At 71.7% G+C, this 55,342-nt stretch carries 56 protein-coding genes and 2 tRNA genes (2 of these 58 only partly in view); 44 read left to right on the top strand and 14 right to left on the bottom strand.

Annotated elements, in window-relative coordinates; all coding sequences use genetic code 11:
* The 3 genes in view from AOM00_RS01895 to AOM00_RS01885 are tightly spaced (at most 22 nt apart) and all read right to left on the bottom strand, a layout consistent with a single transcriptional unit that may run on beyond the window.
* Positions 1–64: the beginning of a thioredoxin family protein gene (locus tag AOM00_RS01895; RefSeq protein WP_062516181.1), read on the bottom strand. The gene continues 176 nt to the left of window position 1, outside the view; only the first 64 of its 240 coding nucleotides appear in the window; its start codon is at positions 62–64; its stop codon lies beyond the left edge, outside the window.
* Positions 65–86: 22 nt separating this feature from the next.
* Complete coding sequence (locus tag AOM00_RS01890; protein WP_062516180.1) at positions 87–1,142, bottom strand: permease; 1,056 nt, start codon at positions 1,140–1,142, stop codon at positions 87–89.
* Positions 1,142–1,474, bottom strand: a complete 333-nt coding sequence (locus AOM00_RS01885) for an ArsR/SmtB family transcription factor (protein ID WP_082096421.1) — start codon at positions 1,472–1,474, stop codon at positions 1,142–1,144. The genes AOM00_RS01890 and AOM00_RS01885 overlap by 1 nt, the downstream gene beginning before the upstream one ends.
* Before the next feature lie 230 nt (positions 1,475–1,704).
* Between AOM00_RS01885 and AOM00_RS01880 the strand changes: the two genes are divergently transcribed.
* The gene (locus tag AOM00_RS01880) at positions 1,705–2,451 is read left to right on the top strand and encodes a phosphoglyceromutase (RefSeq protein WP_062516179.1); all 747 of its coding nucleotides are present in this window, start codon (positions 1,705–1,707) and stop codon (positions 2,449–2,451) included.
* 101 nt (positions 2,452–2,552) lie between these two features.
* Positions 2,553–3,446 (top strand): DUF3592 domain-containing protein, encoded by an 894-nt coding sequence (locus tag AOM00_RS01875; RefSeq protein ID WP_156158977.1) that lies wholly within the window; start codon positions 2,553–2,555, stop codon positions 3,444–3,446.
* Between the two features lie 77 nt (positions 3,447–3,523).
* Here the strand turns inward: AOM00_RS01875 and phoU are convergent, their stop codons facing one another.
* The gene (gene phoU, locus AOM00_RS01870; RefSeq protein ID WP_062516177.1) at positions 3,524–4,183 is read right to left on the bottom strand and encodes a phosphate signaling complex protein PhoU; all 660 of its coding nucleotides are present in this window, start codon (positions 4,181–4,183) and stop codon (positions 3,524–3,526) included.
* Positions 4,184–4,322: 139 nt separating this feature from the next.
* Here phoU and AOM00_RS01865 point away from each other — a divergent pair, with 139 nt between their 5' ends.
* From AOM00_RS01865 to pstB, 6 genes are all read left to right on the top strand, one after another.
* Positions 4,323–5,432, top strand: a complete 1,110-nt coding sequence (locus AOM00_RS01865; RefSeq protein ID WP_062516176.1) for a sensor histidine kinase — start codon at positions 4,323–4,325, stop codon at positions 5,430–5,432.
* On the top strand, positions 5,432–6,127 hold the full coding sequence (locus AOM00_RS01860; RefSeq protein ID WP_062304639.1) for a response regulator transcription factor: 696 nt from the start codon (positions 5,432–5,434) through the stop codon (positions 6,125–6,127). Before AOM00_RS01865 ends, AOM00_RS01860 begins: the two co-directional genes overlap by 1 nt.
* Before the next feature lie 407 nt (positions 6,128–6,534).
* Positions 6,535–7,680 carry a phosphate ABC transporter substrate-binding protein PstS gene (gene pstS, locus AOM00_RS01855; protein ID WP_228373374.1) on the top strand — a complete coding sequence of 382 codons (1,146 nt, stop codon included), beginning with the start codon at positions 6,535–6,537 and terminating at the stop codon, positions 7,678–7,680.
* A 97-nt stretch (positions 7,681–7,777) separates the two neighbouring features.
* Complete coding sequence (gene pstC / locus AOM00_RS01850; protein WP_062516174.1) at positions 7,778–8,776, top strand: phosphate ABC transporter permease subunit PstC; 999 nt, start codon at positions 7,778–7,780, stop codon at positions 8,774–8,776.
* Entirely contained in the window at positions 8,776–9,732 is a 957-nt protein-coding gene (gene pstA / locus AOM00_RS01845; RefSeq protein ID WP_062304647.1) for a phosphate ABC transporter permease PstA, read from the top strand. The genes pstC and pstA overlap by 1 nt, the downstream gene beginning before the upstream one ends.
* 18 nt (positions 9,733–9,750) lie before the next feature.
* Positions 9,751–10,530, top strand: coding sequence for a phosphate ABC transporter ATP-binding protein PstB (gene pstB / locus AOM00_RS01840; protein WP_062304650.1), 780 nt, complete (start codon positions 9,751–9,753; stop codon positions 10,528–10,530).
* Positions 10,531–10,659: 129 nt separating this feature from the next.
* On the opposite strand, the gene AOM00_RS01835 is transcribed toward pstB, so the two are convergent.
* Positions 10,660–11,121, bottom strand: a complete 462-nt coding sequence (locus AOM00_RS01835; RefSeq protein ID WP_062516173.1) for a hypothetical protein — start codon at positions 11,119–11,121, stop codon at positions 10,660–10,662.
* Positions 11,122–11,329: 208 nt separating this feature from the next.
* Between AOM00_RS01835 and AOM00_RS01830 the strand changes: the two genes are divergently transcribed.
* The 5 genes from AOM00_RS01830 to rlmB are packed head-to-tail and all read left to right on the top strand — an operon-like array spanning position 11,330 to position 15,449.
* On the top strand, positions 11,330–11,812 hold the full coding sequence (locus AOM00_RS01830) for a CarD family transcriptional regulator (protein WP_042213676.1): 483 nt from the start codon (positions 11,330–11,332) through the stop codon (positions 11,810–11,812).
* A complete protein-coding gene (locus AOM00_RS01825) occupies positions 11,809–12,492 on the top strand; it encodes an IspD/TarI family cytidylyltransferase (RefSeq protein ID WP_062516172.1) in 684 nt (227 codons plus the stop codon). Before AOM00_RS01830 ends, AOM00_RS01825 begins: the two co-directional genes overlap by 4 nt.
* Complete coding sequence (ispF, locus tag AOM00_RS01820; RefSeq protein ID WP_062516171.1) at positions 12,489–12,965, top strand: 2-C-methyl-D-erythritol 2,4-cyclodiphosphate synthase; 477 nt, start codon at positions 12,489–12,491, stop codon at positions 12,963–12,965. Before AOM00_RS01825 ends, ispF begins: the two co-directional genes overlap by 4 nt.
* A gap of 46 nt (positions 12,966–13,011) precedes the next feature.
* Positions 13,012–14,436 (top strand): cysteine--tRNA ligase, encoded by a 1,425-nt coding sequence (gene cysS, locus AOM00_RS01815; protein ID WP_062516170.1) that lies wholly within the window; start codon positions 13,012–13,014, stop codon positions 14,434–14,436.
* A 47-nt stretch (positions 14,437–14,483) separates the two neighbouring features.
* Positions 14,484–15,449: a 23S rRNA (guanosine(2251)-2'-O)-methyltransferase RlmB gene (rlmB, locus tag AOM00_RS01810; RefSeq protein WP_062516169.1), complete on the top strand. Its 966-nt coding sequence runs from the start codon at positions 14,484–14,486 to the stop codon at positions 15,447–15,449.
* A 39-nt stretch (positions 15,450–15,488) separates the two neighbouring features.
* Here the strand turns inward: rlmB and AOM00_RS01805 are convergent, their stop codons facing one another.
* Positions 15,489–16,961, bottom strand: coding sequence for a DUF4032 domain-containing protein (locus AOM00_RS01805; protein ID WP_082096420.1), 1,473 nt, complete (start codon positions 16,959–16,961; stop codon positions 15,489–15,491).
* A 134-nt stretch (positions 16,962–17,095) separates the two neighbouring features.
* Complete coding sequence (locus tag AOM00_RS01800) at positions 17,096–18,259, bottom strand: ABC transporter ATP-binding protein (RefSeq protein WP_062516168.1); 1,164 nt, start codon at positions 18,257–18,259, stop codon at positions 17,096–17,098.
* Positions 18,260–18,449: 190 nt separating this feature from the next.
* Between AOM00_RS01800 and AOM00_RS01795 the strand changes: the two genes are divergently transcribed.
* The 4 genes from AOM00_RS01795 (at position 18,450) to AOM00_RS01780 (ending at position 21,709) form a co-directional block, all read left to right on the top strand.
* Positions 18,450–20,042, top strand: coding sequence for a serine/threonine-protein kinase (locus AOM00_RS01795; RefSeq protein WP_062516167.1), 1,593 nt, complete (start codon positions 18,450–18,452; stop codon positions 20,040–20,042).
* Positions 20,043–20,148: 106 nt separating this feature from the next.
* Positions 20,149–20,658, top strand: a complete 510-nt coding sequence (locus AOM00_RS01790; RefSeq protein ID WP_082096418.1) for a MauE/DoxX family redox-associated membrane protein — start codon at positions 20,149–20,151, stop codon at positions 20,656–20,658.
* Positions 20,659–20,712: 54 nt separating this feature from the next.
* Positions 20,713–21,540 carry a DsbA family protein gene (locus tag AOM00_RS01785; RefSeq protein ID WP_062516166.1) on the top strand — a complete coding sequence of 276 codons (828 nt, stop codon included), beginning with the start codon at positions 20,713–20,715 and terminating at the stop codon, positions 21,538–21,540.
* Between the two features lie 93 nt (positions 21,541–21,633).
* Positions 21,634–21,709: transfer RNA gene (locus tag AOM00_RS01780), tRNA-Thr, on the top strand.
* A 22-nt stretch (positions 21,710–21,731) separates the two neighbouring features.
* On the opposite strand, the gene AOM00_RS01775 is transcribed toward AOM00_RS01780, so the two are convergent.
* A complete protein-coding gene (locus AOM00_RS01775; protein WP_062516165.1) occupies positions 21,732–22,400 on the bottom strand; it encodes a uracil-DNA glycosylase in 669 nt (222 codons plus the stop codon).
* Between the two features lie 84 nt (positions 22,401–22,484).
* On the opposite strand from AOM00_RS01775, the gene AOM00_RS01770 reads away from it, so the two are divergent.
* The 3 genes from AOM00_RS01770 (at position 22,485) to groL (ending at position 25,301) form a co-directional block, all read left to right on the top strand.
* Positions 22,485–22,781 carry a DUF3263 domain-containing protein gene (locus AOM00_RS01770; RefSeq protein WP_062516164.1) on the top strand — a complete coding sequence of 99 codons (297 nt, stop codon included), beginning with the start codon at positions 22,485–22,487 and terminating at the stop codon, positions 22,779–22,781.
* A 22-nt stretch (positions 22,782–22,803) separates the two neighbouring features.
* Entirely contained in the window at positions 22,804–23,409 is a 606-nt protein-coding gene (locus AOM00_RS01765; RefSeq protein WP_062516163.1) for a LytR C-terminal domain-containing protein, read from the top strand.
* Positions 23,410–23,675: 266 nt separating this feature from the next.
* A complete protein-coding gene (gene groL, locus AOM00_RS01760; protein ID WP_062516162.1) occupies positions 23,676–25,301 on the top strand; it encodes a chaperonin GroEL in 1,626 nt (541 codons plus the stop codon).
* A gap of 198 nt (positions 25,302–25,499) precedes the next feature.
* On the opposite strand, the gene AOM00_RS01755 is transcribed toward groL, so the two are convergent.
* The 4 genes from AOM00_RS01755 to AOM00_RS01740 all read right to left on the bottom strand — a co-directional run bounded on the left by AOM00_RS01755 (position 25,500) and on the right by AOM00_RS01740 (position 28,324).
* Positions 25,500–25,769: a DUF4031 domain-containing protein gene (locus tag AOM00_RS01755; protein WP_062516161.1), complete on the bottom strand. Its 270-nt coding sequence runs from the start codon at positions 25,767–25,769 to the stop codon at positions 25,500–25,502.
* A gap of 40 nt (positions 25,770–25,809) precedes the next feature.
* The gene (locus AOM00_RS01750) at positions 25,810–27,171 is read right to left on the bottom strand and encodes a glycoside hydrolase family 6 protein (protein ID WP_062516160.1); all 1,362 of its coding nucleotides are present in this window, start codon (positions 27,169–27,171) and stop codon (positions 25,810–25,812) included.
* 71 nt (positions 27,172–27,242) lie between these two features.
* On the bottom strand, positions 27,243–27,530 hold the full coding sequence (locus AOM00_RS01745) for a WXG100 family type VII secretion target (protein ID WP_062516159.1): 288 nt from the start codon (positions 27,528–27,530) through the stop codon (positions 27,243–27,245).
* A 71-nt stretch (positions 27,531–27,601) separates the two neighbouring features.
* Positions 27,602–28,324 (bottom strand): HD domain-containing protein, encoded by a 723-nt coding sequence (locus AOM00_RS01740; RefSeq protein WP_062516306.1) that lies wholly within the window; start codon positions 28,322–28,324, stop codon positions 27,602–27,604.
* Positions 28,325–28,496: 172 nt separating this feature from the next.
* On the opposite strand from AOM00_RS01740, the gene AOM00_RS01735 reads away from it, so the two are divergent.
* The 3 genes from AOM00_RS01735 to AOM00_RS01725 are packed head-to-tail and all read left to right on the top strand — an operon-like array spanning position 28,497 to position 31,064.
* Entirely contained in the window at positions 28,497–28,877 is a 381-nt protein-coding gene (locus tag AOM00_RS01735) for a cold-shock protein (RefSeq protein ID WP_062516158.1), read from the top strand.
* Positions 28,877–29,869: a DUF3027 domain-containing protein gene (locus AOM00_RS01730; RefSeq protein WP_062516157.1), complete on the top strand. Its 993-nt coding sequence runs from the start codon at positions 28,877–28,879 to the stop codon at positions 29,867–29,869. The genes AOM00_RS01735 and AOM00_RS01730 overlap by 1 nt, the downstream gene beginning before the upstream one ends.
* A complete protein-coding gene (locus tag AOM00_RS01725; RefSeq protein ID WP_369345415.1) occupies positions 29,862–31,064 on the top strand; it encodes an MFS transporter in 1,203 nt (400 codons plus the stop codon). Before AOM00_RS01730 ends, AOM00_RS01725 begins: the two co-directional genes overlap by 8 nt.
* Here the strand turns inward: AOM00_RS01725 and AOM00_RS01720 are convergent, their stop codons facing one another.
* Both AOM00_RS01720 and serC read right to left on the bottom strand, forming a co-directional pair.
* A complete protein-coding gene (locus AOM00_RS01720; RefSeq protein ID WP_062516155.1) occupies positions 31,065–31,904 on the bottom strand; it encodes a CAP domain-containing protein in 840 nt (279 codons plus the stop codon).
* Positions 31,901–33,025 carry a phosphoserine transaminase gene (gene serC / locus AOM00_RS01715; protein WP_062516154.1) on the bottom strand — a complete coding sequence of 375 codons (1,125 nt, stop codon included), beginning with the start codon at positions 33,023–33,025 and terminating at the stop codon, positions 31,901–31,903. The genes AOM00_RS01720 and serC overlap by 4 nt, the downstream gene beginning before the upstream one ends.
* Positions 33,026–33,057: 32 nt before the next feature.
* On the opposite strand from serC, the gene manA reads away from it, so the two are divergent.
* The 21 genes from manA to AOM00_RS01610 all read left to right on the top strand — a co-directional run.
* Entirely contained in the window at positions 33,058–34,272 is a 1,215-nt protein-coding gene (manA, locus tag AOM00_RS01710) for a mannose-6-phosphate isomerase, class I (RefSeq protein WP_062516153.1), read from the top strand.
* A gap of 27 nt (positions 34,273–34,299) precedes the next feature.
* The gene (locus tag AOM00_RS01705; RefSeq protein WP_062516152.1) at positions 34,300–35,628 is read left to right on the top strand and encodes a UDP-glucose dehydrogenase family protein; all 1,329 of its coding nucleotides are present in this window, start codon (positions 34,300–34,302) and stop codon (positions 35,626–35,628) included.
* Entirely contained in the window at positions 35,625–36,305 is a 681-nt protein-coding gene (locus tag AOM00_RS15905; protein ID WP_062516151.1) for a metal-dependent transcriptional regulator, read from the top strand. Before AOM00_RS01705 ends, AOM00_RS15905 begins: the two co-directional genes overlap by 4 nt.
* 167 nt (positions 36,306–36,472) lie before the next feature.
* A complete protein-coding gene (locus AOM00_RS01695; RefSeq protein WP_062516150.1) occupies positions 36,473–37,198 on the top strand; it encodes a C40 family peptidase in 726 nt (241 codons plus the stop codon).
* Between the two features lie 108 nt (positions 37,199–37,306).
* Positions 37,307–38,293, top strand: coding sequence for an aldo/keto reductase (locus tag AOM00_RS01690; RefSeq protein ID WP_062516149.1), 987 nt, complete (start codon positions 37,307–37,309; stop codon positions 38,291–38,293).
* Positions 38,294–38,406: 113 nt separating this feature from the next.
* A tRNA-Arg gene (locus AOM00_RS01685) sits at positions 38,407–38,482 on the top strand.
* 55 nt (positions 38,483–38,537) lie between these two features.
* The gene (locus AOM00_RS01680; RefSeq protein ID WP_062516148.1) at positions 38,538–40,829 is read left to right on the top strand and encodes a heavy metal translocating P-type ATPase; all 2,292 of its coding nucleotides are present in this window, start codon (positions 38,538–38,540) and stop codon (positions 40,827–40,829) included.
* A gap of 6 nt (positions 40,830–40,835) precedes the next feature.
* Positions 40,836–41,981 carry a lycopene cyclase family protein gene (locus AOM00_RS01675; protein ID WP_082096417.1) on the top strand — a complete coding sequence of 382 codons (1,146 nt, stop codon included), beginning with the start codon at positions 40,836–40,838 and terminating at the stop codon, positions 41,979–41,981.
* 42 nt (positions 41,982–42,023) lie between these two features.
* The gene (locus tag AOM00_RS01670) at positions 42,024–43,340 is read left to right on the top strand and encodes an ROK family transcriptional regulator (protein WP_156158976.1); all 1,317 of its coding nucleotides are present in this window, start codon (positions 42,024–42,026) and stop codon (positions 43,338–43,340) included.
* A gap of 139 nt (positions 43,341–43,479) precedes the next feature.
* Positions 43,480–44,106 (top strand): GntR family transcriptional regulator, encoded by a 627-nt coding sequence (locus tag AOM00_RS01665; RefSeq protein WP_062516145.1) that lies wholly within the window; start codon positions 43,480–43,482, stop codon positions 44,104–44,106.
* A gap of 143 nt (positions 44,107–44,249) precedes the next feature.
* Positions 44,250–45,272 carry an ABC transporter substrate-binding protein gene (locus AOM00_RS01660; protein ID WP_062516144.1) on the top strand — a complete coding sequence of 341 codons (1,023 nt, stop codon included), beginning with the start codon at positions 44,250–44,252 and terminating at the stop codon, positions 45,270–45,272.
* 111 nt (positions 45,273–45,383) lie between these two features.
* Positions 45,384–46,223: an ABC transporter permease gene (locus AOM00_RS01655; protein ID WP_082096416.1), complete on the top strand. Its 840-nt coding sequence runs from the start codon at positions 45,384–45,386 to the stop codon at positions 46,221–46,223.
* The gene (locus AOM00_RS01650) at positions 46,220–46,999 is read left to right on the top strand and encodes an ABC transporter permease (protein WP_062516143.1); all 780 of its coding nucleotides are present in this window, start codon (positions 46,220–46,222) and stop codon (positions 46,997–46,999) included. The genes AOM00_RS01655 and AOM00_RS01650 overlap by 4 nt, the downstream gene beginning before the upstream one ends.
* A 2-nt stretch (positions 47,000–47,001) precedes the next feature.
* Positions 47,002–47,895, top strand: a complete 894-nt coding sequence (locus AOM00_RS01645) for an ABC transporter ATP-binding protein (protein WP_082096415.1) — start codon at positions 47,002–47,004, stop codon at positions 47,893–47,895.
* Position 47,896: 1 nt separating this feature from the next.
* Entirely contained in the window at positions 47,897–48,592 is a 696-nt protein-coding gene (locus tag AOM00_RS01640) for a 4-carboxy-4-hydroxy-2-oxoadipate aldolase/oxaloacetate decarboxylase (protein WP_062516142.1), read from the top strand.
* Positions 48,589–49,641: a PrpF domain-containing protein gene (locus AOM00_RS01635; RefSeq protein WP_062516141.1), complete on the top strand. Its 1,053-nt coding sequence runs from the start codon at positions 48,589–48,591 to the stop codon at positions 49,639–49,641. Before AOM00_RS01640 ends, AOM00_RS01635 begins: the two co-directional genes overlap by 4 nt.
* Positions 49,642–49,670: 29 nt before the next feature.
* Positions 49,671–50,690 (top strand): VOC family protein, encoded by a 1,020-nt coding sequence (locus tag AOM00_RS01630; protein ID WP_082096414.1) that lies wholly within the window; start codon positions 49,671–49,673, stop codon positions 50,688–50,690.
* The gene (locus AOM00_RS01625) at positions 50,687–51,586 is read left to right on the top strand and encodes a DUF1932 domain-containing protein (RefSeq protein WP_062516140.1); all 900 of its coding nucleotides are present in this window, start codon (positions 50,687–50,689) and stop codon (positions 51,584–51,586) included. The genes AOM00_RS01630 and AOM00_RS01625 overlap by 4 nt, the downstream gene beginning before the upstream one ends.
* Entirely contained in the window at positions 51,583–52,599 is a 1,017-nt protein-coding gene (locus AOM00_RS01620) for an amidohydrolase family protein (protein WP_062516139.1), read from the top strand. The genes AOM00_RS01625 and AOM00_RS01620 overlap by 4 nt, the downstream gene beginning before the upstream one ends.
* A 212-nt stretch (positions 52,600–52,811) precedes the next feature.
* Positions 52,812–54,734, top strand: a complete 1,923-nt coding sequence (locus AOM00_RS01615) for an oxidoreductase (RefSeq protein WP_062516138.1) — start codon at positions 52,812–52,814, stop codon at positions 54,732–54,734.
* A gap of 136 nt (positions 54,735–54,870) precedes the next feature.
* Positions 54,871–55,342 carry the beginning of an MFS transporter gene (locus tag AOM00_RS01610; RefSeq protein ID WP_062516137.1) on the top strand. The gene runs 824 nt beyond the window's last position, so only the first 472 of its 1,296 coding nucleotides appear in the window; its start codon is at positions 54,871–54,873; its stop codon lies beyond the right edge, outside the window.

Genomic DNA, 55,342 nt, shown 5'->3' with positions numbered 1-55,342 from the left:
CGCGCGTGACGCGCTCGAGGTTCGCGCAGTTGGTGCAGCCGGGGCCCAGGATCTTGATGTGCATGGCGTTGTCCTTTCGGGTGGTGTCAGGCGGGGAGGACGGCGTTGAAGAGGTAGCCGACGGCGACGATGCCGACGGTGACGACGGCGATGAAGAGCCCGATGAGCTGCGGCTTGAGCACGCGGCGCAGCAGGATCATCTCGGGCAGGCTGAGCGCGACCGTCGCCATCATGAAGGCGAGCAGGGTGCCCATGGGCAGACCCTTGTCGAACAGCGCCTCGACCATCGGGAGCACGCCGGCGGCGTTCGAGTACAGCGGCACGCCCAGCAGCACGGCGAGCGGGACGGCGAGCAGGTTCTCAGGGCCCGCGTGGTCCGCGAACCACTGCTCGGGCGCCCAGCCGTGGATCGCCGCACCGATGCCGATCCCCACCAGCAGGTACGGCCAGATCTTCTTGAGGATGTCCCGGACCTCCTCGAGGCCCATCTGGACGCGGTCGTTCCATGTCAGCGCGTAGCCGGGGTCGACCGCCTGGCCGCCCAGCGTGGTCTCGAAGACGAAGGGCTCGATCCAGCGCTCGGGTCGCATGCGGCCGAGGATGAAGCCGGCGACGATCGCGATGGTCAGCCCGGCCCCGATGTAGAGGAGAGTGGGACCCCAGCCGAACAGCCCGAGCAGCAGCGCGATCGCGACCTCGTTCACCAGCGGGCTCGCGATGAGGAAGCTCAGGGTGACGCCCACCGGGACGCCGGCCGCCACGAAGCCGATGAACGCCGGCACGGCCGAGCACGAGCAGAACGGGGTGACCACCCCGAGCGCCGCGGCGGCCACATTGCCCACGCCCTCGCGCCTGCCGCCCAGGATTGCGCGCGTGCGCTCGACCGACATGAAGGAGCGCAGCACCGTGACGAGGAAGATGATCCCCGCGAGCAGCAGCAGGATCTTGACGGTGTCGTAGAGGAAGAAGTGGATGCCGGAGCCCAGCCGGGTCTCGAGGTCGAGGCCCACCACGTCGCGCAGGAGCCAGTCCCAGAACGGGAGGTTGACGGAGTACAGCGCCCACCATCCCAGCGCCGCGGCGCCCAGCCCGGCCCACCGCTCGAGCGGGGTCGCGCGGTGCACGCGCTCCATCACCGCCATCACGCGCCCCCGAGGTCGCGGGCGGGCGCGGGCAGCGCCTCGGTGAGGCGGGACGATGCGTCGGGCGCCAGCGCATAGTCGATCCAGCGGCCGCGGCGGGTCGCGGTGACCAGCTCCGCGTCGCGGAGGATCCGCAGGTGGTAGCTCAGCAGCGTGCTCGACACGTCGACATGCTCCTGGAGGTCGCACACGCAGCGGGGCCCGTCGGCCAGGCGCGCGAGCACGGTCCAGCGGACGGGGTCCGCGGCGGCCTGGAGCAGCGCCACGGCCGCTGGGGGGTCGCGCGGGGGTGCGGCCCGCAGGGTGAGGGAGGCCGTGGACGATTGAGCCATATTTGAAGTGTGTACCCGTGGGGGTATCCAGGTCCGGGACCGTGGTCCCGGTGCCCTCGCACCCGCTTCCGACACTCCCAACGGAGTCGGTCCCGATCGCGCGGCGTGTCGGGCCCGGAATTGGGCGACACGCCGCATCGTCCAGGCGAACTCCGTTGCGACTGTCGGGATGGGCGGGCGCTGGGACCTTGGGCCAGCGCGGCCCGGGCGGTGCCTACTAGGCTGACCGCATGACCTACACACTGATCCTGCTCCGCCACGGCGAGAGCGAGTGGAACGAGAAGAACCTGTTCACGGGCTGGGTCGACGTCCCGCTCAACGACAAGGGCTGGGGCGAGGCCAAGCGCGGCGGCGAGCTCCTCAAGGAGGAGGGCATCCTCCCCGACGTGCTGCACACCTCGCTGCTGCGCCGCGCGATCATGACCGCGAACCTCGCGCTCGACGCCGCGGACCGCCACTGGATCCCCGTCAAGCGTCACTGGCGCCTCAACGAGCGTCACTACGGCGACCTCCAGGGCAAGAACAAGGCCGAGACCCTCGAGCAGTTCGGCGAGGAGAAGTTCATGATCTGGCGCCGCAGCTACGACGTGCCGCCGCCGGAGATCAGCGCCGAGAACCCGTACACGCAGGAGGGCGACCCGCGCTACGCCGGCGAGCCGATCCCCAAGACGGAGTGCCTCAAGGACGTCCTCGAGCGCGCGCTTCCGTACTGGGAGTCCGAGGTGGTCCCGGACCTCAAGTCCGGCAAGACCGTCATGGTCGCGGCGCACGGCAACTCGCTGCGCGCGATCGTCAAGCACCTCGACGACGTCGCGGACGACGCGATCGTGGGCGTCAACATCCCCACGGGCATCCCGCTGGTCTACCACCTCGACGAGGAGACCCTGAAGCCCACCAACCCGGGCGGCACCTACCTGGACCCGGAGGCCGCCGCGGCCGCCATCCAGGCCGTCGCCAACCAGGGCAAGAAGAAGTAACGCACCCGCGTCGCCGGAGGCCCCCGACCATCAGGTCGGGGGCCTCCGTGCTTCCTGGGACGATGCGCGGTGTGCGCGGTCCGGAACGCTAGCCTGCGTCCATGCCGGACGATGCTGGGCGCCCCTCGCGCATGCGCGTGCCTCGTCACCCGGCGTGGAGCGTCCTGCTGACCGTGCTCGCGCTCGCCGGAGCGACCATGACCGGCATCCTCGTCGACTTCGACCTGCACCTGCGCGATCACGCTCCGACCGCCGAGGCCACGATCCTGGAGACCGGGACGTTGCTGGGCGCGACCTGGGCGACGATCGAGTTCACGACGCAGGACGGCCGGGCTGTGACCACGTCCTCGATCGATGTCGCGGGCACGCCGGAGGCGGGGTCCACCGTGCTCGTCCGCTACTCGTCCGAGGACCCCGCCTCCTACGTGCGAGACGCCGCGCTCGGCACCCTCGGGACCGACACCGTCGCCTTCGCTGCCATCACGGTCGCCGTCCTCGCGCTCGCCTTCGTGGTCTGGCGCCACCGGCGCCGTGGTGGGAAGCGACGCGGGCTCCGCGCCTGGTGGACGTCGCAGCAGGGGGCGGCGGCCTGCGGGCTCGTCGTCGCCTTGCTATGCGGCACCATCGCGACCGCCGGCATCGACTCCATGGCTCACCTCGACGCCGACGATCCCACGGCCGAGGCCACGGTGACCGATCGCTGGTGGGCGGGACGAGGCGGTGATCACATCGAGTTCGTGTTCGAGACCGAGGCCGGCCAAGAGGTCATCGGACAGTGGTCCGCTGGAGACCGCGAGATCGGCGACACCTTCCCCGTGCGCTACGACCCCGCCGACCCCGCCTTCTACTACGGGCCCGCCGACGGGGATGGGTCCGACGCCGTGCTCGTATGGACCATGGGCATCGTCGCCGTGGTTTCGCTCGCCTACGCCGGGCTGGGTCTGGCGGGGCGCCTGCCTGGCTGGGCGCTCAACCGGGACGTCCTCCAGGGCTGAGCTGCGGCCCGCATCGTCCCCGGGAACGCGGAAGGCCCCGACCGTCCGGTCGGGGCCTTCCGCGCGTGCGGGCCGCGTCAGATCTTGGCGTCGGTGTCGGACAGGTCGCCGGTCACCAGGTAGACGATGCGACGCGAGACGCCCACGGCGTGGTCGCCGAAGCGCTCGAAGTAGCGGGCGAGGAGCGCGAGATCGAGCGTCTCGCGCGGGCTGCCCTGGTACTCGCCGTCCACGATCGCCTTGTACGCGCGGGCGTGCAGCTGGTCGAGGTTGTCGTCGTCGGACACGATCGCGGCGGCGACGTTGAGGTCGCGGGTCTCGAGCAGGCGGACCGTCTCCGCGGCGGCCTCCTTGGCGGCCTGCGCCATGCCCGTGACGATCTCGCGGTGAGAGTCGGGGATCGCCGACTCGGGGTAGGCGCGGCGCGCCGCCTCGGCGATGTGCTGGGCCAGGTCGCCCATGCGCTCGAGCGAGGCGGAGATCCGCAGCGACGAGATGATCGTGCGCAGGTCGAGCCCCACCGGCTGCTGCTGGGCGATGAGCAGCACGCAGCGCTCGTCGACCAGGGACTCGAGCTCGTCGAGCTTCGCGTCCTTCGCGATCACGCTCTGCGCGAGCTCCACGTCGCTGGACAGGATGGCGGTCGAGGCATCGGTGATGGCGCCCTCGACGTGACGCGCCATCGCGATCAGGTCGTCCGCGAGCTCCGACATCTCGGCATTGAACAGGGTCCGCATGGCTCTCCTTCTTGCTGTGCCCCCTCAGTCTGGCATCACTGCCAGGCACCTTGGGCAAACCCCCTGACGACCTCGGTGAACAATCGGTGCCAACCGTGAACATTGGGTGAACGCTGGGGCGCATGGATACTGTGTCGCCATGAGCCCGGAGGTGTGGATCGCCGCGATCGTCGGCGCCGCCGTCGGCGCCTCGATCGTGTCCGTCACGTTCCTGCTGCGCCAGCGCAACCAGGCGATCGCCGCGACCCTCGTGCCGCATCGCACCAGGCAGCTCATGAGCGCGCTGCAGTCCGGCACCGTGGTCATCCGCCGCGACAGGCGGAGCGCGTACAGCAACAGCACCGCTGCTGCGCTGGGCGTCGCGCGCCCGGACGGCGCGCTGAACTCCGACCTCGCGGACCTTGCGGAGGAGGCGTGGCGGCGCGAGATGCCGCTCGAGGACGAGGTCGCGGTCCATCGCGGCGTCCTCACCAACCCGCGCTTCGTCCACGTGCGCGTGACGCCTCTGGACGACGAGCTGTGCCTCGCGGTGGTCAACGACAACACCGAGTCCCGTGCCGCCGAGCAGTCGCGTCGCGAGTTCGCGGTCAACGTCTCCCACGAGCTCAAGACCCCGGTGGGCGCGCTGAGCCTGCTCGCGGAGACCATCGAGGAGGGCGCGGACGACCCTCAGCTGGTGCGCAAGTTCGCCAAGAAGATGCGCAAGGAGTCGCGCCGGCTCACCAAGCTGATCCAGGAGATCATCGAGATCTCCCGCCTCCAGGGCGGCGGCTCGGTGGTCGAGCACGAGGAGCTCCACCTCGAGGGCGTGGTGCACGAGGCCATCGAGGGTGCGCGCCTGGGCGCCGAGGCGAAGGACATGCGGCTCGTCATGGATGTCCGCGAACGCCCTACGGTCCTGGGCGACCGCGACCTCCTGGTGATGGCGCTGCGCAACCTCATCGACAACGCGGTCGCCTACTCCGACGAGGGCACCGAGGTGGTCGTCTCGGTGGCCGCGCGCGACGGGGTCGCCTCGGTCGCCGTCATCGACAAGGGCATCGGGATCGACGTCGGGGACCAGGAGCGCATCTTCGAGCGCTTCTACCGCGCCGACCCGGCCCGCTCGCGCGAGACGGGCGGCACGGGCCTGGGCCTGAGCATCGTCAAGCACATCGCACTTCAGCACTCCGGCTCGGTGGCCCTGTGGTCCGAGCCCGGGGTGGGCTCCACCTTCACCCTCAAGCTCGCAGTTCACCGGGAGGCATGATGACCGAGGCACGGATCCTCGTGGTCGAGGACGAGGAGTCGTATCGCGACTCCCTCCAGTTCCTGCTCGAGCGCGAGGGCTTCTCCGTCGCGCTCGCCGCGACCGGGACCGCCGGCCTCGACGCCTTCATCCGCGACGGTGCGGACCTCATCCTGCTCGACCTCATGCTTCCTGGCATGTCGGGCCCCGAGGTCTTCAAGGCGGTGCGCGAGCGCTCCGACGTGCCGGTGATCATGGTGACAGCCAAGGACGACCAGGTGGACCGCATCATCGGGCTCGAGCTGGGCGCCGACGACTACGTCACCAAGCCGTACTCGGGCCGCGAGCTGGTCGCGCGCATCCGCGCGGTGCTGCGCCGCTACGCCGCGGGCGCCGGGGACATCGCCGACGAGCCCGAGCGCCTCACCATCGCGGGGATCACCCTTGATCCCGAGCGCCTCCAGCTCACGCGCGACGGCCAGACCCAGTCGCTGCCGCCCAAGGAGTTCGCGCTCCTGCACCTGCTCGCGCAGAACGCGGGCCGCGTGCTCCCGCGCCAGGTCATCATCGACCGCGTCTGGGGCTCCGACTACTTCGGCGACACCAAGACGCTCGACGTGCACATCAAGCGCATCCGCAGCCGCGTCGAGGCGGACCCGTCGGAGCCGACGCTCATCCAGACCGTGCGTGGGGTCGGGTACAGCTTCGAGGCGTGAGCGGCCCACCGGAAGTGGTGGGTCCTTGTCGCATCTCGCGGATCGCGGGCTCGCAGTGGTGCCTGGTTGCCGCCCCGACCGCCGGGGCGACCACCAGGCACCACTGCGGCGCGGAGATCTCCCAGGACCGACCACCAGGTACCACTTCGGCGGTGGCTGGTGGCCGGTGGCCGGTGGCTGGTGGTTGGTGGCCGGTGGTCGGTGGCTGGTGGCGCGTGGGCGGGGCGGCAGGGGCACGATGCGGCGCTCGGCCGGGCATCATCGTCACGTTTCGATAACGCTGCCGGGGCGTTCATCGGATGTTCACCCCGAGTTCAGAATCCGCCCCGTGACCCGTTACCTCGCGTCCCTAACGTGAAGGTCATCCGGCATCGAGCCGGGGAACCATGAACGTGAGGAAACTCGAAGTGAAGCTTGTGATCCGTTCCGGTGCGGTGCTGACCGCTGCCGCCCTGTCGTTCACGCTCGCCGCGTGCTCGCCCACCAACGAGGCTCCCGCGGGCGGCTCGAGCGACGAGTCCACCGCCGGCACGACCGCCGAGTCGACCGACGGCGCGATGGCGATCTCCGGCAACCTCCAGGGTGCCGGCGCCTCCTCGCAGGAGTCCGCGATGGACGCCTGGCGCGCGAAGTTCCAGGAGGCCAACCCCGATGTGACCGTCGGCTACGACCCGGTCGGCTCGGGCGGCGGCATCGAGCAGTTCCTCGCCGCCGCGGTGCCCTTCGCGGGCTCGGACGGCCTGCTCGACTCGGAGGAGTACGCCGCGGCCGTCGAGCGCTGCGACGGCGACGGTGGCGCGTACCACCTGCCGATGTACATCTCGCCCGTCGCCGTGATCTTCAACCTCGACGGCATCACGTCGCTCAACATGGACGCCGCGACCATCGCGCAGATCTTCGACGGCAAGATCACCAAGTGGAACGACGAGGCGATCGCGTCGCAGAACGAGGGCGTCGAGCTCCCCGACACGACCATCACCGTCGCGCACCGCTCGGACTCGTCGGGCACCTCGGACAACTTCACCGACTACCTCGAGCAGGCGTCGGACGGCGCGTGGCCCTACGAGGCGACCAAGGAGTTCGACTCCGCCGCCACGCAGAAGGTCGGCTACGACGGCACCTCGGCCCTGGTCGAGGGCGTCACCGCGACGCCGGGCGCGATCGGCTACGCCGACGCCTCGCGTGCGGGCTCGCTCGGCACCGTCGCCCTCAAGGTGGGCGAGGAGTACGTGCCCTACTCGGCCGAGGCCGCCGCGAACATCATCGCCGCGTCGCCGCTCTCGGACGAGGCCAACGGTGAGAACGACCTCGCGTACGCGATCGACCGCACCACCACCGACTCCTCGGCCTACCCGCTGACGCTGGTGAGCTACCACATCGTCTGCTCGCAGTACGACGACGAGACCGAGCGTGCGCTGGTCACCGCCTTCGAGAAGTACGTCGCCTCGGAGGAGGGCCAGGCCGTCGCCGCCGAGGCCGCCGGCTCCGCGCCGCTCCCGGCCGACCTCTCCGCTCACGTCGAGTCGATCCTCGACGAGATCGCGGCCGGCTGAGACCGACGCCTGACCTGACGGTGGTGGGCCTGCCCTTGACGGGTGGGCCCACCACCTCGCCCATTACGATGGGCGCAGATCCGAGGGAGTACAGAGCGTGACCACCACCGAGACGCAGCCTGAGGCTGCTCCGCCGAGCGACTACGGGACCCATCCCGGCGCCTTCGCCAACAGCTTCTTCAAGCGGCTGTCGACCGCCGCCGGCTCGCTCATCCTCATCACGCTCGCCGCGGTCGCGACCTTCCTCCTGGTGGAGGCCTGGCCCGCCATGACGATGGGCGCGGAGGAGCTCGGCAAGGTCGTCTCCTTCATCAAGCCGGACCAGGGGCAGAGCCTCATCGAGATCGTCGGCTTCCTGGTCTACGGGACGCTGCTGATCTCGCTCATCGCGCTGCTGCTCGCGACGCCGGTGTCGATCGGCATCGCGCTCTTCATCTCGCACTTCGCCCCGCGCAGGCTCGCGCAGGGGCTCGGGTACCTCATCGACCTGCTCGCGGCCGTGCCGTCCGTGGTCTACGGCCTGTGGGGCGTCGCGGTGCTCGTGCCGTTCCTCCAGCCCTTCTACCAGTTCCTCGCGGACTACCTCGGCTGGATCCCGCTCTTCGCGCCGCCGGAGTCCGGCGAGATCTTCACGGGCCGCGTAGCCATGTCCGCGGGCATCGTGCTCGCGATCATGATCATCCCGATCATCTCCGCCGTCTCGCGCGAGGTGTTCCTCCAGACGCCCAAGCTCCACGAGGAGGCCGCGCTCGCGATGGGCGCGACGCGCTGGGAGATGATCCGCATGGCCGTCTTCCCGTTCGGCCGCTCGGGCATGGTCGGCGCCACGATGCTCGGCCTGGGCCGTGCGCTCGGCGAGACCATGGCGGTGCTCATGATCATCGGCCCCGGGCTCACCTACTCGCTGCTGGTGCTCCAGCCGAACCAGCACAACACCATCGCCGCGTACATCGCGCTGCAGTTCCCCGAGGCCAACGCCACGGGTGTGAGCTCGCTCATCGCGATGGGCCTCGCGCTGTTCCTCATCACCCTGCTCGTCAACATGCTCGCGCGCTGGATCGTGTCGCGCCGCAGCGAATTCTCGGGAGCCAACTGATGGCGACGTCGACCATGCCCCTGGGCGCGCTGTCGCGCTCGCGCCGGATGAAGAACGCCATGATGACCGTGGTCATCTACGCGGCCTTCGCCGTCGCGGTGATCCCGCTGATCTGGCTCGCGGTGACCGTGGTGGTCAACGGTCTCGACCGCTTCATGATCTCGGACGCGAACGGCCTCGACTCGGGCTTCAACCTCGAGTTCCTCAACCAGACGATGCGCGGCATCTACGGCGCCGAGGCCCCGTACGGCGGCATCATGCACGCCGTGGTCGGCACGGTCATGATGACGCTCGCCGCCACCGTGATCTCCGTGCCGGTGGGTCTGCTCACCGCCATCTACCTGGTCGAGTACGGCTCGGGTTGGCTCAAGCGGTCCATCACCTTCTTCGTCGACGTCATGACGGGCATCCCGTCCATCGTCGCCGGCCTATTCGCCTACTCGCTCTTCGCGATCATCATGGGGCCCGGGACCAAGCTGGGCATCGTCGGCGCCGTCGCGCTGTCCGTGCTCATGATCCCGGTCGTCGTGCGCTCCTCTGAGGAGATGCTGCGCCTGGTCCCCAACGAGCTGCGCGAGGCGTCCTACGCGCTGGGCGTGCCCAAGTGGCTCACCGTCATGAAGGTGGTGGTGCGCACCGCGATCGCGGGCATCACCACCGGCGTGACCCTCGCGATCGCGCGCGTCATCGGCGAGACCGCCCCGCTGCTGGTCGCGGTGGGCGTCGCGGACTCCCTCAACTGGAACCTCTTCGACGGCCGCATGATGTCGCTGCCGGTGTACATCATCTCGGAGTACGAGAAGGGTGTGCTGCCGTGCGCCACCGACACCTGCATCGGTGAGATCACGCAGTACCGGGCCTGGGGCGCGGCCCTGGTGCTCATCCTCATCGTGATGGCGCTGAACCTCATCGCGCGACTCATCGCCCGCTACTTCTCCCCCAAGACCGGCCGCTGAGCCAGAACCGGAGCATCCGTGTCCAAGCGCATCGACGTCAACAACCTGAACGTCTACTACTCGAGCTTCCTGGCCGTCGAGGACGTGTCCCTCGCCATCGAGCCGAAGTCCGTGACGGCGTTCATCGGCCCCTCGGGCTGCGGCAAGTCGACGTTCCTCCGCACCCTCAACCGCATGCACGAGGTCATCCCCGGGGCCCGCGTCGAGGGTGAGGTGCTCATCGACGGCGTCAACCTCTACGGCGACAACGTCGACCCGGTGACGGTGCGTCGCCACGTCGGCATGGTCTTCCAGCGCCCCAACCCGTTCCCCACCATGTCGATCGCGGAGAACGTGCTCGCGGGCGTCAAGCTCAACAGCAAGCGCATCTCGCGCTCCGACGCCGACGACCTGGTCGAGTCCTCGCTGCGCGGCGCGAACCTCTGGGAGGAGGTCAAGGACCGCCTCGACAAGCCGGGCTCCTCGCTCTCCGGCGGCCAGCAGCAGCGTCTGTGCATCGCGCGCGCGATCGCGATCAAGCCGGACGTGCTCCTCATGGACGAGCCGTGCTCCGCGCTCGACCCGATCTCGACGCTCGCGATCGAGGACCTCATGCAGGAGCTCAAGGACGAGTACACCATCGTGATCGTCACCCACAACATGCAGCAGGCGGCGCGCGTCTCCGACCGCACGGCGTTCTTCAACATCGCGGGCACCGGCAAGCCGGGCAAGCTCATCGAGATGAACGACACCCCGACCATGTTCTCCACGCCGTCGGAGAAGGCGACCGAGGACTACATCTCGGGGCGCTTCGGCTGATCCGCCGGCGAGCCCCAGCGGCTCCGCCACGCAAGAAGGGCCGATGCGTCGCGCATCGGCCCTTCTTGCTTCGCATCACGCCTGTTAAGGAACGATGCGGTGGTTCAGCTGCGTGGCGGAGCCGCCGGGTCAGAGGCTGTCGAGCTCCGGCGCGTACTCCGGGAGCGTGCCGTCGAGGACGGGGACGTCCTCGGAGATCTGTCCGGCCGTCTCGGTCTGGAACAGCACCTCCTGGAGGAGGCCGGGCGCCGCGGTGGACGTGCCGGCGACGTGCGTCTCGCCCTCGTCCCCGCCGAGGCGCACCGTCGCGCCCGCAGGGATCTCGATGCTGACGATGCTTCCGCCGTCGAGGCTCGCGGCGACCGTCGCGTCCTCGGCGCCCGAGTTCTTGAACGATCCGGTGAGGACCGCGGCGGAACCCTCCGCCTCGGTGATGACCAGCAGGTTGAGGCCCGTGACGTCGCCGAGCTCGACGCTGACGCCGTCCGACGCGTCGTACGCCATCTGGGTCGTGATGGGGTTGACGGTGCTGCAGCCGGCTGCGACGAGCGCGAGCGCGGCGAGCGGGAGGGCGCGTGCGGGGATCTTCACGGCGGGGAACCTTTCCGGGGTGATGTCACTGGAAGGATAGTGGCTCCGCGTGCCGTGCGGCCACCGTGCCCGGATGCGGGCGGAGCCTAGCGCGACGCGATTTCCGGCCGACAGGGACCAAGTGCCCACTGCCAGGCACGATGCGCCTGTTATTGCGGTTTTGCGAACTGGTAGAATGGAGTTCCGTCGAGAAGGGGATTACTCCACCATGAACTTCGTCGTTGGCGAGACCGTCGTCTACCCCCACCATGGGGCGGCCCAGATCCAGGACATCAAGAAGCGCATCATCCGCGGCGAGGAGAAGACCTACCTCAAGCTCAAGGTAGCGCAGGGTGACCTGACCATCGAGGTGCCGGCGGAGAACGTCGATCTGGTGGGTGTCCGCGACGTCGTCGACCAGGCGGGTCTCGAGAAGGTGTTCGGCGTGCTGCGCGAGCCCTACATCGAGGAGCCGACCAACTGGTCGCGCCGCTACAAGGCCAACGTCGAGAAGCTCGCCTCCGGCGACGTCATCCGCGTGGCCGAGGTGGTCCGCGACCTGTCCCGCCGCGACACCGACAAGGGCCTGTCCGCCGGCGAGAAGCGCATGCTCCACAAGGCGCGCCAGATCCTCGTGAGCGAGCTCGCGCTCGCCGAGAAGTGCGACGAGGGCGCCGCCGAGGCACGGCTCGACGAGGTCCTCGCCTCGTGACCGTCGCGGCCGTCGTCACGGCCGCCGGCTACGGGACCCGGCTGGGTTCCGACCTTCCCAAGGCGCTCGTCGTCGTGGCGGGCGAGCCGCTCGTCGCGCATGCCGTGCGCCGCATCTCGCGCGTCGCCACCCGGGTGGTGGTGACCGCGCCGCCCACCCATCTGGACGACTTCGCGCGCGCGCTCGACGGCCTCGACGTACGCATCGTCCCGGGTGCGGGCACGCGCCAGGAGTCCGTCAACCTGGGCCTCGCCGCGCTGGGCCTCGCGTCGCGGGACGTGGTGCTGGTCCACGATGCCGCGCGCGCCTTCCAGACCACGGAGGCCATGAGGGCCGTCATCGCCGCGATCGAGGCGGGCGCGGACGGTGCGATCCCCGTGGTCCCCGTGATCGACACGCTCGTGACGGCGCCCGCCCCTGACGGCGCGCTCGGCGAGCCGGTCGACCGGGACGCCTTCCGCATCGTCCAGACCCCGCAGGGGTTCCGAGCCTCCGTGCTCCTCGACGCGCACGCGCGCGGAGGCGACGGCGCGACCGACGACGCGACGCTCGCGCGAGCGCTGGGCTACCGCGTGGTCGCGACCCCGGGGCATGTGTGGGGCGTCAAGGTGACGCACGCGGGCGATCTCGCGCTCGCCGAGCACATCGCGGCGCTGTCCGCGCTCGAGGAGGCCCGATGACCACGCTGCCCCGTACCGGCATCGGTGTCGACGTGCATGCGTTCGGCGGCGACCGTCCGCTCATGGTCGCCGGCCTCGAGTGGCCCGGCGAGCCGGGCCTCGAGGGGCATTCGGATGCGGACGTCGCGGCCCATGCGGCCTGCGACGCGCTGCTGTCCGCCGCCGGGCTCGGAGACCTGGGTGCGAACTTCGGCACCTCGCGTCCCGAGTGGGCCGGGGCCGCCGGCACGGCGCTGCTCGCCGAGAGCGCGCGCCTGGTCCGCGCGGCCGGCTTCGAGGTCGGCAACATCGCGGTGCAGGTGATCGGCAACCGGCCCAAGCTCGCCCCGCGGCGCGCCGAGGCGGAGGCTGCGTTGACCGCCGCTGCCGGGGCGCCGGTCACGGTGGCCGGGACCACCACCGACGGGCTCGGGCTCACGGGGCGTGGCGAGGGCATCGCCGCGATCGCCACCGCGCTCATCGTCGCGGCCTGAGCCGGCTGAGAGGGGCGGGGGACGTCACGCCCGGTAGCCTGGGCGCGTGACCCTCCGCCTGTACGACACCGCCACCCGCGACGAGCGCGACTTCGCGCCCCTCACCCCGGGCAGGGTCGGCATCTACCTGTGCGGTCCCACGGTGCAGGGCTCGCCCCACGTCGGTCACCTGCGCGCGGCCGTCGCGTTCGACGTCCTGCAGCGATGGCTCGAGCGGTCCGGCTACCAGGTGACGCTGGTGCGCAACGTCACCGACATCGACGACAAGACCCTGGTGAAGGCCGCCGAGGCGGGGGACGACTGGTGGGCGTGGGCGCTGCGCCACGAGCGCGAGTTCCAGGCCGCCTACGCCGCGGTCGGGGTCAAGCCTCCGGCGGCGGAGCCGCGCGCCACCGGGCACATCCCGGAGATCGTCGCGCTCATCGCGCGGCTCGTCGAGAACGGTCACGCGTACGCGCACGAGGGCTCGGTGTACTTCGACGTCCGCTCGTTCGCCGAGTACGGAGCGCTGACGCGCCAGGCGCTCGACGCCCTCAGCCCCGCGACGGACTCGCCGTCGGAGGACAAGCGCGACCCGCACGACTTCGCGCTGTGGAAGGCCCGCAAGGACGATGAGCCCACGACGGCCTCATGGGACTCGCCGTGGGGCCCGGGCCGCCCGGGCTGGCACATCGAGTGCTCCGCCATGTCGCAGCGCTACCTGGGCGACGAGTTCGACATCCACGGCGGCGGGCTCGACCTGCGCTTCCCGCACCACGAGAACGAGCAGGCCCAGTCCCGGGCCGCGGGCTACGGCTTCGCGCGGCTGTGGATGCACTCCGCGTGGGTGACGCAGTCCGGCGCCAAGATGTCGAAGTCGCTGGGCAACGGCCTCCTGGTCTCCGAGGTGCTCGCGGCCCACGAGCCCGCGGCGCTGCGCCTCGCGCTGGCCGCGGTGCACTACCGCTCCATGCTCGAGTACACGCCGTCGACCCTCGACGAGGCTTCGGCCCAGTGGGCGCGCTTCCAGGGCTTCGTGGCGCGCGCCTCGGAGAAGGTGGGAGCTCCGTCGCTCGAGGATGTCGCGGCCGCCGCGCTCCCCGACGCGTTCGTGGAGGCCATGGACGACGACCTCGCGGTGTCGCGTGCGCTCGCGGTGATCCATGAGACGGTCCGCGCCGGCAACGCGGCCCTCACGGCGGGGGACGATGCCGCGGTGGCCGCCGCGCTCATGTCTGCGCGCGCGATGCTCGGGGTGCTGGGCCTCGACCCTGCCGCTCCCGAGTGGGCGGCGGAGAAGGCCGGCGCCTCGGACGCCGCGATGAGCGCGCTCGACTTCCTGGTCCAGGCGGACATCGCGGCCCGTGCGGCCGCGCGGGCCGCGAAGGACTGGGGCACCGCCGACGCGATCCGCGACCGCCTGGCCGGTGCGGGCATCGTCATCGCGGACGCGGCGGACGGCGCGCGCTGGTCCCTCGCCTCCGAGGGCTGACCGCTCGCGGACGGCCGGGGCACGCCGCGCCGATTACCCTTGTAGCCATGGCTGGTAACTCGAAGCGCCGCGGCGCGACCCGTAATGCAGGATCCAAGAAGGGCGCGCAGGTCGGCACCGGCGGCCACGGTCGCAAGGCGCTCGAGGGCAAGGGCCCCACGCCGCGGGCCGAGGACAGGCCCAACCACAAGGCGTACAAGGCGAAGCAGCGCGCCGAGAAGGAGGCTGCGAAGCGGCCTCAGAAGGCCGTGAAGGCGACGCCGCGCGACCGCACCTCGGGTTCGCTCGAGCTGGTGGTGGGCCGCAACAGCGTGCTCGAGGCGCTGCGTGAGGGCATGACCGCCCACATGCTCAGCATCTTCAACCGCATCGACGCCGACGACCGCGTCACCGAGATCGTGTCGCTCGCCGTCGAGCAGGGCGTGACGGTGCGCGAGGTCACCAAGGCCACCCTCGACACGCTTGCGGGCGGCTCGCCTCATCAGGGCGTCGCTCTCGAGGTCCCGCCGTACCAGTACGCGGAGCCGCAGGACCTCCTCGAGGCGCCCGCGCCCGTGCGCATCATCGCGCTCGACGGGATCCAGGACCCGCGCAACCTGGGCGCGATCGTCCGCTCGGCGGCCGCCTTCGGCGCGACCGGCGCCCTCATCCCCGAGCGTCGCGCGGCCGGCATGACCGTCGCCGCGTGGAAGGTCTCGGCCGGTGCCGCCTCGCGCCTGCCCGTCGCGCGTGCGGTCAACATGGTGCGCGCGATCGAGGAGTACAAGAAGGCCGGCCTGTTCGTGCTGGGCCTCGCCGGGGACGGCGACGTGCAGCTGCACGAGTCCAACCTGCTCGACGGCCCGCTCGTCATCGTAGTCGGCGCCGAGGGCGAGGGCCTGTCCCGCCTGGTGCGCGAGGCCTGCGACCAGGTGGCGTCCATCCCGATCGCGGCGAGCACCGAGAGCCTCAACGCCTCGGTGGCCGCCTCGATCGCGCTCTACGAGGCGTCCAAGGCGGTTGCGCGCGCCTGACGCACAGGGACGATGCCGGGCGCGAGCCCTGCATCGTCCCTAGAAGCCGGACTCCTCCGACGCGTCGTCCTCGTCGCCGGAAGCGTCGACGCGCCCCTGCGCCTGCGCGGCGATCTGACCCGTGAGCGGCGACCGCTCGGGCGCAGGGACGCGGGTCGACTGGCGACGCACCTGCGGCGGCTCGCTCGTCTCGGGCACGGGGACCTCGCCCCACGCATACGTGTTGTCGTTCTCGAAGGGGTCGCGCGCCTCGAACTCGGTGCCGACCTCGTCGGTGAGGGCGGGCAGCTCCGCCGTCATCTCCGCGAGCGACCTGCCCAGCACGGCGCGCTCGTCGGGACGCAGCGGCAGCACGTTCTTCACGTAGGAGGCGGTCGCGACGGGCATGGGCACGTCCTCGCCCGCGGACTCCGCGAGGTACCACCGGTGGTCGAGGACCTCGTGGAACACCTGCGCTGGCTCGAGCTTGCCGCGCAGCTCGCGCGGCACGGCACGGACGGTGGGCTCGAAGATGCTGGTGAGCCATGCGTGCGCGCCGAAGGCCTCGTCCTCCCCGATCTCGGGGTGGACCAGGCGGAACTCGTCGAGGTCATTGAGCAGGCGACGCGCCTGGTTCTCCTGGACGTCGAGACCCGTGAGGCGCATGAGGCGACGCGAGTGGAAGCCCGCATCCACCACCTTGGGACGGATGCGCAGGCCCTGGCCGTCGGGGGTCGACAGCATGTCGAGCTCGCCCACGTCGAAGCCCATCTCGTTGAGCGCGCGCACGCGCTCCGCGACGCGCAGCGGGATGTTCGCGTCGAACGTCTCGGTCGCGGTCAGCGCGGCCCACAGCTTGCTGTACTTGGACTCGAGCCGCTCCCCGATCTTGAAGGGGTCGATCCCCTCGTCGAGGTCCTCGTTGGCCTGCAGGTCCAGGATCTCGCCGATGATGTTGGTGGTGGCGATCTCGAGGTCGTAGGACCGCTGCCCGTCCGTCAGGGCGTCGTGAAGGTCGCCCGTCTCAGCGTCGACCAGGTACGCCGAGAACTCCGAGGCGTCACGGCGGAACAGCGCGTTCGACAGCGACACGTCGCCCCAGTAGAAGCCCGTGAGGTGCAGCCGCACCAGCAGCACGGACAGCGCGTCGATGAGGCGGTTGAGGGTGCCCTTGCGCAGCGCGGTCGAGAACAGCGCGCGGTACGGCAGCGAGAACGCGAGGTGCTCGGTGACTAGCGCGGCGGAGAGCTCGTCACCCATGGGCGTGCGCCGCTGCGTCACCACGGCGACGGCATGCACGCACGGGGCCTCGAGGCGCTCGAGCTCGCGCAGCATCTGGAACTCGCGGTACGCGATCTCGCGGTTGGTCTCCTTGACGGCGAGGACGTTGCCGCCGTGGCGCACGAAGCGCACCACATGGCGGGACAGTCCTCGGGGGAGAGCGGCGATGACGTCCTCGGGCCAGGCGGACAGCGGGATGTCCCAGGGCAGCTCCATGAGCCCAGGATCGGCGGCCCCGGTGATGTGCGGCATGGCTCCAGCGTAGCGAGCGCGGGCCGGGACCCCGCTCCGCTCGGGCGGCCGGCGCAGAGCGCATCGTGCCCGGAGCACGCAGAAGGGGCGGCCCCGGCATCGCCGGGACCGCCCCTTCGGTGAAGCGCTGAGCCTCAGCCCGCGAGCGTGCGCGACGCGTCGGTCTTGACGACGTGCGTCGAGATGCGCTGCTGCGTGGCGGACGAGAAGACGTGCTGCTCGCCCTCGCGGATGGTCACCCAGATGGTGTCGCCCTTGGCGGGGACGTCGCGCGGGTCGACGCGGACGATGCCGTCGCCGCCGCCGCCCACGACGTTCTTCGAGGCGGTGGCCAGCGGGGTCGGGAGGGTGCCGTACACGAAGGCGTCGGAGCCGAGCTCCTCGACCACGTTGACCTCGACGGGGAACGCGCCGGGCGTGTTCGGCGCGACGCGGTCGAGCGACTCCGGACGGAAGCCGAGGATGACGTCGCCGCCATCGGCCTCGGTCATGTTCGCGACGGTGTCGCGACGCAGCTGGATCTTCGAGTCGCCGATGAGCGCGTAGCCGTCCTCGACGCGGAACGTCGAGAGGTTCATGGCGGGCGAGCCGATGAAGCCGGCGACGAACACGTTCTGCGGGGTGTCGTACATCTCGCGCGGCGTGCCGACCTGCTGGAGGACGCCGTCCTTGAGGACCGCGATGCGGTCACCCATGGTGAGGGCCTCGACCTGGTCGTGCGTCACGTAGACGGTGGTGGTGCCCAGGCGACGCTGCAGGGCGGCGATCTGGGTACGGGTCTGGACACGGAGCTTGGCGTCGAGGTTCGACAGCGGCTCGTCCATGAGGAACACCTGCGGCTGGCGGACGATCGCACGGCCCATGGCGACGCGCTGACGCTGACCACCCGAGAGGGCCTTCGGCTTGCGGTCCAGGTACTCGGTGAGGTCCAGGATCTTCGCGGCGGCCTCGACGCGCTCGCGGATCGTGGCCTTGTCGACCTTGGCGATCTTGAGCGCGAAGCCCATGTTGTCCGCGACGGTCATGTGCGGGTAGAGCGCGTAGGACTGGAACACCATCGCGATGTCGCGGTCCTTGGGCTGCACGTGGGTGACGTCGCGGTCGCCCACGAAGATCGCACCCTTGTCGACGTCCTCGAGGCCGGCGAGCATGCGCAGCGAGGTCGACTTTCCGCAACCGGAGGGGCCGACGAGGACGAGGAACTCGCCATCGGAGATCTCGAGGTCGAGCGAGTCGACGGCGGGGCGCTCGGTGCCGGGGTAGATCCTCGACGCCTTGTCATAAGTAACGGTGGCCATGGCCATGTTTCCCTTCACCGGCAGGTACGTGCCGGACGATCCGTAGTGAAGAAATGCCGTTGTGGTGTCCACAGTGACACTGCCGGGCTCCTCCCGGCCCGCCCATCATGACACAGCCTGTGCAGGACCCGGCACACGCCCGTGGTCCCGACCCTGCTGAGGAGGCACGATGCGCCGGTAGGTTGGGTCCATGGCAGGGCTGCAGCGCGAGGTGGGCGACGTCGTCGGCGGGTACCGCGTGGTCGGGCGCCTGGGTACGGGCGGCTCGGGTTCCGTCTACCGCGTGGTCGACGAGGGCGGCGCGGAGGCGGCTCTCAAGCTGGTCGATGCCCGCGAGGACCACGTCGCCGCCGCGCGGCTCGCGCGCGAGGTGCGGGCGCTCCAGTCGCTCCGGCATCCCGCAGTCCCTCAGATCCTGGACGCCGAGCTCGACGACGACGAGACCTTCGTGGTGTTCGAGCTGGTGCCCGGCAAGACCCTGTTCGACGACATCCAGGAGCACGGCCCCCTGGCCGGGCATGCGCTCGCGGCCTTCGCCGAGCGGACGGCGTCCGCGCTCGAGGCGGTCCATGCGGCCGGGGTGGTGCACCGCGACGTGACGCCGTCGAACATCATGATGGGGCCGGACGGGCCGGTGCTCATCGACTTCGGGCTCGCGCATCGGACGGACGATGCACGCCTCACGCGCGAGGGCCTGGTGAGCGGCACGCCGGGCTACGTCGCGCCCGAGGTGATCGACGGCGCCGAGCCGGGTGCCCAGGCCGACCGATGGTCGTGGGCCGCGACCGTCGCGTACGCGATGACGGGCAGGGCGCCGTTCGGCGCGGGGACCGGTGCGATCAGCCGGACGCTCGAGGCCGAGGCGAACCTGCCGGACGTGGCAGGCGCGACGGCGCTCCGTGCCGCGCTCGGTCGTGACGTCGACGCGAGACCCGGCATGCGCGACGTGGTCGCGGCGCTCAGCGGCGCCACCGAGGTGATGCCGGCCATCCCCGCGACCGCGGTGGCGCCCGTCGGGTACCTCGGCGAGGGCGCGGACCCCGAGGCGACCACCGTCCTCCCGAGCGGGGAGGACCTCCCCGTCACCACCGCCCAGCCGCAGTGGGAGGACGATGCGGAGCCCCGGTCGTGGGACGACGTGGTGGACGAGCACGGTGAGCCGGTCGAGCCGCACGAGGAGCTTCCGCCGCCGCGTCGACGCACGTTGCTGGTGCTCGCGGGCCTGGTGGTCGTGGCGGCGGCGCCGCTTGCGCCTCTGCTCACGTACCTGGTGCTGGTCGGCGTCGCAGTCGTCGCGAGGACGGTGCAGCGCCGCGAGCTCGCGATCGAGGCCGCGCAGGCGCGGCGCGGCCACCGTCGGACCACGGACACCGTGGTCCAGACCATCGGGCTGCCGTGGCACGTGCTGCGCGCCGCGGTCGAGACCATCCCGGCCGCGCTCACGGCCGCCGCGGTCGCTGTGGCCGTCCAGCTGGGGTCCTGGTGGGCGCTTGGGCAGCTCGACGTGGTCGGGGCGTCGGCCGACGCGCAGAGCGACCCGCACCTGTACTCCGCGACGCTTGCCCTCGCGGGGCTGGCGGCCGTGCTGGTGATGGCCTTCGGGCCGCTCATGGCCACCACGCGCGCCGGCGCGCATCGGCTCGCGGCGGCCGTCTCGCCCACCGGGGGGCTCGCGGCGGCGTGGGTGCTCATCGCGGCGACCGCGATCCTGGTCGCGGCGATCGCGCTCGTCGCCGGTGCCGGCGACTGGTGGTGGCCGTTGCCGCAGGCGCCCGCGCTGTGAGACGGGCGATGGGAACGGTCCCGAGGGGTGGGACGTTGGGCGTGCGAGCACCCAGGCGCACGGCGGTACCGTGGCGCGCAGTGCGACGAGCGAGGGAGAACGTGCGATGAACGCCGATGCGGTGCAGACCGACGAGTCGACGGAGACGGGACGTTGGGCCGCCATCCAGCCCTGGCTGAGCACGCTGGTGCGCCTGTCGATGGCGATCATCCTCATCGCGGCCGCGATCCCCAAGATGACGGACATCCCGCAGTCGATCATCGCGGTGCGTGCCTACGAGATCCTTCCGGAGGCGCTCGTCCCGCTGGTCGGCACCATGCTTCCCTTCTTCGAGCTGCTGCTCGCGGTGTTCCTGCTCGCCGGCCTCTTCACGCGCGTCGCGTCGATCGTGTGGCTGCTCATGATGGCGGCCTTCGTCACGGGCGTCATCTGGGCGTGGGCCCACGGGCTGAGCATCGACTGCGGCTGCTTCGGCGGCGGCGGCGAGGTCGCGGAGGGCACCACCAACTACCCGGTGCACATGCTCGAGCGTGCGATCTTCGTCGCGCTGGGCACGTACCTGGTGATCTGGCCGCGCAGCCGCTTCTCGCTCGACGGCTGGATGAAGGCCGCCTGACGGCCTGCAGCTAAAGTTGTTGTGACAACCGACGACAGAACCCTGGAGAGATCGATGTCGAGCAAGAACAGCAAGGCCAACGACGCGCGCGCCGCGGCCAAGGCGCAGGCACAGGCGCAGGTGCGCGCGCAGGAGCGTCGGACGATGCTCATGATCGTGGCGGGCTCGATCGTCGGCCTCGCGATCTTCGGCGGCCTGATCTTCTTCATCATCAACCAGGGCAAGGTCGAGCCCCTCGGCACCGAGGGCGCCACGGCGCCGGCGGCCGCCGACGCGACGGGCGGCATCCCGGTGGGCACCACCGGCGTGGTGGGCGAGGACCTCGCCACCGACGTGCCCCGCGTCGACGTCTACCTCGACTTCATGTGCCCCATCTGCAACGTCTTCGAGCAGACCAACGCCGAGGAGCTGGACGCGATGCGTGAGGCCGGCGAGATCCAGGTCTACTACCACCCGATCTCGATCCTCGACCGCTACTCGTCCGGCACCGACTACTCGACCCGCTCGGCCGGCGCCGCCGGCGTGGTGGCGCACCTCGCACCCGAGGCCTACCTCGACTTCACCGCGGCGATGTTCGCGAACCAGCCCGAGGAGAACTCCGAGGGTCTGAGCGACGCGCAGATCGAGCAGATCGCGATCGACGCGGGCGTGCCCGAGGAGGTCGCGGCGAGCCTCGCCGACGACGGCATGAAGAAGTGGGCGACCGCCGCGACCGAGCAGGCCTCCGTCGACGGCATGCGCGGCACGCCGACCGTGCGGGTGTCCGCCACCGGCGACTTCGCCGACGGCGTCATCCTCAACGAGCAGGGCAACGACGACGCCCCGGTCGTGGACTACTTCACCGCGGGCGAGCTCCGGGCGTACATCGAGAGCCTGGGCTGACCTTCCCGCTCGAGCGCCGCATCGTCCCGCCGGTCCATGCCGGTGGTGCGGTGCGGCGCTCGCGCTTTCGGGGCCGGTATCCTGGGCGCCCCGGCTGGCATGGCGCAATCGGTAGCGCAGCGCTCTTGTAAAGCGAAGGTTGCGGGTTCGAGTCCCGCTGCCAGCTCCATCCCCACCCCGTCCCGGGGCGGTCAGAAGAGCGCCGGCGTGCCCGTGCCCCAGACGATCGGCGCGGCGCCCTGCTCCTCCAGCAGGCGGTTGACCCGCGAGAACGGCCGCGAGCCGAAGAATCCCCGCGACGCGCTCAGCGGGCTCGGATGTGCGCTCTCGACGCACGGCACATCGCCGAGCATCGGCGCGAGCGCCTGCGCCTGCCGCCCCCACAGGACGGCGACCAGCGGGCCTCCGCGCGCCGCGAGCGTGCGGATCGCGAGCTCCGTGACCTCCTCCCACCCGAGGCCCTGGTGGGACCCGGCGGCGCCGGGGCTCACGGTGAGCACCCTGTTGAGCAGCATCACCCCCTGCGCGTGCCACGCGGACAGGTCGCCGCTCGCGAGCTCCTCGCCCGTGTCGTCGCGCAGCTCACGCGCGATGTTGCGCAGCGAGCGGGGCAGGGGATGGCCGGGAGGGACGGAGAAGGAGAGGCCGACGGGGTCACCCGGAGTCGGGTAGGGGTCCTGGCCCAACAGGAGGACGCGCACGTCGGCGAGGGGCAGCCCGAAGGTGCGCATCACCGCCTCGGGCGCGGGCAGGTAGGCCTCGCCCGCGAGGGCGGAGTCGAGCCGCTCCAGCGTCTGCGCGGCCGGGGCGAGCGCACGGGCCCAGTCCGGGGCCACGGGACCCATCCACGCCTCACGCATGCCGCTCACCCTAGCGACGGCGGGCGATGCGCCGCGCGCGCCTGTACGGGAGCGCCCGCCGCCGCGCCTACCCTGGAGGCGATCATGGACCCGACGAACGACGCCGCCGCCCCGGCGCAGCACCCTGCGCCGCCGCCGGAGCTCGACGAGCGCGCCGTCCAGGTCCTCGACCTCGAGCGCCGCTGGTGGCGCTACGCGGGCGCCAAGGAGGACGCGGTGCGCGAGAGCCTGGGCCTCAGCGCGACGCAGTACTACCAGGTGCTCAACACGGTGATCGACTCGCCGGCGGCGCTCGCCCACGACCCTGTCCTGGTCCAGCGGCTGCGGCGCATGCGCGACTCGCGCGTGCGTGGACGCGCGGCGGGTCCCGCGCGCGCGTGAAGGTGAACGGTAGGGTGTCCGCGTGACGACCGCGCAAGAACCCGACGAGTTCGACCAGATCGCCCAGAGCGGCGGCCCTGTGGGCGTGCACCGTGCTCCCCGCCCGTGGTGGAGCGTGGCGATCGTGCCGCTCGTCGTCTTCGTCGTGGCGGGCCTGCTGGCCTTCGTGGTCGCGCAGCTGTTCTGGAACACCGGCGTCACGCCGTCCTCGACCGTGAGCGAGTCGCCCACCGCAGAGGTCACCACCGAGGCGACCACGGAGCCGTCTGCGGAGCCCACCGAGACCGCATCCGAGGAGCCCTCCGAGACCCCGTCCGAGGAGCCGTCGGAGACCGCCGAGCCGGAGCCGGTCATCGACTACGACGCCTCGATCGCCGTCCTCAACGGCTCGGGCATCACCGGGCTCGCGGGCTCGCAGGCCACGCTTCTCGAGGAGGCGGGCTTCGCGACGCCCTCCGCGGACAACCTCTCGGGCGAGATCCCGACGGCCAACCGCGTGGTCTACGCGGACGAGGCGATGGCGGACACCGCCGCGGAGGTCGCGTCGACGCTGGGCATCGACACCGTCGAGCAGGGCGAGCCGACCACCGAAGTCGACATCGAGGTCCAGCTGGTCTCCTCGCCGTAGCGCGAGGTCCGCCGCCTGGGCTTCTCCGCGCATCGTCCCTGCGGGGGCACGATGCGCCGCCACGCCCTCGGCGAACACGGTTCAGGCCGTTTGCACTCGGCGGGGGAGAGTGCCAGAATCGGCGTTAGCACTCGCCAGGCGCGAGTGCTAAGAGACCTAGGGTTCTCCGCCGAGGTGCGGGGCCTGGCGTGACGTGAACGCCCGGCCGTGCATCGTCCGTCGCGGGCGGTGGGGGACCGTCATCCATCGGAAGAGGTACTACCCCCATGGCAAAGATCATTGCCTTCGATGAGGAGGCCCGCCGCGGCATGGAGCGGGGCATGAACGCCCTCGCCGACGCCGTCAAGGTCACTCTTGGACCCAAGGGTCGCAACGTCGTTCTCGAGAAGAAGTGGGGCGCTCCCACCATCACGAACGACGGCGTCTCCATCGCCAAGGAGATCGAGCTCGAGGAGCCCTTCGAGAAGATCGGCGCGGAGCTCGTCAAGGAGGTCGCGAAGAAGACCGACGACGTCGCCGGTGACGGCACCACCACCGCGACCGTGCTCGCCCAGGCGCTCGTGCAGCAGGGCCTGCGCAACGTCGCGGCCGGCGCGAACCCGATCGCCCTCAAGAAGGGCATCGAGAAGGCCGTCGAGGCCGTGACCGCCGAGCTGCTCAAGGCGGCCAAGGAGGTCGAGACCAAGGACGAGATCGCCGCGACCGCGGGCATCTCCGCCGGCGACCCCGCGATCGGCGAGCTCATCGCCGAGGCGATGGACAAGGTCGGCAAGGAGGGTGTCATCACCGTCGAGGAGTCCTCGGCTCTGGGCCTCGAGCTCGAGCTGACCGAGGGCATGCGCTTCGACAAGGGCTTCCTCTCGGCCTACTTCGTCACCGACGCCGAGCGCCAGGAGGCCGTCCTCGAGGACGCGTACATCCTGCTCGTCGAGTCGAAGATCAACTCGGTCAAGGACCTCGTGCCCGTGCTCGAGAAGGTCATGCAGACCGGCAAGCCCCTCGCGATCATCGCGGAGGACGTCGAGTCCGAGGCCCTCGCGACCCTGGTCGTCAACAAGATCCGCGGCACCTTCAAGGCCGTCGCCGTCAAGGCGCCCGGCTTCGGCGACCGCCGCAAGGCGATGCTGCAGGACATGGCGATCCTCACCGGCGGCACCGTGATCTCGGAGTCGGTCGGCCTCTCGCTCGACAACGCGGGCCTCGAGCTCCTCGGTCAGGCGCGCAAGGTCGTCGTGACCAAGGACGAGACCACCATCGTCGAGGGTGCCGGCTCGGAGGAGCAGCTCGCGGGCCGCGTCCGCCAGATCCGCGCCGAGATCGACAACTCCGACTCGGACTACGACCGCGAGAAGCTCCAGGAGCGCCTCGCCAAGCTCGCCGGCGGCGTCGCCGTCATCAAGGCGGGCGCGGCGACCGAGGTCGAGCTCAAGGAGCGCAAGCACCGCATCGAGGACGCCGTCCGCAACGCGAAGGCCGCCGTCGAGGAGGGCATCGTCGCCGGTGGTGGCGTGGCCCTCATCCAGGCCGGTACCACCGCGTTCGAGGGCCTCGCCCTCGAGGGCGACGAGGCCACCGGTGCTCGCATCGTCGAGGCCGCGATCACCGCGCCGCTGCGCCAGATCGCCGTCAACGCCGGCCTCGAGGGTGGCGTCGTGGTGGAGAAGGTCAAGGGCCTCCCGGTCCACTTCGGCCTCAACGCCGCGACCGGCGAGTACGTCGACCTGCTTGCCGCGGGCGTCAACGACCCGGTGAAGGTGACCCGCTCGGCGCTGCAGAACGCTGCGTCGATCGCGGCGCTGTTCCTCACCACCGAGGCTGTCGTCGCCGACAAGCCCGAGCCCGAGCCGGCCATGCCGGCCGGTGCCCCCGACATGGGCGGCATGGGCTTCTAAGCCCTGCTCGAGCTTCGCAGAGGCCAGCGCGAAGGCCCCGCTCCCGGTTCGCCGGGGGCGGGGCCTTCGTCATGCCCGCCCCGCCCCACTCCGCCCCGCCCCGCCCCCGCGCGTGCAAGCGTGTACACCGCCGGAGAGTGCCCGTTCCGGGTTCGGAACGTGCACTTTCCGTCGGTATCGAGGCTGGGGTGGTGCGGGTCAGACCGCGCGTCGTTGCGCCGCGGTCACGCGGAGCCCCGACCGGCGCAGCCGCACGATGAGCTCTCGCGTGGAGACCTCCGCCGCCCCGAGCGCCACCAACGCGTTGCGGCGCTCGACGGGGTAGTCGTAGTGGTCGCGGTCGAACGCTCGCGGGGGGATGCCCGCCGCGGCCGCGAAGCGGTGCAGCTCGTCGAGCGACGAGTCCGACACGAGGTGGCCCCAGACCGTACCGTGGCGGGGCCAGAGCGGCGGGTCGATGAGGATCATGACCTCAGGGTAGGCGCGGACCTCACCCGGCCCGCGCGCGTCACCACGAGGCGTTGCGCGCGAGCGCCAGCGCGCCCTTCTGCCACCAGGCTCCCGCCGCGGGGCCGCCGTTGCAGTACCCGTCCGACTCGCCCGGCGCCTTGATCCACAGGTACGCGTCGACGTACGTGCGGTCGGCGGCGATCTTGGGCCGCATGCCCAGGCCTCGGCCGGGCGGGTTGCACCACTGGCCGTTGGATCCCCTGCCGTTGCGCGAGGTGTCGATCACGAACGTCCGGCCACCCAGCTTCCTCGCGATCGCGACGCCGTAGGCGCGTTCCGCCGCCGTGGAGTTGTAGTTCGAGGTGTTGAGGGAGAATCCGGCGGCGTACTTGAAGCCGACCTTGCGCAGCCGTGCCACCGTGTCGTCCACCGAGCGCCAGTTCGAATGCCCGGCGTCCAGGTAGACGCGCGCGCCGGCCTGCGTGAGCTTCTTCGCCGCGTAGCGCAGGTACCCGACGCGGTCGCCCTGGCCGGAGCAGTCGCCCAGCTGGGCGAGCGCATCGGGCTCGAGGATGACCCACGGTCGACCGACGATCCCGTCGGCCACCTGGTCGATCCACCTCGCGTACTCGCTGGTCGAGACCCCGCCGGCGGAGTAGGAGCCGCAGTCGCGTCCAGGGATCGCGTAGATCACCATCACCCCGGTGCGACCGGCCTGCTTGGCCCGCCGCGTGTAGTCCCGCACCTCGGCGCGGGCCTGCGGGCCTGAGAGCCACGACCCGATCCACCTCGAGGTCGCCGTCTTCGCGATCTTGCCCAGCTGCGTCCTGGTCGAACCGGAGGCCTTCGAGTACGCGGCATAGGCCTGCGAGCGCTTGTCGACGAAGAACCGCTGGCTCGCCTTGACCTGCGGGGCCTTGGTCCACGTGAGCGGGTTGCTCGCGCCCGTCGAGGCGGTGGACGACGACGTCGAGGAGGACGCGCCGGACGATGCGCCCGCCTGCGCGAGCGTGGTGGTCACCGAGCACTTGAGACCGTTCAGCATGACGCCCGTCGGCTTGCCGTTCCTGCCCGACCACGTGCCGAGGAACCCCAGATCGATCGAGTCGCCGCTGCGCACGGTCGCGTTGTAGCCCGCGTCCCGGAGGCGCACCTTGCCGGAGCCGCTCACGACGGTGGTGCTCCATGCCTGCGTGATGCGCTGCTTCTGGCCGTACCTCCAGCGCAGCGTCCAACCGTCCAGCGTGGGTCCCTGGTGCCGGACCCTCACCTGGGCGGTGTAGCCGCCGTCCCACTGCGCGTTCACGGTGTACTCCACCGCGCAGCTGCGCGCGGCGGCGCCGGCCGCGGCAGGGCTTGCGAGGGCAAGCGCCAGCGCGCCGATGACGGCGGCGGCGAACGTCGGGAACCACTTGCGCATCGCGCCATGCTAGGCGCGCACGCGGCCCCGTTCCTCCCGTGCCCGGCGAGTGTGGGGAGTCTCACGTCCGTTCACGTGCGGAACAGGCGCGATGCCGTCGCCTCCGCGTCCTCGTACGAGCGCGCCGCGTGCGCGAGGGCCTGGGTGATCGCGTCGAGCGCGGACTCGACGTGGGCCTGCGCTCCGCGCCACTGCTCACGCACGTCCCCGAAGGCGGCCGCCGCGCCTCCGCGCCACGAACCGTCGAGCCGCGTCAGCTCCGCCATGAGCGCCCCGACCTCCCCACGGATCGCATCGGCGGACCGCGCGGCCCGGGCGGAGACGGCCGAGACCTCGGCCGCGTCGACGTGGTACTCCATGGTGTCCTCCTCGGTGTCGGTGAGGCCGACGCTAGGAGGCGGTGCTCAGGTGCCCGGAGGAGGCCCCGCGCTCAGGGGAGGGGAGCGGAGGCGTCCGTGGCCGGGGACATCGCCGCGATGGCCTTGTCGAGCCGCGCGAGCTCCGCCGTGAGGTTCTGCCGCGCCTGGGCCTCCCACGTGGCGCCCAGGGGGCTCGTGTAGAGGCGCTCGCGGGACAGCAGGCGGGCCACGATCGCGCGCCTGCTCGCGAGGAACCGGTCCTCGGGGATCTCCGCATACTCCTCGCGGACGTCGGTGATGTACGCCTTGTACCGCTGCGGGTCCGACGCGAGGATCGCGAGGTCCGCATCCGAGAGGACCGCGGCATCCGGGGTGTCGGGCACCGCGACATGGCGTGCCAGGCCCTTGACCATCGTCGCCACCGCGTCGATCTTCTCGGCCGGGACGCCGAGGTCCCTCAGCTCCATCCGCGCGTACTCCGCGCTCGCATCCTCGTCCTCGCCGCCGCGGGCGGCATAGGCCGACTCGGAGTCCGAGGAGAACACCGCACCGTGGTACCAGGCGGCCAGGCGCACGCAGTGCGGCAGACGGGTCTCCTGCTGGAGCTCGTCGACGCGCGTGAGGAGCTCGACAAGATGGCGGACGTCGTGGAAGCGGCGGGCGGGGTTCTGCCAGCGTCGCAGCAGGCGTGCGCCTGCCTCGGACACCTCCTCCGACGATGCCGTCGCTCCCACCGCGGTCGCCTCCCGCACGAATGCGGGGAGCAGCCAGGCAGGCGTGGTGGGCGTGGGCATGTTCACCTCGAGTGGTTCCGGGCTTCCCTCTACGTCTCCAGTCTGCCCACATCCGGTGCCCGGAAGCAAAGCACCCCACCGCGGACCCTCGGCATGGGACGGTGTCCCGGGGTCCGGCTAGAATCGTGCGGGGTGCCGAGCTGCGGCACCATCCAGGACGAACGAGGTAGATGTGCCCACTGGCAAGGTGAAGTGGTTCGACACCGACAAGGGGTTCGGATTCATCGCGAGCGAAGACGGCTCCGAGGTCTTCCTGCACGCCTCGGCGCTTCCTGCAGGCACCACGGTCCGCCCGGGCGCCAAGGTCGACTTCTCCGTCGCCGACGGCCGCCGCGGCCCGTCCGCGCTCAACGTGACCGTCGTCGAGGCCGCGCCCTCGGTCGCCGCCAACCTCCGCAAGAAGCCCGAGGAGATGACGGTCATCGTCGAGGACCTCATCAAGATGCTCGACGGCGTCTCCAACGCGCTGCGCAAGGGCCGTTACCCGGATGCCGCGAAGAGCAAGCCGGTGGCCGCGGTACTGCGTGCCGTCGCGGACCAGCTGGACGTCTGATGGCCAAGGATGCGGTGCTGCTGGGCGCCCTCGATCTCGCCCGCGAGGCGGCGGTCGAGGCCGCAGGCGACGATGCCCTGGTGGGCGACCACCTGAGCGCCACCACGGTCGAGGACCGACTGGTGACGCACCTGTTCGCGTGCACGATGCCCGGGTACCGCGGGTGGGTCTGGTCCGTCACGCTCGCGCGCGCGCCGCGCCAGAAGGTCGCGACCGTCTGCGAGGCCCACCTGGTGCCCGCGGACGATGCCCTCCTCGCCCCCGCGTGGGTGCCGTGGGCGGACCGCGTGCGCCCCGGCGACCTCGAGCCGTCGATGGTCCTCCCGTACATCCCCGGCGACGGCCGCCTGGTCCAGGGCTACGAGTCCACGGGCGAGGAGGACGAGGACCGGCTCGCGAACTGGGAGCTCGGGCTGGGTCGCCCGCGCGTGCTGGGCCAGGACGGCCGCACCGAGGTCGCCGACCGCTGGTACCGCGGATCGCACGGCCCGAGCGCCGCGTCCGCGATGGCGTCCGCCTCGCCGTGCTCGACCTGCGCGTTCTTCATCCCCCTCACCGGTTCGATGCGCATGCGTTTCGGCGCATGCGCCAACGAGTGGTCGCCCTCGGACGGCCGCGTGGTGAGCGTCGACCACGGGTGCGGTGCGCACTCCGAGACCGATGTCGAGCGCGGCGCCACGCAGTGGCCGGACCCGGACCCCGTGTTCCAGAACGATGTGCCGGTGGCGCTCGACCTCACTGCCGAGCCCGAGCCGGAGCCCGAGCCCGCCGCTGAGCCCGAGGCGTCCGCAGAGCCGGAGGATCAGCCGGTGGCGGAGGCTTCCGAGCCCTCGGAGGACGAGGTGCCCGCGGAGCCGGAGCTTGCGCCCGAGCCCGAGCCCGAGACCCAGGCGGTCGCGGAGGCCGAGCCCGCCGAGGAGGCCACCCCGGAGGACGCCGCCGTCGCAGAGCCCGCCGAGGAGACCGAGGACGCGGAGCGCCAGGCTGACTGAGCCCGCCGCGGCCACGGCGCGCGTCGCACGCGCGCTCGCCGCGCGGGTCTACATCCCCACGCTCGTCGCGGAGATCGGCATCGGAGCGATGCTGCCGGTGCTTGCGCTCACCGTGGTCGAGATGGGCCACACGGCCGCGTTCGGCTCGCTCGCGGTCGCGGCGTACCAGCTGGGCCGCCTGCCCGGTTCGGCCGTCGGCGGTGCGCTCACGCATCGTCTCGGCTCGGCGCACGCCGCGCTCGTGTCGCTCGCCCTCATCGGCGCGGGCGCCGCGGCGGCAGCGCTCGAGCCGGACCTCGCGGTGTTCATGATCGGCGCCGTGCTCGTCGGGCTCGGTCACGCGGCGTACCACGTCGCCCGTCAGGACCAGATCCTCGGGGTCGTCAGCCATGCCGGCATCGCGCGATCGCTCACGTCGCTCGCGGGCGTGTGGCGCATCGGAAACTTCATCGGGCCGCTGGTCGGCGCCGCCGTCATCGCGACGTGGGGCCTGCCCGCGACCTACTGGCTCGGCCTCGTGTGCATCGTCGCCGCGATGGCGCTCCTGGCGATCGTCGGCATGCGCGGCGACCGGCGCATCGTCCGACCGCCGAGCCCCGCGAGCCTGCGAGAGGTGGTCGGCGAGCAGCGGCAGGTCCTGTCCACGCTGGGCCTCACCGTGGTGGCGACGGGTGCGCTGCGCCAGGCGCGCATCGCGGTGATCCCGCTGTGGGCAGCGCATGTGGGCCTCAGCCCCGAGCTGTCGACGCTCATCTTCTCGATCTCTGCTGGCATCGACATGCTGCTCTTCTACCCGGCCGGGGCGACCATGGATCGACGCGGCCGGCTGTGGACCGCCGTGCCGTCGTCGCTCCTGCTCGCGGCGGGCTTCCTGCTGCTGCCGCTCACGCACGGCGTAGCCCAGGTGACGGCGGCGGCGCTGGTCCTCGGGGTGGGCAACGGGTGGGGCTCGGGGCTCATCATGACCCTCGGCGCGGATGTCGCGCCCGTGCGCGGCAGGTCGGTGTTCACCGGCGTATGGATGGTGCTCCAGGACGTCGGCGGGCTCGCCGGTCCCGCGCTGGTGTCCGCCGGAGCGCTCATCGCGCTGCCCGTCGGGTACGTCGCGGTCGGAGGCATCGGCCTCGCGGTGACCGCAGGGTTCCTCCGGTGGGTGCCGCGAGGACGACCGGCGCACGTGCACCGGACCGACTGATCAGCGGAAGTTCTGCGTCGCGTACCAGGTGGTGCCGTCGTCGGTGACCGCCGCGCCCGCGCCCATCTGGCTGTAGGCGGGGTTCATGAGGTTCGCGCAGTGCCCCGACGAGTAGACCCAGTTGACGTGGAGCTTGTTCATCGCCGTCGACTCGGACATGCCCGTCGAGCGGTAGGCGACCCCCACGTTCTCGGCGCCGGGGCGCGAAGGGTTGTGCGCGAGGGCGTCCGCGGGGGCATCGGTCTTCGAGTCCGCCGCCGCCATGGACCGCGACCACGACTGCGCGGCCGAGGCGAGCGAGCCGGACCACGTGAGCGGTGCGATCCCGGCCTTGGCGCGTTCGGCGTTCGCCGCCGCGAGCAGCCCGCTCACGCTCGAGGCGCCCGAGGGTGCCTGCGGGTTGGCGCAGTAGGCGGTGAAGTCCACCGTGGTGCTCGCCGGCGTGGTCGAACCGGAGGAGCCCGACGTCGACCGCGTGGTCGAGCCCGAGGTGCTCGGGGCGGAGACGGTGCCGCCGGACGATGCGGAGGTCGAGGCCGCGGTCGGGGCGGGCGTGGGCGTCGGGGTCGGCTTCGGCTTGGTGACCTTGACGGTGTGCGTCCGGGGGGCCTCGACGCCTTCGGCGGAGGCCGTGATGGTGGGCAGCGCCTGCGGCTGCGTGTCCTCGACGGCGGGGGCGTCGATCGCGTCCTGCGCGTAGGACGCGGTGGCGGGGGCGAAGGTGTACGCGCTGGCGAGCACCGTCGAGGCGATCACGACCGGCAGCCCGCCGAGCAGGATGGCCGGAGCGTGACGACGACGTCGGCGGTTGCGCTCCAGCACATCCTGCATCTCGGTCATGTCAGCAATCTCTCCACGAGGTAGTCCATCGACTGCACCAGGCGGCTCACGTCCTCCGGCTCGACCGCGGGATACACGCCCACGCGGATCTGGTTCCGGCCAAGCTTCCTGTACGGGTCAATATCGACAACCCCTTGAGCGCGCAGGTGCCTGCGCAGCTCGGCGCTGTCGACGCTCTGGTGCAGATCGATGGTCGCAACCACGGGGGAGCGGAGGCCAGGGTCTGTGACGAATGTCTCAGTCCATCCGGTTCGTGCCGCCCAGCCGTAGAGCAGGTCGGACGACTCGCGCGAGCGTGCCGCGGTGAAGGGCAGGCCGCCTCCGGCCAGCATCCACTCGAGCTGCGCACGCATGAGCACGAGCGTCGCCACCGCGGGAGTGTTGAGCGTCTGGTCGGCGCGGGAGTTGTCGAGCGCGACCTTGAGCGACAGCGACTCGGGGATCCAGCGTCCGCTCGCCGCGATCTCCTCGACGCGGGCGATCGCCGCCGGGGACATGATCGCGAACCACAGCCCGCCGTCCGCCGCGAAGCTCTTCTGCGGCGCGAAGTAGTAGACGTCCGCCTGCGCGATGTCGACCTCGACCCCGCCCGCGGCGGAGGTCGCGTCGACCACGGTGAGGGCGTCGCCGATGCCCGCCGGGCGGGTCACGGGCACGCAGACCCCCGTCGAGGTCTCGTTGTGCGGCCACGCGTACACGTCGATGCCGGCCTCCGCCTCGGGGAGGATCGCTCCTCCCGGCGCCGCGGTGCGGAGGGACGATGCACCCAGGTGGGGTGCGGCGTCCGTCGCCTTGGCGAACTTCGAGCCGAACTCCCCGAACGCGCAGTGCTGGGCGCGCTCACGCACGAGCGAGAACGCCGCGGCGTCCCAGAACATGGTCGAGCCGCCGTTGCCCAGCACGACCTCGTAGCCGGCCGGGAGCCCGTAGAGCTCCCCGAGCATCGCGCGGATGTCGCGCACGAGGTTCTTCACGGGCGCCTGGCGATGGGACGTGCCGAGCACTCCGGGCTGGCTCGCGACCAGGGCCTCCACCTGCGCGTCGGTGACCTTCGACGGCCCCGAGCCGAAGCGTCCGTCGCGGGGCAGGAGGGCAGGCGGGATCTCGATGTTGTCCGTCATGGCATCACTGTAATGGCGGCGGTGCTGGCATCATGGCGCTCGTGTACCGCCTCACGCCCGCCCTTCAGAACTACGCCTGGGGGATGACCGAGGTCCTCGAGGACCTGGTCGGACTTCCCGTGTCCGGAGACCCCGTCGCCGAGGCATGGTGGGGGGCGCACATGTCCGCGCCCGCTCTCGCCACCGCCGCGCACCACGACGGCGCGGACGAGCTCGGCATGCGTCCCGGAGAGGAAGCGCCCCTCGACGCGCTCATCTCGCGTGCGCCCGAGGCGATGCTGGGTCCCGACCTCGCCTCCCGCTGGGAGAGGCTCCCGTACCTGCTCAAGGTCCTCGCGATCGCGAAGCCGCTGTCCCTCCAGGTGCATCCGACGCTCGACCAGGCCGAGGCAGGCTTCAAGGACGAGGAGGGGCGCGGCGTCCCCGTCGACGCCGCCACGCGCACCTTCAAGGACCGCTCGCACAAGCCGGAGATGATCGTCGCGCTCACCCCGATGACGCTGCTTGCGGGCTTCCGTCCCGCATCGGCCGTCGCGAAGGACCTCGTGTGGCTGGGGCAGCCGTGCACGCGCCGGTGGGCCGAGGACCTCGCGAACGCGACCGAGCCGACCGTGGCGCTCGGCGAGTACATCCAGCGCGTCCTGCGCGACCCCGAGGCGCCCGCAGCGCTCGAGGCGCTCGTGGAGGTCGGCGGCCGCTCCGGCGTCCCCGAGTCGCTCGCCGTCGCCTCCGCGGCGGCGCTCGAGTTCCCCGGCGATCCCGGGGCCCTGGTCGCCGTCGCGCTCAACGTGGTGCGCCTCACCCCCGGTCAGGCGTGCTTCACCGGCGCGGGCGTCATCCACTCGTACCAGTCGGGTGTGGGCGTCGAGATCATGGCGAACTCCGACAACGTGGTGCGCGCGGGCCTCACGCCCAAGCCCGTCGACATCGACCTCCTCGTCGAGCTCACGGACGGCACCCCGACCCCTCCGCCCGTGGTGGTGACCGAGTCCGAGGGCGTCGCGACGCGGTACCCGGCACCGGTCGACGAGTTCGCTCTCACCGTGGTGGAGCGGGGCACCGCGGCCTTCGCGCCGGGGCCCCGCATCGTCCTTGCCGTGGACGGCACGGCGACGCTCCATGGCGACCGTGGATCGGTGAGCCTCAGGCGCGGCGAGGCAGCGTTCGTCCCGTTTGTGGATGGTCGTCTGATTGTGGACGCGGTGGGGTCCGCGGTGGTGGTCGAGACGCCTCCGGCGAGGCCTTGACCACCCGCTAGCCTGGGGCGCATGGCAATGCGCATCTCCGTCTTCGGGACGGGTTATCTGGGGGCCACGCACGCAGCCGGCATGGCGGAGCTGGGACATGAGGTGATCGGTGTCGACATCGACCCGGCCAAGATCGAGCGCCTCCAGCGTGGGGAGGTCCCGTTCTACGAGCCCGGGCTCCCGGAGCTCCTGAAGAAGCACGTCGACTCCGGGCGGCTGCGCTTCACCACCGACGCCGCCGAGGCGGCGGACTTCGCGGACGTCCACTTCATCGGGGTCGGCACTCCCCAGAAGAAGGGCTCCTACGCGGCAGACATGACGTTCGTCGACTCCGTCATCGAGACCCTCGCGCCGCTGCTGAGGCGCCCCGCCGTGATCCTGGGCAAGTCGACCGTCCCGGTCGGCACGGCCGCGCGCCTCGCCGCGCGGGTCCGCGAGCTCGCCCCCGTGGGCGACCAGGCCGAGCTCGGGTGGAACCCTGAGTTCCTGCGCGAGGGCTTCGCGGTCGAGGACACGCTGCGTCCCGACCGCCTGGTGGTCGGCGTCGACCCGGCACGCCCCGGGCGCATCGAGGAGGTCGCGCGCGAGGTCTACGCGGACGCGATCGCGCGTGACACGCCGTTCCTGGTGACCGACCTCGCGACCGCGGAGCTCGTCAAGGTCAGCGCGAACGCGTTCCTCGCGACCAAGATCTCCTTCATCAACGCGATCGCGGAGGTCTGCGAGGCCGCGGGAGGCGACGTGGTCGCCCTGGCGGACGCGATCGGGCACGACGCCCGCATCGGCCGCAAGTTCCTCGGGGCCGGGCTGGGCTTCGGCGGAGGCTGCCTCCCCAAGGACATCCGCGCCTTCATGGCGCGTGCGGGCGAGCTGGGCGTCGATCAGGCCCTCACGTTCCTGCGCGAGGTCGACGACGTCAACATGCGCCGCCGCGAGCACGTGATCGAGCTTGTCGCCGGCGAGCTGAACGGACGCCTCCAGGGAGGGCGGGTCGCGGTGCTCGGAGCCGCCTTCAAGCCCGAGTCGGACGATGTGCGCGACTCGCCCGCGCTCGACGTGGCGGGCCGTCTGCACCTCAAGGGCGCGGATGTGCGGGTCTACGACCCGGAGGCCATGGCGAACGCGGCCGCGCTGTGGCCCACGCTGACCTTCGCCGAGAGCGCCGTCGAGGCATGCGCGGGCGCCGAGGTCGTCGTGGTCGCGACCGAGTGGAAGGAGTTCCGCTCGCTCGACCCGCATGCGGTTGCCGAGCTCGTCGCAGGCAAGGTCATCATCGATGGCCGCAACTGCCTCCCCGCCGATCAGTGGATCGACGCCGGCTGGCGCTACATCGGGATGGGGCGGCACGCATCATGAGCGATCTCATCGACACGACGGAGATGTACCTCCGGACCATCTACGAGCTGATCGAGGACGGCGTCACCCCGATGCGCGCGCGCCTCGCGGAGCACCTGGGCCACGCCGGCCCCACGGTGTCGCAGACCATCGCGCGCATGGAGCGCGACGGGCTCGTGGTGGTCACCCCCGATCGCCATCTCGAGCTCACGGAGCACGGCCGCGAGCTCGCCATGCGGGTGATGCGCAAGCATCGTCTCGCGGAACGACTGCTCACGGACGTCATCGGCCTCGACCTCTCGCACGTCCACGAGGAGGCGTGCCGGTGGGAGCACGTGATGAGCGAGCGCGTCGAGATGCGCCTGCTCGAGATCCTCGGCGAGCCGACCGTGTCGCCCTACGGCAACCCCATCCCGGGCCTCGACGAGCTGGGTGCCGCCGATGCCGGGGTGGTGCCCGACGAGCGCGGCCTCACGGACCTCGCCGACGCCGGTGTGACGCGCGTCACAGTCACCCGCATCGGCGAGCACCCGCAGGCGGACCTCCAGCTGCTCTCCGAGATGGTCCAGAACGGCCTCCTGCCAGGCGCGACCATCGGTCTGTCGGCGCAGGACGATGCGGTGGTGGTCACGGTGGCCGACAAGCGGGGTGTGCTGGGTCGCGATCAGGCCCGCCACATCTTCGGCTTGCCTTCTTAGCGTTCTTTGATAAATTTTCGGTAACAACGACGGCCTTGACGGCATGGAGACCATCTCCGCCGCGCCCCCCACAAGAGGAAACGCTCGAAGATGACGCGAGCGTAGGGGTGCAGAAACATCGACGCGCACGGGGCGCGGAAGGAACGAAAACTTTGAAGTACGGATACATGCGCGCCAAGACGCGCGCGGTGGCCGCGGCCACGGGTGCAGCACTCGTGGTGGTCCCCCTGACCGGAGCCGCAGCCGCCGCCCTGGTGACCGACGACTCGTCGGACACCGGCACCGTCCTTGATGCGGCCGCCGCCTACACGAGCGATGTGGCCGACATCCCCGAGGTGACGACCGCCGCCAAGAAGAGCGCCTACGAGATCGACACCCCGACCGTCAAGGTCAAGGTGCCGCCGCCGCCGGAGCCCGAGCCGGAGCCCGTGGTGGTGCAGACCACCGAGCCCGTGACCACGAGCGGCTCCACCACCGTGTCGCGGAGCGAGTCGACCTCGTCGTCGACCACGTCCTCCTCCTCGTCGACCTCGACCGCGCCGTCGGCGAGCGTGACGGCCGCGATCAGCGGCTCGGCGGTCATCGCCGAGGCCTCGAAGTACGTGGGCACGCCCTACGTCTCCGGCGGTTCCACGCCGGCCGGCTTCGACTGCTCGGGCTTCGTGTCGTACGTCTACGCCCAGCTCGGCATCTCCCTGCCGCGCTCGTCGGGCGCCTACTACTCGGTCGGCACGCGCGTGTCGAACCCGCAGCCGGGCGACATCATCGTCTCCCCGGGCCACGTGGCGATCTACGCCGGTCCGAACCTGCAGATCGACTCGCCGCGACCCGGCAAGACCGTCCAGTTCCGCGCGATCTGGCAGTCGAGCCCCGTCTACGTCCGCGTGACCTGATCCCCACGCGTCGCACGAGGGCCGTCACCGTCTCGGTGGCGGCCCTCGTCGCGTCCGGGCGTGATGCACCGTCCCCCGGCGCTCTGCGACGGCGCTACGGTGGGATCCATGAGGACGACGATGGTGCCGAACCTGGGACGTGAGATCTCGCTGGTGGGCCTGGGGACCTGGCAGCTGGGTGGCGACTGGGCCACCGTGGGCGACGAGGCCGCTCAGGAGGTGCTGAACGCCGCCGCCGACGCGGGCACGCGGCTGTTCGACACGGCGGACGTGTACGGCGACGGCCGGTCCGAGAAGGCCATCGGGCGCTTCCTTGCCGGCCGCGAGGACCGCGACGACTTCGTGGTCTTCACCAAGATGGGCCGCCGCGCGGACCCGCATGTGCCCGGGGAGTACAGCCTCGACAACTTCCGCCGCTGGACGGACCGCTCGCGCGAGAACCTGGGCGTCGAGACGCTCGACCTGGTGCAGCTCCACTGCCCGCCGACGCCGGTCTTCTCGGATGGCCGCGTCTACGACGACCTGCGCACGCTGGTCGCCGAGGGGCGCATCTCGCGCTGGGGCGTGAGCGTCGAGCTGGTGGACGAGGCGCTCGCCGCGCTCGAGCAGCCCGACCTCGCGACCATCCAGATCATCGTGAACATCTTCCGGCGCAAGCCGCTCGAGCGGGTGCTGCCGCTCGCGGCGGAACGGGGCGTGGGCATCATCGCGCGCCTGCCGCTCGCCTCGGGGCTGCTGTCGGGCAAGTACGACGAGCGCACCACCTTCGCCCCCGAGGACCACCGCACGTGGAACCGGGACGGCTCGAAGATGAACATCGGCGAGACGTTCTCAGGCATCCCGTTCGAGGTGGGCGTGCAGGCGGCCCGCGAGGTCGCGGCGCTCACGCCCGAGGGCTGGACCACGGCTCAGATGGCGCTCGGGTGGCTGGCGCAGGTCGGGGTGGCGACGATGATCCCCGGGGCGTCGAAGGCGTCGCAGGCGCAGTCGAACGCCGCCGCGGCGGGCTTTCCCGAGCTGTCGCCCGAGGTCATGGACCGGCTCGAGCAGATCTACGAGACGTACTGCCGGGAGCACGTGCACGGGGTGTTCTGAGCCGGTCGGGCGCTCAGCGGCGTCCAGGGGCGGCGCGACGCTCGGGCAGGCACGGCACGATGCGTGGGGCACGCCCACGCAGCCGGTACCCTGGTGTGCGCACCCCGATGCAGGCGCCTGTAGCTCAGGGGATAGAGCACCGCTCTCCTAAAGCGGGTGTCGCGCGTTCGAATCGCGCCAGGCGCACCACCTCCGTGACCTTCGCCCCGGCGCCTGCGGCGATCCAGGCCATAACGTGGTTGTCATGGTCGGGATGGTCCGGCGTCACCTCGAGATGATCGTGCTGGTCGTCTCGGGCCTCCTGCTGGCCGGAGGTGCCGTCGCCTGGTGGACCTCCGCCCCCGACGCCGCCACGTCCCTCTGGATCGCCGGCACCATCCTCGGCCTCATCTTCGCGCTCGCCGCGACGTTAGAGGCGGCACGCCACCACCGCCCCACGGTCGACGTGATCGCGGTGCTCGCGCTCGCGGGCGCGCTCTGGGTCGACGAGCCGCTCGCGGGGGCGATCATCACCCTCATGCTCGCGACCGGGCAGGTGCTCGAGTCGCGCGCGGACGCGCGAGCACGTCGCGAGCTCAGCCTGCTCACCGCGCGCGCGCCGCGCGCCGCGCGCCTCCTCACGGATGCCGGCCTGGTCGAGGTGCCGGTCGCCGAGGTCGAGGTCGGCTCGCGCGTCCTGGTGCGCCCGGGCGAGGTGGTGCCCGTGGACGGGCGGCTGGGCACGGGCGCGACGTTCGACGAGAGCGCGCTCACGGGCGAGCCCGCCCCGGTCGAGCGCGCCGCGGGCGAGGACGTGCGGTCGGGCGTGGTGAACGCGGGCGCCGCCGTCGAGATCGTCACCACCACGACCGCGGAGGCCTCGACCTACGCCGCGCTCGTGCGCCTGGTCGAGGAAGCGCAGGCCACCTCGGCGCCCTTCGTGCGCGCGGCCGATCGGTGGGCGCTGGTGTTCGTGCCGGTCACGCTGGTGCTCGCCGGCGCGGCGTGGTGGGCCGCCGGCGACCCCGTGCGCGCCGTCGCGGTGCTCGTGGTCGCCACGCCGTGCCCCTTGCTGCTCGCGGCCCCCATCGCGCTCGTGTCCGGGCTGTCGCGCGCCGCGCGCCTGGGCGTGGTGATCAAGGGCGGGGGCGCGCTCGAGCGCCTCGCTCGCTCGCGCGTCATGGTGGTCGACAAGACCGGCACGCTCACGCGCGGACGGCCTGCGCTCGCGGACGTGGTCGCCGGAGGCGGGGATCCCGACGAGGCCCTGCGCCTCGCCGCGAGCCTCGACCAGCTGTCCGCGCATGTGCTCGCCGGGCCGATCGTCGAGGCGGCGCTCGCGCGCGGGCTCTCTCTCACGGTGCCCGAGAAGAGCCGCGAGGTGCACGGCCAGGGGGTCGAGGGGACGGTCGACGGGCGTCGCGTCCGGCTCGGGCGTGCGAGCTGGATCCTCGATGGGCCGCCGCCAGTGTGGGTCGCGCGAGCGCGCCGCCGCGCGGAGCTCGACGGCTCGATGACCGTGCTCGTCGAGATCGACGATGCGCCGGCCGCGCTCCTCACGCTTCAGGATCCCGTGCGGCCGGACGCGCCGCGCATGATGCGTGCGCTGAGGTCCGCGGGCATCGCCCGAGTGGTGCTCGCGACGGGCGATCGCGCGGACGTCGCGCATGCCGTCGGGCGCATCGTCGGGGTCGACGAGGTGCTCGCGGACTGCACGCCCGAGGACAAGCTCTCCGCCCTCGCGCGTGAGCGCGCCGCGGGTCCGACGGTCATGGTGGGCGACGGGATCAACGACGCGCCCGCGCTCGCCGCGGCGGACGTGGGCGTCGCTCTCGCGGCGCGGGGCGCCACCGCGTCCTCCGAGGCCGCCGATGTGGTCCTCACGGTCGACCGTGTCGATGCGCTCGCGCACGCCATGAGCGTCGCGCGGCGGTCGCGGCGCATCGCGCTCCAGGCGGTCGGCGTCGGCATGGGGCTGTCGCTGATCGCGATGATCGCGGCGGCGCTCGGGTTCCTCAGCCCGACCGTGGGAGCCGCGCTCCAGGAGGTCATCGACCTGCTCGCGATCGCGATCGCGCTGCGCGCGGTGCTGCCCGGGCGCGGCGCGCGTCCCTCGCTCACCGCCGACGACCGCGCGGTGCTCGACGCCCTCCGGGTCGAGCACGACGGGCTCGGGCCGCTGGTCGAGAGCGTCGCGACCGTGGCGGACGGGCTGTCGACCGGGCATCCCGACCTCGCGGCGGCGCGCGAGCTGGTGGATGCGCTCGAGAGCGAGCTCATCCCGCACGAGCGTGCCGACGAGGAACGCCTGGTGCCCATCGTCGCCCGCGCGCTGGGCACGCGCGAGGCCGTCGCCGCCCTGACCCGCACGCATGCCGAGATCGAGCACCAGGTGGCCCTGCTGCGTCGGCTGCTCGACGGCGCGCCCGAGCCTCCCGACGCCGAGTCGATCGTGGAGGCGCGCCGCGTGCTCTACGGCCTGTACGCCGTGCTGCGCCTGCACAACGCGCAGGAGGATGCGGACGCGTTCGGGCTGATCCCGGCGTACGGGACGTGACGAGCGGTGGGTGAGGCACGGGTGGACGTCGCCGTCCTCGGCGGCGGCGCGGCCGGCCTCTCGCTCGTGTGCCACCTCGCCCGCACCGGCTGGCGGGGTTCGCTGGTGCTCGTCGACGACGGTGAGCATCCGGTCGGGGAGCGCGCGTGGGCGTGGTGGTCCCGCGGCGACGGGCTGTTCGACCCGCGCGCCGCGGTGGTGCTGAGGCAGGCCGCGGTCGCGGGCCCGGGCTGGCGCCGACGGATGGACCTCGCGCCCTACGGCTACCGGGTGCTTCCCGGCGCCGCGCTCGCGGCCGCCGCGGAGGATGCGTTCGCCTCGCGACCGGCCTGGCGGCGTCTCCGCGGGCGCGCGTTGCGCGTGGTCGCGGACGATGCGGGGGCGCGGGTCGAGGTCGATACGCCGGACGGGCGGGTCGACGTGCGCGCACGCACCATCCTCGACTCCGTCGGGCCGGGTGAGGAGGCGCCGGAGTCCGCAGCCCTCGATGTCCTGGGGCTGCGGGTGCGTGCGCAGGACCCCGTGTTCGACCCTGGTGCCGTCACGCTCATGGACTTCCGCACCGCGCAGGACGATGGCGTCGCGTTCGTGTACGTGCTGCCCGCGTCCGCCCGGGAGGCGCTGGTCGAGCGCACCGTGTTCTCCGTGCCGGGCGCCGTGCACGATCACGAGCCGCACCTCGCGCGGTACCTGGGCGAGATCGGCGCCTCCGCCGCCGCGGAGACCGGGCGCGAGCACGCTCGCATCCCGCTCCTGCCCCGCCCGCTCGCGAGCGCGACACGAGGCATCGTGCCCATCGGTGCGCGGGCGGGCCTGGTGCGGGAGACCACCGGCTACGGCTTCGCGCGGATCCAGCGGCACAGCGCCGCGCTCGCGGACGCCCTCGCGCGGGGGGAGGACCCCGCGCGCGCCGCGCCGCCACGCCGCTGGGCCCGCGCCCTCGACGCGTCCCTGATGCGGCTGGTCCGCGACGATCCGGACGGCGCGCGCTCCGTCCTGGGCGCGCTGCTCCGGCGCAACCCGCCGGCGCGGATCCTCGCCTTCCTCGACGAGGAGGCCTCGCCGCTCGCACAGGCGCGCCTGTTCGCCTCGCTTCCGGAGTTCGCCCGTGCGTCGCTCGTGGCGCGCGTGAGGGGAGCGGGCGCGCGGTGACGGTGGGCCGTGCAGCCCACGCGCGCCGCTACCCTGCTCCCCATGGGTGACGTGCCTGAAGCGCGCCGCGGCGCTCCCGCGCGCGGCGCCGCGCGCCCCGCGGAGGTCCCGGGGCACCTGCCAGGGGAGGCCGCCGCGGACCTGTCGACGCTGCGCTCGCACAACCTCGGCATCGTGCTGCGCATGCTGCGCGACCACGGCACGCTCACCCGCAAGGACATCGAGCACGCCACGGGCATGGTGCCCGCATCCGTGACCAACCTTGTCGCGGACCTTGCCGCGCGCGGCCTGGTCCGCGATCAGCGCGGCGGCTTCGGCGAGGCGAGAGGGCGTGGGAGGCCGCGCGTCACCGTCGAGCAGGTGCCCGATCGCGTCCTGGGTCTCGCGGTCCGCATCGAGCGTGCCCGTCTCACCGCGGAGCTGCATTCGAGCGCGGGGCTGCTGCTCGACTCCTCGTCGCGCACGGTGACGCACGGCTGGGGCCAGCCCGGCGACGTCGCGGAGGCGATCGCGGCGCTCATCGCGCGCGCGGCGACCTTGGCCGATGCGCACGGCGGAATCCTGCTGGCCTGCACCGTCACTGTGCCGGGGCCGGTGGGCTCCGACAACCGGATCGCGGACACCCTCGAGTTCGGCTGGGGCCACCTCGACCTCGTGGGGCTCATCCGTGCCGCGGGTGCGCCCGAGCAGCTGCGCCTCGACGTGGTGAGCGACTCGTGCGCCGCTGCGCTCGCCGAGCACTGGGTGCTGCCGCGGCCGCGGCCGGGGGTCACCGTGCTCGTCGGCACCGGCTCCGGCCCGAGCCTGGTCGGAGGGGTCGTCGCGGACGGGCGCATCCTCGCGGGTGGGCGCGGGTATGCGGGAGCCGTCGGGCATATCACCGTGGACTGGCGCGGTCGGTCCTGCGAGTGCGGCTCGATCGGCTGCGTGTCCACCTATGTGGGTCCCGATGCGCTCCTCGCCTCGGCCAGGCTCACGGACCTCGCGCACATGGCCGGACGTGCCGCAGCGCTGGACGAGCTCCGCGCGCGGCTCGATCGCGGGGAGAAGCGCGCCCTCGACGTGGCGCTGCGCGCCGGGGACATCCTCGGCGCCGCGCTTCGCAGCGCGTACGACGTGGTCAACCCGTCCACGGTGGTGCTCGGCGGTTACCTCGCCGGCCTGCGACGCTGGCTCGAGCCCGGCATACAGATGCAGCTCGCGCCGCGCAGCGAGAAGCTGGCGCCCGTGACCATCGAGTCCGGCAGGCTCGGCAGCCGCGCGGGGATGGTCGGCGCGGCGCGTCACGGGCTCCAGCCGGTCTTCGACGATCCCACGATCGTCCCGGCGCTGCGTACCGATGATGCAGCGGTCGGCTGAGCCGACTCGGCTCGGTTGACGCATCTCCCACGCCGGAACCTGTATTGTCGACAATATTGTCGGTGACTCGCACGGGTCGGCAGCGTGGCCGTCCCCGCGGAATCCGCGTGCGGCGCCCCGGCGCCAAGGGAGGAGAACCATGGTGGCGGACGCCCGGGTGACCGAGGAGCTCAAGGCCGCGATCCTGCGAGGCGAGTTCGCGCCGCGCCAGCGCCTGGTGGAGATCGAGCTGTGCGAGCAGTTCGACGCGAGCCGCTTCGCGGTGCGTGCGGCGCTGCAGGCGCTCGAGGCGGACGGCCTCGTCGAGCGCCAGCGCAACCGTGGCGCACGGATCCGCGAGATCGGCATCGACGAGGCCGTCGAGATCACGCAGGTGCGCGAGGTTGTCGAGGGGCTCATCGCCCGTCGCGCCGCCGAGCGCGTCGACGACGCCGAGGCCGCGGCGCTCGCGGAGATCGGGCGGGCGATGCATGCCGCCGTCGCGGCGGGCGAGGTGGGCGAGTACAGCGACCTCAACGCGCGCCTGCACCAGCTGCTGCGCGACATCGCTCGCCATGACAAGGCGAACGGGATCATCGCGCACCTGCATGGTCAGATGGTGCGGCACCAGTTCGCGCTGTCGCGCGTCCCCGGACGCTCCAAGGTGTCGGTGCATCAGCACCAGGCGATCATCGATGCGGTGATCGCGCGCGACGCGGATGCGGCCGAGGCGGCCATGCGTGCGCACATCGTCTCCGTGATCGAGGCGCTCAGGGCGATCGTCTGAACATCAACTTCGCTGGTAGATCGCCATTCGAAGGCTTGTGACACAAACGTTGCCAATTTCGTCTACAGAATTGTCGACAATCTTGCTACGGTGACGCATGCAGCGTCCTCAAAGGTGAGGGCACTGGTCTCAAGGAGGAGCCCATGCAGATCAAGTCCCCGACGCTCCGCGTGCGCGCTGCGTTCGGCGCGGTGGCCGCCCTCGGCGTCCTCGCGCTCGCCGCGTGCAGCTCGGACAGCCCGGCCGAGACGACCACGTCTCCGGCCACCGAGCCCACCACGGGCGACACCGCCATGGAGGAGCCCATGGAGATGACCGACGTCACGGTCGGCCTCATCCCCATCCTCGACGTGGGTCCCATCTACCTCGGGGTCGACAAGGGCTTCTTCGAGGAGGAGGGCCTCAACCTCTCTCTCGAGCTCGCCCAGGGCGGCGCCTTCATCATCCCGTCGGTCAGCCAGGGAGACTACGAGTTCGGGTTCAGCAACGTCACCTCGCTGATCCTTGCGACCGCCAACGGCGTGGGCCTCGAGGCGGTCGGCCCCGGCGCCTCGACCAACGGCACCGAGGAGGACATGGCCGCGGTGCTCACCACCGCCGACTCCGGCATCTCCTCCGCCAAGGATCTCGAGGGCAAGAAGGTCGGCGTCAACGCGCTCGCCAACGTCAACACCGCGACCATCAACCAGATGGTGCGCGACGACGGCGGCGACCCCTCGAAGGTCACGTACGTCGAGCTGCCCTTCCCTGACATCGTCCCCGCGATCGTGTCCGGCGACATCGACGCCGGCCAGGTGGTCGAGCCGTTCCGCACGGCCGGCGTGAACCAGGACCTGGTGAGCATCGGATCGAACTTCCTGGCGATGAGCCCGACATTCATGATCGCCGAGTACTTCACCTCGTCCAACTACGCGGCCGAGAACCCCGAGGTGGTCGCGGCCTTCGAGGCGGCGCTCGCCAAGTCGTTCGAGTACGCCACCGCGCACCCCGACGAGGTTCGCGCGATCGTGCTCGACTACACCCAGATGGATGAGGAGACGGCGAACGCCGTGAGGCTGCCGGGCTGGCCGAGCGAGATCGACGCCGCGTCGGTGGATCTGCAGGCCGAGCTCGCCGTGACGGACGGGACGCTCACCGAGATCCCGGACCTGTCCAACCTCAAGTAGCGGGACCGGGGCCGCGGCATCCCCGCCGCGGCCCCGGGCCATCCCCCGGCATCGTCCGCCTTCCCCCCTCTCATCCCCAACCGACGGTCCACCGTCGGATCGGAGGCCCGTGTGTCCTCGAGCCCATCCACCCTGGCACCCCCCGCCCGACCGCGGGTCGGCGCCCGCCCTCGCCGGCTGCGTCGCAGCCATGATCTCCGGCTAGGCGTCGTCGGCGTCCTCATCGTCCTCGCGGGGGCCGAGACCCTGTCGCGGACCGGCATCGTCAACCCCGACTTCCTCCCGCCCGTCACCGCGATGTACGCGGCGCTCTTCGAGATGCTCGGCGAGGGCTGGTTCTGGGAGGCGTTGTGGCTCACCGTGCGCGGCTGGGCGATCGGCCTGGCTGCGGCCATGGCGCTCGGCGTCGTGGTCGGCTTCGTGATCGGTTCGGTCCCGTTCCTGCGCAAGGTCACCAGCTCGACCATCGAGTTCCTGCGCCCGATCCCCTCGGTCGCGCTGATCCCGCTGGTGATCCTGCTGTTCGGTGCGCAGCCGCAGTCGGCGTTCGTGCTCGTGCTCTACGCCGCGTTCTGGCAGGTGCTGGTCCAGGTCCTCTACGGCGTCGCCGACGTCGACCCGGTGGCCCGCGACACGGCGCGCTCGTACCAGTTCGGGCCGCTCCGTGTCGCGCGGTCCGTCATCTACCCCACGGCGCTGCCGTACATCTTGACGGCCTTCAGGCTCGGGGCGGCGGTGGCGCTCATCCTCGAGATCACCGCGGAGCTGGTGATCGGCGTGGATGGCCTGGGCCGCGAGCTCGGCATCGCGCAGAGCTCCAACGCGGTCCCCGAGACCTACGCGCTCGTCATCGCCATCGGCCTCATCGGCGTGGCCGTCAACCTGCTCGCACGGTTCGTCGAGCGCAAGGCCCTCTGGTGGCACCCCTCGGTGAGGAGCGAGAACTCATGACCAGGTTCCTCAAGGCGGCGGGCTATGCCGTCGGGCTCCCCGCGATCCTGCTGACCGCGTGGTGGTTCGGCTCGGCGAGCTCCACGGATCCCTTCTGGCCGCCGCTGTCCACGATCATCGAGACGTTCCCCACCACATGGACCTGGGACCGCATCGTCGCCGACGTGTTCCCGTCGCTCGCCCGTCTGGGCATCGGCTTCGGCATCGCCGTGGTGCTCGGCATCGTCCTGGGCACCGCGATCGGTCTGTCGCCGACCCTGCGCGCCCTGTCGGAGCCGGTCCTCGAGTTCTTCCGCGCCGTGCCGCCCCCGGTGCTGGTCCCGATCATCGCGCTGTTCGCCGGCTACACCGGCTGGCTCGGCAAGATCATCACCATCGCGCTCGGATGCCTCTGGCCGATCCTCCTCAACACGGTCGAGGGCGTCCGCGGGCTCGAGCCCGTGCTGGGCGACACGGCACGCAGCTATCACCTCAGCAGGTGGCGCCGCCTCGTGTTCGTGGTCCTTCCCGGGGCGAGCCCCCGCATCTTCACGGGTGCCCGTCAGGCCCTGTCCATCGGCGTGATCCTCATGGTCATCTCGGAGCTGTTCGGGGCCAACCGCGGCCTCGGTGCCGCGATCGTCCAGTTCCAGAGGAGCTTCGCCATCCCCCAGATGTGGACGGGCGTGATCCTGCTCGGCCTCATCGGTGTCCTGCTCGCCGCCGTGTTCAAGGTGGTCGAGAACCGGATGCTCGCCTGGTACCTGGGCCAGCGTCAGATCGAGCGAGGAGAGTAAGCATGTCCATCACCACCCATCTGACGTCACGTCTCAAGTCCGACGCCCCGGCGGCGGCGCCGCAGGACCAGGCGGTCGCGCTCGACCTGCGCGCGGTGCAGAAGACCTACGACACCCCCGGGCGTCCTCAGGTCGAGGCCATCCGCCACCTCGACTTCTCCGTCCGCAAGGGGGAGCTCGTATGCGTCGTCGGCCCCTCGGGCGCCGGCAAGACCACGCTGCTGCGCTCGATCGCGGGCCTGCTCGACCTCACCGCCGGTGAGGTGGTGCTCGACGGCAACGTCGTGACCGGGCCGCCTCAGGGCATGGCCGTGGTGTTCCAGGAGTACGGGCGCAGCCTGTTCCCGTGGATGACGGTGCGTCAGAACGTCGAGCTCCCGCTCAAGGAGAAGGGCCTCGACAGGGCCGCGCGGCGCGACAAGGTCAACCGTGCCCTCGAGGAGGTGGGCCTCACCGAGGCCGCCGATCAGCACCCCTGGCAGCTCTCGGGCGGCATGCAGCAGCGCGTCGCGATCGCCCGCGCCATCGCGTTCGAGCCGACCGTGCTGCTCATGGACGAGCCCTTCGCGGCCGTCGACGCGCAGACCCGTGCGGAGCTCGAGGACCTGGTCCGCTCGCTGTGGAAGCACCTGGGCGTCACGGTGCTGTTCGTGACCCACGACATCGACGAGGCCGTCTACCTGGGCGAGCGTGTCATCGTCCTGTCCAACCGCCCGACGGTGCTCATGGAGGACGTCAACGTCGACCTGCCCGTCGAGCGCGACCAGCTCACCACGCGCTCGCATCCGCGCTTCGGCGAGCTCCGCGGCCACGTGTACTCGCTCATCCAGCGCGCGAAGCGCGGCGACCGCCCCGACGCGCCGATGCCTGACGCGCGCGGCGCGGCGGGGGCGTGACGTGGAGACCGTGATCCTCACCGACCCGCCGCGCCCGGCCCGCGAGACGGTCGAGGCGTTCGCGAGCATCGGAGTCGCGACCGTCCACGAGGCCATGGGGCGCACCGGCTCGATCTCCGCGCTGCGCCCCATCCAGCAGGGTGTGCGCGTGGCAGGCACCGCGGTGACGGTCATGAGCTGGCCCGGCGACAACCTCATGATCCACGCGGCCATCGAGCAGTGCGGCCCCGGCGACATCCTGGTGGTCACCACGCGGGAGCCGTCCTCGCACGGCATGTTCGGCGAGCTGTTCGCGACGGGGCTCCAGAGGCGAGGCGTCGTAGGCGCGCTCATCGACGCGGGTGCGCGCGACACGCAGGAGATGCGCGACATGGGCTTCCCGGTGTGGTCGCGGCACGTCAACGTCATGGGCACCGTCAAGAACACGCCCGGCGCGATCAACGTGCCGATCGTCGTGGGCGGCCAGGTGATCGACGCCGGTGACATCGTCGTCGCCGACGACGACGGCGTGGTCGTGGTCCCGCGGGCGGAGGCGGACGATGCGCTGGTCCGGTCGCGCGCGCGGCTCGACAAGGAGGAGGCGACGCGTCAGGCGTTCCTGGGCGGCGAGCTGGGCCTCGACCGCTACGGCATGCGCCCCGTGCTCGCCGACCTGGGCGTGACGTACCGGCGGCACCCGGAGGCGGACGCGTCATGACCGGTATCCCGTGCGCGCTCATGAGGGGAGGGACGTCGAAGGGCGGGATCTTCCTCGCCTCCGACCTCCCCGCGGACGAGGCCGCCCGGGACGATCTGCTGCTGCGCATCATGGGCAGCCCGGACCTCCGCCAGATCGACGGGCTCGGCGGGGCCCACCCGCTCACCAGCAAGGTCGGCGTGGTGAGCCTGTCCGAGGACGGCGACGCGGACATCGACTACCTGTTCCTGCAGGTCGCCGTCGACCGTCCCGTGGTGTCGACGTCGCAGACGTGCGGGAACATCCTCGCGGCCGTCGCGCCGTTCGCGATCGAGCGCGGCCTGGTGCCCGCGCTCGAGGGGTGCACGGTGGTCCGCGTCCGCATGGTCAACACCGGGACCATCGCGGCCCTCACCGTGCGCACCCCCGGTGGCGCGGTGACCTACCAGGGCGATGCGGAGATCTCCGGGGTGCCCGGGACCGCCGCCCCGATCGAGGTGGCGCTCGACCCCGCCGCGGGCGCGCTGCTGCCCACGGGCAACGCGGTCGACAGGATCGCGGGCGTGGACGCCACGCTCATCGACAACGGCATGGCGTCCGTGCTGGTGCGCGCCGAGGACCTGGGGCTCACCGGAGGCGAGATCCCCGCGAACCTCGAGGGCGATCCCGAGGTGGTCCGCCGCATCGCCGAGATCCGCGCGGCCGCGTTCCCCCTCATGGGCATCGCGGGCACCCCCGAGACGACCACCACGCCCAAGATCGTGCTGCTGTCCCCGCCCGCGGACGGCGGGACCCTGCGCACCCGCAGCTTCATCCCGTACCGCGTGCATGAGGCGATCGGGGTGCTCGGTGCGGCCTCGGTGGCCGCCGGAGCCCGCCTCGCCGGCACCGTCGCCACCGGGCTGGCCCAGCTCCCGGCGGACGATGCGCCGCTGAGGATCGAGCACCCGACCGGCTTCCTCGACCTGTACGTCGACCCGTTCCCCGGCGACCCCTCGCGCGTGGGGGAGTCCCGCGTGGTCCGCACCGCGCGGATGATCATGGACGGCAAGGTCCACCCGCGTCACTGACCGCGACCGACCCTCGAAGGAGTCCCCGAATGACCATGCCGCAGGGGCACATCGCCCACCTCGGCTACGCCCAGCTCAACACCCCCGACCTCGACGCGACCGTGTGGTTCTTCGAGAACATCCTCGGGATGACGGAGACCCGCCGGGTCGACGGCATGTCCTTCCTGCGCGCGTACGACGACTACGAGGAGTGCTCGATCATCGCGACGCAGGCGCCGCAGGCCGGCGTCGGCCGCACCGCGTTGCGTGCCACGTCCGAGCGGGCGCTCGAGGAGCGCGCGGTCGCCATCCAGGATGCCGGACGCGGCGGGCGCTGGGAGGACGGGATCGCGGGGCGCGGGCGCACGTTCGTCACCACGGATCCCGACGGCCACGAGCTCGCGCTCTATTACGACACCGTCTGGTACGAGGCTCCGGAGAACCTCGCTGCGGGGCTCAAGAACCAGGCGCAGGCGAAGCCCAACCGCGGGATCGGCGTGCGCCGCTTCGACCACATCAACTTCCTCGCGGCCGACCCGTCGGCGAATGCGGACTTCCACACCGACGTGCTCGGCGCCCGGCCGACCGAGCAGATCCGGATGGACGACGGGCGCATCGCGGCGAAGTGGCTGACCTTCGGCCAGAAGTCGTACGACGTGGTCTACACCGAGGACTGGACCGGCGGCAGCGGCCGCCTCCACCACCTCGCGTTCGCGACCGACACGCGTGAGGAGATCCTGCGCGCCGCGGACCTGTGCCTCGACCTGGGCGTGCACATCGAGACCGGCCCGCACAAGCATGCGATCCAGCAGACGTTCTTCCTCTACGTGTTCGAGCCCGGCGGCAACCGCATCGAGATGTGCAACCCGCTCACGCGGCTCCTCCTCGCTCCGGACTGGCCGGTGGTCACGTGGACCGAGCCTGAGCGCAAGCGCGGCCAGGCCTGGGGCCTGGGCACCATCGAGACGTTCCACACCCACGGGACGCCGCCGATGGAGGGTCAGGACACGCAGATCTACCGTCCCACCGGGATGCTCGGCAAGCGCCCCAGCGGGGACGCGCGCCGATGAGCGCGCGGGTGGCCCTCATCGGGCTGGGCGAGGTGGGGAGGGTGTTCGTCGAGGAGCTCCGGGCCGTGGGGATCACGGACCTCTCCGCGTGGGACACGGCGTTCGGGGACCCGGAGTCGAGGGCGCGCCGCAACGCGCGCGAGCTGGGCCTCGAGCCCGCGGGATCGGCGGCCGAGGCCGTTGCCGGCGCCGAGCTCGTCGTGTCCGCGGTGACCGCCATGAACTGTGTTGACGCGGCATCGTCCGCCGCTGCCGGGATCCCGGAGGGGGCGTACTTCTTCGACCTCAACTCGAGTTCGCCGGGCCACAAGCGCGAGGCCGCTGCGCTGATCGACCGCGCCGGCGGGCGCTACGTCGAGGCCGCGCTGATGTCGCCGATCGAGCCGCGCAGGCTCGCCTCGCCGTTCCTGCTCGGCGGCCCGCATGCCGACGCCTTCGGCGCCGCGGCGGCAGGCTTCGGGATGGCCGGCGCGCGCCTGGGCTCTCCCGAGGTGGGCGTCGCCGCGGCGACCAAGCTGTGCCGCTCGGTGGTGGTCAAGGGGCTCGAGGCGCTGATGTCCGAGTCGCTGCTCGCGGCGCGGTCCTACGGGGTCGAGCGCGAGGTGCTCGCGTCGCTGTCGAACATCCTGCCCGAGGCGGACTGGGAGGCGATCGCCGGCTACTTCATGTCGCGCTCGCTCGAGCACGGCGGTCGCCGTGCGGAGGAGATGGAGGAGGCGGCGGCGACGGTGGCCGATGCCGGCGTCGAGCCCTGGATGGCGCGCGCCACCGTCGAGAGGCAGCGGTGGGCCGCGCAGTACCGCGACGTGCTCCCCCAGGAGACGACCACCGCGTTGGTCGACGCGGTGAGGGAGGCGGCGGGGCTCGTCCCCGCGGCGGAGGAGGAGCGAGCATGATCATCGACTGCCACGGGCACTACACCACCGCCCCCGCGGCGCACGCCTCCTGGCGCACGGCGCAGCTCGCCGCGTGGGAGGCGGGGGCCACGGCGCCCGCCTATCCCGAGATCTCGGACGACGAGATCCGCGAGACGATCGAGTCCAACCAGCTGCGGCTCATCCGTGAGCGCGGCGCCGACGTCACCATCTTCTCGCCGCGCGCCTCGGTCATGGGGCACCACCAGGGCGACCTCGCGACCTCGATCGCGTGGACCGAGGCGTGCAACGACCTCATCGGCCGCGTGGTGGGCCTGTTCCCGGGGACCTTCGTGGGCGTGGGCCAGCTCCCGCAGTCGCCCGGTGCGTCGCTCGACGCGTCGCTGCGCGAGATCGACCGTCGCGTGGGCGAGGGCTTCATCGGCTTCAACCTCAACCCGGATCCGAGCGGCGGGCACTGGACGGCACCGCCGCTGACCGACCGCTACTGGTACCCCGTGTACGAGAGGCTGGTCGAGCACGACGTCCCCGCGATGATCCACGTGTCCGCCTCCGCGAACCCCGCCTTCCACGCGACCGGCGCGCACTACATGAACGCGGACACCACCGCGTTCATGCAGCTGCTCCAGGGCGATCTGTTCGCGGACTTCCCCACGCTGCGCCTGGTGATCCCGCACGGCGGGGGAGCGGTGCCGTACCACTGGGGTCGCTACCGGGGCCTCGCGGACATGCTGGGACAGCCGCGCCTCGACTCGCACCTCATGGGCAACGTGTTCTTCGACACGTGCGTGTACCACCAGCCGGGAATCGACCTGCTGCTGTCCGTGATCGACCACAGGAACGTGCTGTTCGGGTCGGAGATGGTGGGCGCCGTGCGGGGGATCGACCCGGAGACGGGGCACTTCTTCGACGACACCCTGCGGTACATCGAGGCGGCTGCGCTCTCCGCGGAGGACCGCGAGGCGATCCTGTCCGGCAACGCGCTGCGGGTGTACCCGCGGCTCGCGGCGGCCCTCGAGCGCGCGGCGGCCTGACCCCTCGCCCCTGACACCGGCAACGGATCTCGCCGCGACACGCCGGGGCGAGGCGCGCATCGTCCCTCAGGGCGCGGCGTGTCGCCCCGAACTCCGTTGTCGCTGTCGGGGGTGGGGGCGGGCGGCCGGTGACCTTGGTCCCTCGGCGGCGGCAACTAATAGACATACGCTCAATAGCGTCATCGTCGACCGCCTAGTCCCAGGAGGCTCCCTTGCCCACCACAGCGTTCACCCACGTCCTCGAACCCGTCACGCTCGCCGGCCTCGAGCTGCGCAACCGCGTCATCATGGTGCCGATGGGCACCGAGATGGGCGACCACGACGGCCATCTGACCGACCGCGAGGTCGCGTACTACGCCGAGCGCGCCGCCGGAGCGGGGCTGGTGTGCACCGGCATCAACGCCGTGACCGACGACTACGAGGTCATCAACGCGGGCCTCGGCCGCGTCGACACGGATGCCGCGACGCCCGGCCTGCGCAAGCTGGCCGAGGCCTTCCATGCGCGCGGAGGCGCGGTGTCCGTGCAGCTCACCGCCGGCCTGGGTCGCAACATCAACAACATCGACCCCGAGCGCCTGCCCATCTCCGCCTCGGACAACACGCACTGGCTCGACCCGAGCGTGCGCTGCCGTCCGCTCGAGACGGAGGAGATCAGGGTGATCGTCCAGCGCTTCAGGGAGGCCGCGGCCCGATGCGCCGAGGCCGGCATCGACGCGATCGACATCCACGGCCACACGGGCTACCTCATCGACCAGTTCCTCTCGCCTGTGTGGAACCGCCGCACCGACGAGTACGGCGGCTCCGTGGAGAACCGCTGCCGCTTCGCCGCGGAGATCATCGCGGCCGTCAAGGAGGGTGCGCCGGGCCTGCCCGTGAGCTTCCGTCTCTCCGTCGACCACCGCTTCGAGGGCGGACGCACGCCGGCGGAGTCGCTCGAGATCGCGAAGGTCCTCGAGGCGGCGGGCCTCGACCTGCTCATGGTCGACGAGGGCTCGTACGAGGCGATGGACTACGTGTTCCCTCCCTACTACCTGGGCGACAACTGCATGATGGGCTCCGTCAGGATGTTCAAGGACGCGCTCACCATCCCCGTGCTCGGCTGCGGCAACCTCACGCCCGAGCGGGCCGAGCAGGCCATCGCCGGCGGCGAGATGGACTTCGCGGGCATCGGCCGCGCGCTCATCGCGGACCCCGAGTGGGCGCTCAAGCTCGCCGAGGGCCGTCGCGAGGACATCCGCCCGTGCATCCGCTGCAACCAGCTGTGCGTGGGCAACGCGTTCGTGGGAAAGCCCCTCGGCTGCGCGGTCAACCCGACTGTGGGCTACGAGCGCGAGCGGATCCTCGTCCGGGCAGCCGAGCCCAAGCGCGTCGCGATCGTCGGTGCCGGTCCCGCGGGGCTCGAGGCGGCGCGTGTCGCGGCGCTGCGCGGCCACACAGTCGACGTCTACGAGAAGGGCGAGCAGCTGGGCGGCGTCCTGTGGCCCGCGGCGACCCCGGAGTTCAAGAAGGAGCTGCGCTCCATGATCTTCTGGTGGGAGCGCCAGCTGAAGGACCTCCCGGTGACGGTCCACCTGGGAACGGAGATCACGGCGGGCTCGCCCGAGCTGGACGATGCCGATGCGATCATCGCCGCGATCGGCGCCGAGCCCGTGGCCCCGCCGATCCCCGGCCTCGACGGCGCGAACGTGGTCGAGGTGGTGGACGCGCACCTGGGCGCGGAGCTGGGCCACCGCATCGTGGTCTGCGGCGGCGGCCTGTCGGGCGCCGACTTCGCGCTCGAGATGGCCCAGACGGGGCACGACGTCACCGTGGTCGAGATGGCCGACGCCGTCGCCCCCGACCTGCTCATGATCAACCGCATCACGCTGCTGCGCGACCTCGCGGAGGCGGGCGTCACGCTCCTCACGGGACACAAGGTGATCGAGGTCGACGCGGCCGGCGTCAAGGTCGACGGACCCGACGGCCCGGTGTCGATCGCCGCGGACACCGTGGTGAGCGCGTTCGGCGTGCGTCCCGGCGCGGCGCTCGTCGAGGCGCTCGCCGCGCGCGGTGCGCAGACGATCGGCGACTGCGTCAGGCCCGCCAAGGTGGGCGACGCGATCAACGCCGGCTTCGAGGCGGCGCTCGCGCTGTAGCGCGAGGCCTCGCGGCGGCCCACCCTCCACCAGGGCCGCCGCGGCAGACGGGGACGATGCGCGGGGCGGGAGCCGCGCATCGTCCTCCGCCTCGCGCCGGGCGGGCGATACTGGGCTCCCACCCCCGAGGAGTCCCATGCTCGACGCGCGTCCGCCCCGTGCCGCGTGGCTGGTCTACGCCGCGGCGCTCGCGGCCTACTTCGTCGCGATCGTCAACCGCACCGTGCTGGGCGTCGCGGGCGTCGAGGCGGTCGACCGCTTCGGGCTCCAGGCGACGGGCCTCGCCGTCCTGTCAGTGACGCAGGTCGCGGCCTACGCGGGCCTCCAGGTGCCCGCCGGCCGGCTGCTCGACCGCTACGGCGCGCGCGCCGTGATGACCGCAGGGGTGGTGGTCATGGCGCTGGGCCAGGTGCTGCTCGGCGTCACGCACTCGATGACGGTCGCCGTGCTCGCACGCGTCCTCATCGGGGCGGGCGACGCCCCCATCTTCATCGGCGCCAACCGGCTCATCGCGCTGTGGTTCCCGCCTCGCCAGGCGCCCGTGCTGGTGCAGGTGACGGGGCTCGTGGGCCAGGCCGGCCAGCTCGCGACCGCCATCCCGGTCGCGG

The sequence above is a fragment of the Demequina gelatinilytica genome, assembly GCF_000971115.1.
Classification (GTDB): domain Bacteria; phylum Actinomycetota; class Actinomycetes; order Actinomycetales; family Demequinaceae; genus Demequina; species Demequina gelatinilytica.
The sequence above is the reverse complement of the archived record's forward strand: the minus strand, read 5'-3'. Positions and strand labels throughout refer to the sequence as shown.

Bases quoted from the DNA above. Each gene is read 5' to 3' on its own strand.
- AOM00_RS01890 (WP_062516180.1), bottom strand. From the start codon at position 1,142: ATGGCGGTGATGGAGCGCGTGCACCGCGCGACCCCGCTCGAGCGGTGG.
- AOM00_RS01885 (WP_082096421.1), bottom strand. From the start codon at position 1,474: ATGGCTCAATCGTCCACGGCCTCCCTCACCCTGCGGGCCGCACCCCCG.
- AOM00_RS01880 (WP_062516179.1), top strand. From the start codon at position 1,705: ATGACCTACACACTGATCCTGCTCCGCCACGGCGAGAGCGAGTGGAAC.
- AOM00_RS01875 (WP_156158977.1), top strand. From the start codon at position 2,553: ATGCCGGACGATGCTGGGCGCCCCTCGCGCATGCGCGTGCCTCGTCAC.
- phoU (WP_062516177.1), bottom strand. From the start codon at position 4,183: ATGCGGACCCTGTTCAATGCCGAGATGTCGGAGCTCGCGGACGACCTG.
- AOM00_RS01865 (WP_062516176.1), top strand. From the start codon at position 4,323: ATGAGCCCGGAGGTGTGGATCGCCGCGATCGTCGGCGCCGCCGTCGGC.
- AOM00_RS01860 (WP_062304639.1), top strand. From the start codon at position 5,432: ATGACCGAGGCACGGATCCTCGTGGTCGAGGACGAGGAGTCGTATCGC.
- pstA (WP_062304647.1), top strand. From the start codon at position 8,776: ATGGCGACGTCGACCATGCCCCTGGGCGCGCTGTCGCGCTCGCGCCGG.
- AOM00_RS01830 (WP_042213676.1), top strand. From the start codon at position 11,330: ATGAACTTCGTCGTTGGCGAGACCGTCGTCTACCCCCACCATGGGGCG.
- ispF (WP_062516171.1), top strand. From the start codon at position 12,489: ATGACCACGCTGCCCCGTACCGGCATCGGTGTCGACGTGCATGCGTTC.
- rlmB (WP_062516169.1), top strand. From the start codon at position 14,484: ATGGCTGGTAACTCGAAGCGCCGCGGCGCGACCCGTAATGCAGGATCC.
- AOM00_RS01805 (WP_082096420.1), bottom strand. From the start codon at position 16,961: ATGCCGCACATCACCGGGGCCGCCGATCCTGGGCTCATGGAGCTGCCC.
- AOM00_RS01800 (WP_062516168.1), bottom strand. From the start codon at position 18,259: ATGGCCACCGTTACTTATGACAAGGCGTCGAGGATCTACCCCGGCACC.
- AOM00_RS01795 (WP_062516167.1), top strand. From the start codon at position 18,450: ATGGCAGGGCTGCAGCGCGAGGTGGGCGACGTCGTCGGCGGGTACCGC.
- AOM00_RS01790 (WP_082096418.1), top strand. From the start codon at position 20,149: ATGAACGCCGATGCGGTGCAGACCGACGAGTCGACGGAGACGGGACGT.
- AOM00_RS01785 (WP_062516166.1), top strand. From the start codon at position 20,713: ATGTCGAGCAAGAACAGCAAGGCCAACGACGCGCGCGCCGCGGCCAAG.
- AOM00_RS01775 (WP_062516165.1), bottom strand. From the start codon at position 22,400: ATGCGTGAGGCGTGGATGGGTCCCGTGGCCCCGGACTGGGCCCGTGCG.
- AOM00_RS01770 (WP_062516164.1), top strand. From the start codon at position 22,485: ATGGACCCGACGAACGACGCCGCCGCCCCGGCGCAGCACCCTGCGCCG.
- groL (WP_062516162.1), top strand. From the start codon at position 23,676: ATGGCAAAGATCATTGCCTTCGATGAGGAGGCCCGCCGCGGCATGGAG.
- AOM00_RS01755 (WP_062516161.1), bottom strand. From the start codon at position 25,769: ATGATCCTCATCGACCCGCCGCTCTGGCCCCGCCACGGTACGGTCTGG.
- AOM00_RS01750 (WP_062516160.1), bottom strand. From the start codon at position 27,171: ATGCGCAAGTGGTTCCCGACGTTCGCCGCCGCCGTCATCGGCGCGCTG.
- AOM00_RS01745 (WP_062516159.1), bottom strand. From the start codon at position 27,530: ATGGAGTACCACGTCGACGCGGCCGAGGTCTCGGCCGTCTCCGCCCGG.
- AOM00_RS01740 (WP_062516306.1), bottom strand. From the start codon at position 28,324: ATGCCCACGCCCACCACGCCTGCCTGGCTGCTCCCCGCATTCGTGCGG.
- AOM00_RS01730 (WP_062516157.1), top strand. From the start codon at position 28,877: ATGGCCAAGGATGCGGTGCTGCTGGGCGCCCTCGATCTCGCCCGCGAG.
- AOM00_RS01720 (WP_062516155.1), bottom strand. From the start codon at position 31,904: ATGACCGAGATGCAGGATGTGCTGGAGCGCAACCGCCGACGTCGTCGT.
- serC (WP_062516154.1), bottom strand. From the start codon at position 33,025: ATGACGGACAACATCGAGATCCCGCCTGCCCTCCTGCCCCGCGACGGA.
- manA (WP_062516153.1), top strand. From the start codon at position 33,058: ATGGCGCTCGTGTACCGCCTCACGCCCGCCCTTCAGAACTACGCCTGG.
- AOM00_RS01705 (WP_062516152.1), top strand. From the start codon at position 34,300: ATGCGCATCTCCGTCTTCGGGACGGGTTATCTGGGGGCCACGCACGCA.
- AOM00_RS15905 (WP_062516151.1), top strand. From the start codon at position 35,625: ATGAGCGATCTCATCGACACGACGGAGATGTACCTCCGGACCATCTAC.
- AOM00_RS01695 (WP_062516150.1), top strand. From the start codon at position 36,473: ATGCGCGCCAAGACGCGCGCGGTGGCCGCGGCCACGGGTGCAGCACTC.
- AOM00_RS01690 (WP_062516149.1), top strand. From the start codon at position 37,307: ATGAGGACGACGATGGTGCCGAACCTGGGACGTGAGATCTCGCTGGTG.
- AOM00_RS01680 (WP_062516148.1), top strand. From the start codon at position 38,538: ATGGTCGGGATGGTCCGGCGTCACCTCGAGATGATCGTGCTGGTCGTC.
- AOM00_RS01670 (WP_156158976.1), top strand. From the start codon at position 42,024: ATGGGTGACGTGCCTGAAGCGCGCCGCGGCGCTCCCGCGCGCGGCGCC.
- AOM00_RS01665 (WP_062516145.1), top strand. From the start codon at position 43,480: ATGGTGGCGGACGCCCGGGTGACCGAGGAGCTCAAGGCCGCGATCCTG.
- AOM00_RS01660 (WP_062516144.1), top strand. From the start codon at position 44,250: ATGCAGATCAAGTCCCCGACGCTCCGCGTGCGCGCTGCGTTCGGCGCG.
- AOM00_RS01650 (WP_062516143.1), top strand. From the start codon at position 46,220: ATGACCAGGTTCCTCAAGGCGGCGGGCTATGCCGTCGGGCTCCCCGCG.
- AOM00_RS01645 (WP_082096415.1), top strand. From the start codon at position 47,002: ATGTCCATCACCACCCATCTGACGTCACGTCTCAAGTCCGACGCCCCG.
- AOM00_RS01635 (WP_062516141.1), top strand. From the start codon at position 48,589: ATGACCGGTATCCCGTGCGCGCTCATGAGGGGAGGGACGTCGAAGGGC.
- AOM00_RS01630 (WP_082096414.1), top strand. From the start codon at position 49,671: ATGACCATGCCGCAGGGGCACATCGCCCACCTCGGCTACGCCCAGCTC.
- AOM00_RS01625 (WP_062516140.1), top strand. From the start codon at position 50,687: ATGAGCGCGCGGGTGGCCCTCATCGGGCTGGGCGAGGTGGGGAGGGTG.
- AOM00_RS01620 (WP_062516139.1), top strand. From the start codon at position 51,583: ATGATCATCGACTGCCACGGGCACTACACCACCGCCCCCGCGGCGCAC.